The sequence below is a fragment of the Tabrizicola sp. genome, from assembly GCF_034366665.1.
Lineage (GTDB): Bacteria > Pseudomonadota > Alphaproteobacteria > Rhodobacterales > Rhodobacteraceae > Tabrizicola.
Map to the genome: position 1 here is coordinate 1 of NZ_JAXMMF010000120.1, position 42883 is coordinate 42883.

The window sequence follows — 42883 nt, forward strand, 5'->3', positions numbered from 1 at the left end:
GGTCAAAGCTGATCGCGGCGTAGACCAGGTAGGCGAGGATCGCTGCCGGGATCGCGAAGGCCAGGCGGCGTTTGGCGGCAAAGCTGGCGGTGACGGTGTCGGCGAGGCTTGGCGAAAGCGTTGCGGTCATGTCAGTGCCCCTTCACCAGCTTCTGGCGGTAGCGGTCCGATATCTGGTCGATCACCACGATGGTCACGAAGAGAAGAGCGAAGATCGCCACCACCTCGTCATAGCGGCCCTGGCCCCATTGCATCGCCAGTTTCAGGTCGTGGCCGATGCCGCCTTCGCCGACAAAGCCCAGGATTGCCGAGGCGCGGACGTTGATCTCGAACCGGAGAAGCGCATAGGACAGCCAGTTCGGCGCGACCTGCGGGATCACGCCCAGCCACATCCGCTGCGACCAGTTGGCGCCGACGGATTGCAGGCCCTCGATGGGCTTCAGATCGGCGTTCTCGGCCACTTCGGAGAAGAGCTTGCCCAGGGCGCCGCCGGTGTGCAGCGCGATGGCGATCACGGCGGGGACCGGGCCACCGCCAAGGATGTAGATCAGGACCAGCGCGATAACGATCTCGGGGATTGCGCGAAGGGCGTCCATCGTGCGGCGAAAGACCGGGATCAGGCGCGGCCAGCGCGCAAGGCCGCGGGTGGCCAGGAGAGACAGCGACATGGCGGCCAAAGCGCCAAGAAGGGTGGCGACGGCGGCAATGTTCAGCGTCTCGATCAGGGCGGGGATATGGTCCCAGAAGAGGCCGGGCAGAAGGGCGCGCTTTTCCCAGGCTTCGGACAGCACTTCGGCGGGGAAGGCGAAGGTCTGGTGCAGACCGTCAAGGAAGCCGCCGGCGTTGCGCTCTTCCGCCAGGTTCCAGCCCGAGGCCATGAGGGCGACGAAGATGACGATCAGGATACCGCCATACATCCGCTTGCGGCGGACCATGTCGAGATAGGCTTCGTTGCGGTTGGACAGATCGGGGCGCTGGCCCGGTGTCGGTCCGAAGGCGATATCGACCATAGGGGAATCCGGAAATGAAAAGGCCGGACCCCGGGGAGCGCGGGGTCCGGCCGGATCGAAGGCTTACATGCCTTCCTGAAGCTTGCGGGCGGCCAGGATGCCGTCGTAGGCCGAATGTTCGACCGGGACGAAGTCCTTGGCGTCACCGGCGGCAACGGCATAGGCGCAGTCCTTGTCGGTTTCCCACAGGTCGGCGGTCAGCGTGGTGACCTTGTCCTTGACGTCCTGCGGCAGCGCCTTGCGGACGACCATCGGGCCTTCCGGGATCAGGGTCGAGCGCCAGATTTCGACGAGGTTCGACATGTCGACGAGGCCCGCGTCAGCCGCCTTGCGGAAGGCGCCCGAGTTGTAGCCGTCTTCCCAGTTGCCAAGGCCGTCAGCCCAGGACACGCCAGCGTCGAAGTCGCCGTTTGCGACGCCGACGATGGTCTGCTCATGGCCGCCGGACATCTTCACTTCGGCGAAGTAGTCTTCCAGCGTGCCGTACTTGGCGGTCAGTTCCGCGCCCGGGACCAGGTAGCCCGAGGTGGAGTTCGGGTCGGCGAAGGCGAAGACCTTGCCTTTGGCCGTGTCCATATCGGTGATGCCGGTGTCCTTGCGGGCGAAACCGATCGAGTAGTAACCGGTCGAGCCGTCGACGTTCTGCTTGGTCAGCTTGACTTCCACCGCTTCCGGGTCGGTCAGGTAAACCTTGGCGTAAGCGCTGGCACCAAGCCAGGCATAGTCCAGCGTCCCGCCCAGCAGGCCCTGGATCACGCCGTCATAGTCGGCCGGGGTGAAGATCTTGACCGGAACGCCAAGCGCTTCTTCGATCTTGGCACGGAAGCATTCGTTCGAGGTCAGGCGGTCCTGGGCGTTTTCGCCGCCAAGGATGCCGATGTTGAATTCCTTGATTTCCTGGGCGAAGGCCGAGGAGGCGAGGATCGCGGTCAGTGCGGTTGCAGTCAGCAGCTTTTGCATGGTTTCTCCGTAGGTGTCGTGCGGGGGGTTGGTCGTGGCTTCACGACAGCATGAGGTCCGCGTAGGACCGGTCGGCTGCAGTGTCGGTGGGGATCGAGGTCGACGTGGCGTCCTCGTTGAAACTGGCGTCGGCGCCGTAGATCTCGCGGGCGACGCCGGTGGACAGCTGGTCGGGCGTGCCGTCAAAGACGATGCGGCCGTCGCGCATCCCGATCACGCGGTCGCAGTAGCGGCGCGCGGTATCCAGGGTGTGCAGGTTGGCGATGACCATGCGGCCATCCTCGACGTTGATGCGCTTCAGCGTGTCCATCACGACCTGCGCGTTCATCGGGTCGAGGCTGGCGATGGGCTCATCCGCCAGAATGATCTTCGGGTCCTGCATCAGGGCGCGGGCGATGGCGACGCGCTGCTGCTGGCCGCCGGACAGCGCCTCGGCCCGTTTCGGGGCCTGTTCGCTGATGCCAAGGCGGTCGAGGATTTCCAACGCGCGCAGGATGTCGGCGCGGGGCCAGAGGTTGAACATGGTCTGCAGAGTGGACCGGCGGTTCAGGATGCCGTGCAGGACGTTCGAGGCGACGTCCATTCGCGGCACCAGGTTGAACTGCTGGAAGATCATTGCGCAGTGCGACTGCCAGGCGCGGGCTGCGGGGCCTTTAAGGGCAAGGACGTTGCGGCCCTCGACCAGGATCTCGCCCGAGGTCGCGTCGAGAAGCCGGTTCATCATGCGCAGGAAGGTGGATTTCCCGGCACCAGAACGACCGATGATGCCGACGAAGGCGGGACCGTTGATCTGAAAGCTGATGTTGTCGACGGCGGCTTTCTGGCCGAACATCCGCGTCACGCCCTGCACATCCAGCATCGCCGACCCTCACCTTTGGTTGCGACGGTCCTAGCGGGCGGATGTGACAGGTTGTCGAAGTCTGAATGAAGCTTGTGTGACGGGTTCTACCACTTGATGTGGCTGGGCCAGATGTAGGTCTCGTCCGGGTTTTTCAGCGCGGGGGCCGCCAGGGCCATGCAGCGGCGGCGCAGGTCGGCGGCGACCTGGTCGCGGTCAAGCTTCGCCAGGTCAGCAGACGCGACAGGGGTGCCAAGGCGCAGCTCGACCGGTTGGCCCATGCGGCGACGGGTCTCGTGGAAGATCAGCGCGACGCGCAGCGGGTACGAGGTGTGGCTGGCGATCTGAAAGAGGCGCGAGTTCTGGCCAGAGAAGTGCATCGGCAGGGTTGTGACCCCGGGGATCGTCGCGAGCCGACCGATGAAGGGATGCCAGGGCGCATCGACCGCGCGACCCGTGAGCGGCTTGTTGGCCGTCGCCACGCCCCCTGCCGGGAACACCGCCACAACCTTGCCGGCCTGCAGCAGCGCTGCGGCCTGCCTCCGGGTCTCGGCCGTCAGCCGCCGCGCCTCGGGCGTGCCGGAAAAGTCGACCGGCAGAAGGTAGGGATCAACCTCGGGCACGCGGCACAAAAGGCTGTTGGTCATGATGCGCACATTGCCGCGCAGCTGCATCCCCAGATGGCCGATGGTCAGACCGTCCACCACCCCGAAGGGATGGTTCGCCACCAGCAGCAGCCCGCCCTCGGCCGGGACCGCCTTCAGATGCTGCTCGCCCTCTGCAATGCGGGGGGCAATCTGCAACTGGCGAAGCGCGGCAGAGAACACCGGCACCCCCGGCTGGCTGTCGCCCCAGGCCCAGTCCAGGTAAAGCCGCCGCAGCTTTGGCTGGCCGGTCAGCGTCTCGACCGCGCGGATCAGGCTGCGACGAAAGCGCGATTGGCCGGGATGCGCGTAAGAAAAGTCGGCCTGCGGCGCGGCGGGCAGCGTGTCGAAGTTGGCAAGCGCGTCGAACATCAGGGGCTCTCCCTAAAGGGCGGGTTCGGTTTGGGGGACAGGGGGCAAGGCAGAATAGCCGGGCCGACCGGCGACCCAGGTACGCAGCGGGGCCGGGGTCTGGCCCTCGGGCCAATCCAGAAGCAGAAGGTCGGCGCGCTGGCCAGGCGCGATGCGGCCCCGGTCTGCAAGGCCCATCGCGCGGGCCGGGTTCAGCGAGACCAGTTTCCACAGCGCGGGAAGCGAGGCCACGCGGTCGGCGTGCAGCCGCACCATCGCGCCCAGCATGGCCGGGTAGAAGTAGTCCGAGGCCAGGATGTCGCACAGCCCGCGCGCGATCATCTGCGCCGCGCCGGGGCTGCCCAGATGACTGCCGCCCCGCATGGCGTTCGGCGCCCCAAGAACGATGGGGTCGCCTGCCTCCCTTGCCGCCAGGAACACGCGGTCATGCATCGGAAACTCGGCCACCGTCGCGCCAAGGTCGCGATAGTAGCTGCGCGTCTCGGCCTGGCTGTCGTCGTGGGACAGCATCGGCGCCTTGTGCGACCGCGCAAGCGCCGCCATCCGCGCGATATGGGCCGGAACCTCGGCGCGGCGCGCCCAGACCGAGGTCAGCAGCGCCACATACTCCTCGGGCGAGATCTGGGCGCGGCGGGCGTGGTCGGCCATCTTCTTCACGAAACGCGGCGCGTCGAACGGCGTGACCGGATAGGGGTCGACCTGGTCGAAGGGCCGGTCCTGCACCGACACGTCGGGATGCAAAAGCATCGAGGTCGTGTGGTCGTTGAACGCCAGCGCCGGACGGTCGGTACCGGCCAGGGCATGGGCAATCAGCGGCTCGGCCTCGTGGCAGAAGGTCTCCCACCGCAGTTGCAGGCGGTTGTCGGCAGTCAGGCGGGGGCGCAGGGCTTCCAGCGCGCGTAGGATCTGCCAGCCGGTGTCGACACTGCGCAGGCCCGGCTCCCAGGACAGGGTCAGGGCGTGGTAGGCAGTGGCAATGCCATTGGCGGCAAGCTGGCGGTCGGTCTCCAGAAGCGCGGTTTCCACCGGGACCATCACGCCGGGGCGCGGCATGACCTGGCGCTCGAAGGCGTCGCCGTGAACATCGACGAATGCCGGGGCCAGGATGCGCCCGCGGCCCGGGATGACCGACGCCCCGTCGCGCGCCACGTCGATCCCGGTGATCCGGCCAGCCTCGATGCGGACCGATGCGACCTCGATCCGGTCGTCCAGGATGACGCGGGCACCTTCGATGAGTTCGGCACTCATGCCAGACGCTCGGCCAGAAGGTGCCAGTGCCACGAGCCGGGCTTTTCATGCGGCCGGTCAAAGAGGGTGAAGACCTCGAACCCCCACATCAGCGACAGAAGATCGGGCGCGGTGCAGAAGTAGTGCGGGTGGATCTTGTCGCCTTCGCCCTCAAACACCCAGGTGTTGCGGCTGATCTCACGCCCCTTGGCCTTGGCCTGTTCGACGGGCAGGCGGCGGGCGGACAGCATCGTCGCCATGAACGTGCCGCCGGGGCGCAGGACACGGGCGATTTCCGACAGGGTGCGGCGCACGACGGATTCGTCGCCGTGGTAGATGACGTTCCAGGCGAGGACATGGTCGAAGCTGGCGGTCTTGAACGGCAGGTCGGTCATCGGGGCCTGCACGGTGTCCAGCGTCAGGTTGCGCGTGAAGGCGGCGGCAGCGACGGCGGCCATCGCGGCCTCGGACGCATCCAGCGCGGTGACCTGGTGTCCCGCCTCGGCGAAGGCCAGCGCATGCCGCCCGATCCCGGCACCAAGGTCCAGGATGCGCGACCCCTGCGCCAGAGTGCTGGCGTGGTCGATGGCCCAGGGTTCAGGCATCGCCCAGGGACTTGAGTGGTCAGCCTTCTGCCACTCGGCGTTCCAGTAAAGATGTGCGGTATCGGTAAGCATATGGTTCATATCAATTTCCTGCGAATCCAGCCCGAGCCTTGCTCGACAGCGACGACCAGGGCCAGCATGAGAAGGATGATCGCCAGCGCCTCGTCATAGTTGAACAGGTCGAAGGCGACCTTGAGGTCCACGCCGATGCCGCCTGCCCCGACAAGGCCCAGGGCAGCCGAACCGCGCACGGATTTTTCCAGCGCGAAAAGGGATGTGGCGGTAAAGGACGGCAGGCAAGCCGGGATCACGGCGGACCCGATGATCCCCAGGCGGCTCGCCCCGATGGCGCGCAGGGCGTCCTGCGGGCCGGGGTCGGTCTCCTCCATCGCTTCGGCGAAGAAGCGGCCCGCAAAGCCGATCTTGTCGACCATGATCGCCATGACCCCGGCAGCGGGGCCAAGGCCGACGATGATGATGAAGATGATCGCCCAGACCAGGTCTGGCACGGTGCGGAACAGCGCGATGACGGCGCGGGCGGCGTGGCGGACCAGGGGGTGCGGGGACAAACGGTCGGTCGCCAGGATTGCGAAAGGGAGCGCGAGGAGAAGGCCCAGGAAGCAGCCCGCGACGGCCATCTGCAGCGTCTCCAGCAGCTTCCAGCCGATGGGCACGATCCGGGTAAAGTCCGGCGGGAACATCTGGGTCAGCATCCCCGAGGGCGCGAAAAGTCGGGCGACGCCGCTGCCCAGCCGGTCCAGCGCGGGGGCGGTGGCGGCCAGCGAGGTGACGACCAGCGCCAGCACAGCCAGAAGGGCCGCGTATTCGGCCAGGCTGCGGTGCTGGAAGCGGGCGGGGGCAAGGGTGGTCATGCGGCCTCGGCGTGGTCGAAAAAGTGGCGCAGGCTGGTCGGGGTCGCGCGGCTGGTGGGCTGGTCCAGCGCGATGCGCCCGTCGGCAAGGCCCAGGATGCGGTCGGAAAAGCGCAGCGTGTGCTCCAGCCGGTGCGAGATCACCAGAAGCGACAGGCCGTCGTCGCGCACCAGGTTCAGGAGGAGGGACATCACCTCCTCCCCGGTCTGCGGATCAAGGCTGGCGTCAGGCTCGTCGGCCAGGATGAAGGCGGGGCGCTGCATCAGCATCCGCGCGATGGCGACGCGCTGCTGCTGACCGCCCGAAAGGCTGTCGACGCGGATCAGCGCCCGATCGGCCAGACCGACGCGCGCAAGGCAGGCCATCGCCTCGTCGCGCACGGGGGCCGGGGCCAGCGACTGCGCCCAGGCGCGGGGGCCGGACATCCGGGCCTGAACGCCGTGGACCACATTCGACAGGGCCGAGAGGCGCGGCACCAGGTTGTGGCGCTGCCAGACGATCCCCACCTCGGCCCGGAACTGGCGCAAGGCGCGCGGGGACAGGGCGGGCACGTCACGGCCCAGCATGCGGATCTGGCCCGAGCTGGGTTCGATCAGCCGCACCAGGCAGCGCAGAAGGGTGGACTTCCCCGACCCGTTCGCCCCGATCAGCGCCGTCGCCTGGCCGGGTGCAAGGGCAAAGTTCAGCCCCTGAAGCACCTTGCGACCCGGGAAGTCCTTGGTCAGGCCTGCAACGGCAAGAACCGGCTCTGCCAAGGCAGAACCGGCCAGCGCGCGCGGGGGAAGCGGCGCGTTCATGCGGGGATCACTCGCCGACGAATTCGGTGAACTCGGTGATGCCGATGTTCTCGAACATCTTGCGCACCACGTCGTAATCCGCGTTCGTCACCGAGGCGTTGAACTTGCCGCCGATATACTTGGCGTTCTCCTCGGTCGAGGTCAGCGCCGCCAGGATCGCCTCGTTGTTGTCGGCAAAGGTCTTGCGGACGGTTTCCACGACCTCGGGCGACACCGTGGCCGAGGCAAGCAGGATGTCGTCGGGCAGCTGCGGGCCCTTCACCAGGACGCGGAACTTCTGGTCCGGGAACTTTTCGGTGATGCTGTCGATATGGGTCCGGTTCAGGCCGATCCCGGCAATATCGCCCGAGATCAGCGCCTCGACCGCGACGTTGCGGTTCAGGAACACCGGCTCATAGTCCACGGCGTAGGTCAGCCCGGCCTGCGCCAGAAGATCGACCGGACCCAGATGCTGCGAAGTCGATCCGATCTCGCCGAACGAGATCTTCTGGCCCTTCAGGTCGGCGGGCGACTTGACCGGGCTTTCGTCCAGCACGACGACGGTGGAATAGTAGTCCGGGCGGACCCAGGTCACGACCGGCTGCGCGTCAAGGCGGGCGTTGAACACCACGTATTCGGCAGGCCCGGTCAGCACGAAATCGACCTGGTCGGCGGCCATCGCCTCGACCGCGACAGTGCGGCCCGAGACCGGGAAGAATTCGACCTTCAGGCCAGACGCCGCCTCGAACGCATCCTTGAACGGCCCCATCTCGCGCTGCAGCGCCTCCATCCCGTCGATGTCGGTGACGGCAAAGCGGATCGTGTCCTGGGCGGCGGACTGGGTGGCAGCGGCAAGGCCGATGGCCAGAAGGCCCGAGGCGAGAAGGTGTTTCATCGAGGCGACGTCCTGTTCAGGTTATGCTGAAAAGGGCGGATAGCACTGCCGGACGACAGTCCCGCGACGCTCAGGTTACAGTCCTGCGACAGGCTGCGCCGCAAAGGAAAGGCCCGGTCGCACCATATGCGACCGGGCCTTGTCCGGAATAAACTATGCTTCGATCAGCGGCGACGGTCGTCTTCGTCCTCGTCATCGTCCTGCTCGCCCGCGGGCAGGTTGAAGAAGCTGTCGGCATCCGAGAAGTCCGAAGCCGGGCTGTCGTCCTTTTCCTCGTCGCCGAAAACCTCCAGCCCCGAAAGGGACGAGGGCATCCGCGCGTCGGGTGCCATGCCAAGCGACTGCTCGGTCGACACCAGCTTGCGCCGTTCGTCGTCGGACATCACCACGCCGTCAGCCGCCTTCTTGCGCGCTGCGGCCTGCACGGCGGTGTCAAGTTCCGACTGCTTGCACAGCCCCAGGGCGACGGGGTCGATGGGCTGGATCGAGCCGATGTTCCAGTGCGTCCGCTCACGGATCGACTGGATCGTGGGCTTCGTGGTGCCGACCAGCTTGCCGATGGCACCGTCCGACAGTTCAGGGTGGAACTTCACCAGCCACAGGATCGCCGCCGGGCGGTCCTGGCGCTTGGACAGCGGAGTATACCGCGGCCCGCGACGCTTTTCCTCGCCCACGGCGGCGGCGTTGAACTTCAGTTTCATGCGGTACAGCGGGTCGGCCTGGGCGCGGGTGATCTCGATCGGGTCAAGCTGGTTGTTGGCGACCGGGTCGAAGCCCTTGACCCCGGTGGCAACGTCGCCATCGGCGATCCCCTGAACCTCAAGCTCGTGCATCCCGCAGAAATCGGCGATCTGGGCAAAGCTCAGCGTCGTGTTGTCCACCAGCCAGACGGCAGTGGCCTTGGCCATAAGCGGTTTCGACATCGGATCTCTCCTTTACAAACCTGTCCCGTGCCGGGAAAACGGCTGCGGGCCTGGCCCGCGAGTTCCACGATTTCGGGGAATTCAGGCGCCCATATAGGGCCGAAATGCGCAAAGGGGAAGCGAAAATGCGCCTGTTCCTGTTGGCCGTCGCGGCTTTGTGCTGGTCCAATGCTGCACGGGCGGAAGGCGAGCAGGCCTGGGACTTCGACTATTACGTCCTGTCGCTGTCATGGTCCGCAGCCTGGTGCGCGCTGGAGGGCGATTCCCGCGACGACCCGCAATGCGATGCGGGCCGGGGGTTGACCTTCGTGCTGCATGGTCTCTGGCCGCAGTATGAGGACGGCTGGCCCTCGTTCTGCCGCACGGTCGAGCGCGACCCGACCCGCGCCGAGACGGCTGCAATGGCTGATATCATGGGCGGGGCCGGGCCGGCGTTCTATCAGTGGAAGAAGCATGGGCGCTGTGCGGGCCTGTCCGCGCCCGACTATTTCCAGACCGCGCGCGCGGCCTATGCCCGCGTCGCGGTTCCCGGATTTCTGGAGGACGTCTCCCGCCGCCTGCAGGTCCCGGCGGCGGTGATCGAAGAGGCGTTTCTGGAGGCCAACCCCGGCCTTGCGCGCGACCAGATCACCATCACCTGCAAGTCGGGCCTGATCCAGGAGGCAAGGGTCTGTCTGACCCGCGATCTGGACTTCCGGCGCTGTGGCGATGACGTGATCCGGGACTGCCGCTTGCCCGATGCCGTGTTGGAGCCGGTCCGCTAAGGCATCAGGTGGGTAAGGCGGCAGGCGGGACCGGAATGGTACCATATTCCGTGTGAGGGGATTTCAGGAAAAGGCGTCCGTCAAATGACCGGGTGCCAGAAGCGGCTGGGGTCCGCACCAGGCTGCAAATGTCTGGATGGGAAATTCCGACCCCGCCTGACCTGAATTTACCTTACGTCAAGCCATCCGCGCCGGAAAGCCAGAGAGCGGGTGAAACCGACGCGTCGACGGTAAGGAATTCCTTACGGACCCACCTTGAGCACGATCTTGCCGACATGGCCGCCGGATTCGATGCGCCAATGCGCGGCGGGGGCGTCGGGCAGGTCGTATTCGCTGTCCATCACCACCCTGACCGCACCGCGTTCGATCATCGGCCAGACGTTATCCTCGACCGCCCTGGCGATCTTTGCCTTGGCCAGGTCCGACTGCGGCCGAAGCGTGGACCCTGTCAGGACCAGCCGCCGCGTCATCAGCTCGGCCAGGTTCAGCGTGACCTTCGCGCCCTGCAGGAAAGCGATCTGCACCAGCCGTCCGCCATCGGCCAAGGCCTTGAAGTTCCGCTCGATATAGGGACCACCGACCATGTCCAGGATCATGTTCGCCCCGCCGAATGCCTTCATCTCGGCCACAAAGTCCGTCTCGCGGTAATTGAAGGCGGCCTCGGCCCCAAGGTCACGGCAGACCTGGCACTTTTTGTCGCTGCCCGCCGTCGCGAAGACGCGCGCGCCAAGCGCATGAGCGATCTGGATCGCCGTCGTCCCGATCCCGCTGGTCCCGCCGTGAATCAGGACCCGCTCGCCCCCGCGCAGACCACCGCGCATCACCACGTTGGACCAGACGGTGAAGCAGGTTTCGGGAAGGCAGGCGGCTTCCTTCAGCGACAGACCCTTGGGGATCGGCAGGGCATGCGCTTCGGGCGTCACCGCGTATTCGGCGTAGCCGCCACCGGGCAGCAGCGCGCAGACCTGGTCGCCGATCTTCCAGCGCGTGACCCCCGGCCCGACCTCGACCACCGTTCCCGAACATTCCAGCCCCGGAAGCGGTGACGCGGAAGGTGGCGGCGCATAGGCGCCCGCGCGCTGCAGGGCATCGGGGCGGTTCACCCCGGCATAGGCAACGCGGATGATGATCTGGCCGTGGCCCGGGACCGGAACCGGCACCGAAGTCGGTTGCAGCACGTCCGGCCCCCCGGGGGACGAGATTTCGATGGCAAGCATGCTGTGCGACAGGGTCATCTTCGGTCCTTCGTCTTATCCGCGGGTCCGGCCGGGCAGGTCATCCGGCAGTTTTGGCGCACGAATGGTTTCAAAAAGCTTGCCGGGACCCGCCTTCCAGGCTTTTCCAAGCGGATTTTCGCGGAAACTGGCCTTCAGCTTCTCGACCTGCATCACCTGGTCGATGCGGCGGTCCAGGAAATCCCAGGTCGCCTGCCGATCGGACGACTCGTCTCCCAGCCAGTACAGCACCGTCGCCCCGTAGACCGCCGACAGCGTGGCGCGCTTGGTGTACCAGTTCATATCCTGTGAACTGTCGCCCAAGGCCGTCCAGATCCGGTCCGTTGTCTGCCAGATCGCCTTTGCCCCGTCCGCCGCATGCATCGGCAGCGAGAAAAGCGTCGTTCCCCGCCGCACCAGTTCACGGTCGGCGCTGTCCAGCCGCAGGCGCACCGCCAGCGCGATCCGGTCGCGATACCGCAAGGCCGTCAGGTTCCGCTGCGCCAATTCCGCTACCATCGCCTCGTCGCCGCGCTGGTGATAGGCCAGGGCCAGGTCAACGCCCCCGCGCGGAAACAGCGACCGGGCCAGGGCAGGTGCCACGCCTGCATCGGTGATTGCCGCCGCCAGGGTCCGTTCGGACCAGCCGTCGAACGGCACATGCGACAGCGCCGCATCCAGCACGCGGGCCTTGAGTTCGTCCTCGGACATGGCGTTCTCCTCTTGGTAGACAAGCCGGTGACGCTTTGATATAGCGCCCCAGCCTGCACATCATAGTGCAACTCTAGCTTAGGAAGGTGGTGACAACCACATGCAGGTCAGCGTCCGCGACAACAACGTCGAACAGGCTCTCCGTGCTCTGAAGAAAAAACTTCAGCGTGAAGGCGTGTTTCGCGAAATGAAGCTCAAGCAACATTTCGAGAAGCCCTCCGTCAAGAAGGCACGCGAACAAGCCGAAGCCGTGCGCCGTGCAAGGAAACTTGCGCGGAAGAAGCTTCAGCGCGAAGGCGGTCTCTAAGACGTCTCAAGCGACACTGGGGAAGCGATTCCCATCCCGATCAACCCCCGTCCGGAAGGCCGGGGGTTTTTCTTTGCCCTTCCGCTGGCCTCCTGGGGCCGTTTCGCAGACCGCCGTTCGCCTGCCAAATCGGCGCTGGATAACCTAAGGTTGTGTGGCGACATTGTGGCGGCCCCGTGGTGCAACTTGGGCGGGCGTAAACAATGTATTTCCAATTGTCGCCACATTTAACAGTTTTCTGCCGCAATTGGACCGCCTACCGTTGGCCCATGATCGAGCTTCGCAAACACCCCCGCCAAGACCGCTCCCGCGCAAAAGTGAACGGGATCCTTGCCGCCGCAGCCGACCTCTGCTCGGGTCGAGGGCTGGATGCGCTGACGACGAACGCCGTCGCAGCGCGGGCCGGGGTCTCGATCGGGTCGCTGTACCAGTACTTCCCCGGCAAGCACGCGCTTCTTGCCGCCCTGATCCGGGCGGAACGGGCGAACCTGCTAGAGGCGGTGGAGCGGATCGTCAGTTCGGACGCTGCACACACGCTGACGCACCTGGTGGACGAGCTGATCGAGGCGACCGTCGCGCATTACCTGGCCCGCCCGTCGCTGTCGCGGACGCTGAACCTGGCGCGCAGCCAGATGCCGCCGGACCCGGAGGCCGCCGAATTCTCGGCCCGGATCACCGTGCTGATCGCCGCCCGTCTGGACGAGCTGAAGATCCAGCGCCCCGAGACGACGGCGCAGGACATCCTGGCCATCCTGCGCGGCATGATCGACGCCGCCAGCGAGGCGCATGAGGCTGACCGTGGCGCGCTGACCGACCGCACCCGCCGCGCGGTGATGGGCTACCTGCAGGGCTATCAGCCGGTCGCCGCCTAGACCGCCAGCGCCGTCGTCTTCACCACCGTCCGCAGCGCAAAGCTGGACTGCATCTGCCGCACGCCTGGCAAGCGGCTTAGAAATTGCCGGTGGATGCGGGCGAAATCCTCGGTGTCCTCGGCCATGAGTTTCAGCAGGTAATCCGCCGTCCCGGCCATCAGGTGACACTCCAGCAGGTCCGGGACCTTGGCCACCTCGCGCTCGAAGGCGTCCAAAAGATCCTCGGCTTGGCTTTGCAGGGTGATCTCGACGAAGACCGTCGTCATCCGACCCATGCGCCGGGCGTCCAGAAGCGCCACGTAGCCCGCGATGAATCCGTCTTCCTCCAACCGCTGCACGCGGCGGTGACAGGCCGACGGCGACAGGTTCACCGCCTCGGACAGTTCCGCGTTGGTGATCCGGCCGTTCTTCTGCAACACGGTCAGGATGCGGCGGTCGGTGGCGTCAAGATCAAGGGCCATGCAAGATTCTTTGGTGATTTGCCGGTTGTTTCGAAGAAGCTACGCATAGTCAGCCTGACAGCCAACCAGAATTCAAAGCATCGCCACCAAATCGGATCACGATTGCACCCACAGGGACCAGGTCCCAAGGGGGAGAAAATCATGAAAATCGGATGCCCGAAAGAGATCAAGCCGCAGGAGTTCCGCGTCGGGATGACCCCCGACGCCGCGCGGGAAGCCGTGGCCCACGGCCATGAGGTGATGGTCGAGACCAAGGCCGGCATGGGCGCAGGTTTTGCCGACGCCGACTATGTCGCTGCCGGTGCCCGCATCGTCGACACGGCAGAGGAGGTCTTTGCCAAGGCCGACATGATCGTCAAGGTCAAGGAACCCCAGTCCGTTGAACGCAAGCGCCTGCGCGAAGGGCAGGTCCTGTTTACCTACCTCCACCTCGCCCCGGACCCGGAGCAGACCCACGACCTTCTCGCCAGCGGAGCCACCTGCATCGCCTACGAGACGGTGACCGACGACCGCGGCGGGTTGCCGCTTCTGGCCCCGATGTCCGAGGTTGCGGGCCGTCTGTCCCCGCAGGTCGGGGCCTGGACCCTGCAGAAGGCCAACGGCGGGCGCGGCGTCCTGCTGGGCGGCGTGCCGGGCGTGCTTCCGGCCAAGGTCCTGGTCATCGGCGGCGGGGTCGTGGGCACCCATGCCGCCAAGGTCGCCGCCGGGATGGGCGCGGATGTCACCGTGATCGACCGCTCGGTCAACCGCCTGCGCTATCTGGACGACGTCTTCGGGCGCGAGTTCAAGAACGCCTATGCCTCGGCCGGGAACACCATCGCTCTGGCTCGTGAGGCCGATCTGATCATCGGCGCGGTGCTGATCCCCGGTGCTGCCGCACCGAAGCTGATCTCGAAGGCCCAGCTGAAAGAGCTGAAGCCCGGCGCGGCGCTTGTCGATGTGGCCATCGACCAGGGCGGCTGCTTCGAGACCTCCCGCGCCACCACCCACCAGGACCCGATCTACGAGGTCGACGGGATCATGCACTACTGCGTCGCCAACATGCCGGGCGCCGTAGCCCGCACGTCGACGCAGGCCTTGGGGAACGCCACGATGCCGTTCATGCTGGCCCTGGCCGACAAGGGCTGGAAGCAGGCCTGTGCCGATGACAAGCACCTCTTGAACGGCCTCAACGTCCACGCTGGCAAGCTGACCTACGCCGCGGTGGGCGTGGCCCTTGGCCTGCCGGTGATTTCCGCCGCCGAGGCGCTGACAATCTGATCTGGATCACGACGGAACCGCCCCGCGGCGGCGTATATGGGGCACCAGACCAAAGGTGCCCCATGACAATTCTCGGCCAGAAACCTTCGACCCTTGTCCTTTGGGTCGTGCTTGCCATTCCCGCCCTCCCCCTGATCGGCCCACTGTTCGGCGACGACGCGCAGGCCTTCCACCGCCTTCTGCACCCCACGGGGGAATGGGCGGCGCGGTTCATGATCATCGGCATGATGGCCTCGGGGCTGATGCTGCTGTTCAAGGGCCGCCAGTGGCCACGCTGGCTGGTGCATCACCGCCGCGACATCGAGGTTGCAGCCTTTGTCTACGCCGCGCTGCATACTCTGGTCTACGTGATCGACCGAGGCACTCTGGACCGCATCGTCGAGGCCCTGCCGCATACCGATATCTGGACCGGCTGGCTGGCGATGCTGCTTTTCGTGCCCCTGGCCATCACGTCGAACAATACGTCGCAGCGCTGGCTGCACGCGGGATGGAAGACCCTGCAACGCTGGGCCTATCCGGCCGCCGTCCTGGTGCTGATCCACTGGGCCGCGTTGCACAACTGGGGCAGCTGGCCCCCGGCCGCGGTGCACTTCGGCCCGCTGATCGCGCTGTGGGCGTACCGGCTGTGGTACTGGTACCTGCGCCCGCGCGCGCCGCTGCCCGCCTGAATGGAAAACGGCCCGCAGGATCGCGCCTGCGGGCCGTTCTCTTTCCGGATGTCGGGGCTACTTCTTCAGCGCAGCCAGGATTTCCTTGAGCAAGTCGTTGTCCGAAGGCCCGGCAGGCGCAGCGGGTTCTTCCTTCTTGGGCATCAGCCTGTTCATGAACTTCACCAGCATGAAGACGACGAAACCGATGATGATGAAGTTGATAAGTGCGGTGATGAACGCGCCGTAAGCGAAGACGGCGGCACCCGATTCCTTGGCAGCGGCCAGCGAGGCAGGCGCGGTCCCCGAAAGATCGAGGAACATGTCCGAGAAGTTGACCCCGCCCAGGATCAGGCCGATGACCGGGTTGATCAGATCGCCCACCAGGCTGTTGACGATCGCGGTGAAGGCAGCGCCGATGATGATACCTACGGCGAGGTCCATCACGTTGCCTCTCATAAGGAAGGCTTTGAACTCATTCAGCATTTCACTGTTCCCTTGTCAGTCCCGCCTTGGCTGACGGGTTTTCTGATTGCTCAGGCTCGACGGCCTGCGCGAACTTATCGCATAGGTGAACAGAATGTTAACGGGGAATTTTCCCCGTTCCATGCATAAGCCAGCCCGCTGTGACGCCAAGGCTGCAGTCTTTCAAAGGCCCCGCGGTGCCGCCGCGCGCCGCAAACGGTCGTTGATCGCGCGGCCCAGCCCCGTCTCGGGCACCGGGGCAAAGGCGATGCGCCCGCCCGGTCCTGCCAGACGGTCCGCCGCGCGCAAGCTTTGGAACAGCCGCGACGCCGCCTCGACCAGATCGCCGGTCTCGGACAGTGACAACGCGCCCTTCACCAGTCCGAAGCCAACCAGCACCTCACCTTGCCGTGCCGTGGTCGCGTTCAGCCGCAGGGCCGCGTCCGGCGCGTAGTGTGAGTCAAGCTGGCCCGGAGACGTCGGCTTCCCCGCGTCGCCGCCGGACGCCAGAGGTTCGCCCAGGGCCGCTTCCAGCATCTCGACCGGCACCCCGCCGGGACGCAACAGCACTGGCTCGGGGTCGGCCAGAACGATGGTCGACTCCAGCCCCACCGCACAGGGCCCGCCATCCAGCACCGCCGCAATCCGGCCCGTCAGCCCCTCCAGCACATGGGCGGCCTCGGTGGGCGACACCCGCCCCGAGGGGTTGGCCGAGGGCGCCGCCACCGGGCCATCGAACGCGCGCAACAGCCGCTGCGCCAGGGGATGCGCCGGGATGCGCACTGCTACTGTCTGCAACCCCGCGGTCACCAGGGGCGAAATTCCTGCCCCGTCGCGCAAGGGCAGAACCAGCGTCAGCGGCCCCGGCCAGAAGGCCTGCGCCAGCATCCGCGCCTTAACTCCGACGTGCGCGATCTTTTCCACCGCGACAAGATCGGGCAGGTGGACAATCAACGGGTTGAAGCTGGGCCGCCCTTTGGCCTCGTAGATCCGCGCCACGGCCCGGTCGGACCGCGCATCCCCGCCCAGCCCGTAGACTGTCTCGGTCGGGAAGGCGACCAGCTCGCCCACCGCCAGCAGCCGCGCGGCCTCGGTGATCCCGGCATCGTCTGGGGCAAGGGTTTGGGTCATGGTGACGCAGCGTCCAGCTTGATGGGTTCGGCGAATGGAATAGCCTTGCGACGGGCCGTCCATAAGCCAGCCCCCCCGTTTTGCCAAGCTTTGACCGAAAGAGCCTCCAATGCCCTACCGCGCCCCCGTCAGGGATATCCGCTTCATCCTGGATCACGTGGTGGGCTTTGCCGAGGTCGCTGCGACCAACCGCTTCGCTGCCGCCACCCCCGACCTGACCGAGGCGATTCTGACCGAAGCCGGGCGGCTTTCGACCGACATCCTGGCCCCCCTGAACCGGGTCGGCGACCAGCACCCCGCGCGGCTGGAGAATGGCGTCGTCGTCTCCTCCCCCGGCTTTGCCGACGGCTACCGCGCGATTGCCGACGGCGGCTGGGTCGGCATGGCCGCCAGCCCGGCCTATGGCGGCATGGGCCTGCCGATCTCGCTGGCGCTGGGGGTAGACGAGATGATGTCCAGCGCCTGCCTGGCGCTGCAGCTGAAACCCTTGCTGACCAAGGGCCAGATCGAGGCGCTGGAGCACCACGCCTCGGACGAGATGAAGGCGCTATACCTGCCGAAGCTGACCTCGGGCGAATGGTCGGGCACGATGAACCTGACCGAGCCGCACGCCGGATCGGACGTCGGCGCGCTGCGGACGAAAGCGGTGCCGAACGGCGACGGGACCTATGCGATCAGCGGGCAGAAGATCTTCATCACCTGGGGCGACAGCGACCTGACGCCGAACGTCTGCCACCTTGTCCTTGCGCGGCTGCCCGACGGGGCCGAAGGGACGAAGGGCATCAGTCTGTTCATGGTCCCGAAATTCATCCCCGACGCCCAGGGGCAGCTTGGCGACCGCAACAGCCTGCGGGTGGTCAGTCTGGAACACAAGCTGGGCATCCACGGCAGTCCGACTTGCGTCATGGAGTACGCGGGCGCGACGGGTTGGCTGGTGGGCGCGCCGCACAAGGGGATGGCGGCGATGTTCACGATGATGAACAACGCCCGGCTTTCAGTCGCCGCGCAGGGCGTGGGCCTGGCCGAAGCCGCGCTGCAGCACGCGCTGGCCTATGCCGAGGCGCGGCACCAGGGCGCAACGCCCTTGTCGGCGGACGGGCCGATTTTGGACCACGCCGACGTCCGCCGGATGCTGGCAACGGCACGGGCCGAGGTCTTTGCGGCCCGGGCGATCAGCCTGGCCTGCGCCAAGGCGATCGACATGGCGACGGCGACCGGCAGTCCCGATTGGCAGGCCCGTGCCGCGCTTCTGACCCCCATCGCCAAGGCCTACGGGACCGATGTCGCCTGCGAAGTGTCGGGGATGGGGATGCAGGTGCATGGCGGGATGGGCTTCATCGAAGAGACGGGGGCGGCGCAGTACCTGCGCGACGCGCGCATCCTGCCGATCTACGAAGGAACCAACGGCATCCAGGCGATGGACCTTGTGGGGCGGAAGCTGGCCGATTGCGGAGAGGCGGCGTTCCGGCTGATCGACGAGGTCCAGCGCGGGGCCGAGGCTGGCCGCGACCGCCTGCCCGATCTGGCGGACGAGGTCTGGCACGCGGCCGAGGCGCTGCGCGAAGGGACCGAGGCGATGCTGGCCCTTCCACTGAACGACCGCTTCGCCGGCGCGGCTCCCTACCTGCGCGCCTTCGCGCGGGTGTTGGGCGGGCAGGCGCACCTGAAGGCCGCGCTGGCTGACCCAGGGCGGGAGGCGCTGGCCCGGGTCATGATCCGTCGGCTTTTGCCCGAGCTGGGGGGTCTGTTGGCGCAGGCCAAAGAAGGGGCGGCGGGGCTTTATGCGGCGGGCCCCGGCGACCTTGCGGCCTGATATCCACACGCTGGTGCGATCCGCTCTCCGACGAGAAGACGAAGTCGCACGAGGAGGCGTCCCGGCAAGACGGCGACCGGCCTACCCGCCGATCCGGTGCAGGACGCGGGTCAGGGCTTCATCCCAGGCCTGAAGCGCCTGCCGGGCGGTCAGTGTTGTGACAAGCAGTTCCGAAATACCGCCGGGTGTGATGACCTCGCGCTGGATTTCGGGAAGGCTGCGGTCTTCGGACAGCAGCACCTCGGCATTGCCGCGCAAGGTAGCCGCGACCAAAGCGCGGGCGGTGGCGGAAGGGAGACCCTGCTCCTCATACCAGCCGATGGCTTGGGCCATCCAGACAAAGCTGGCACCCGAGAAGGCACCGAAAGTGGCGGCGGTGGTGAAGCTCGCCTCATCCTCGAAGACCTGGACCGGGCCGGTCGCGGCAAGAAACGGTCGCCAGAAGGCGTCGTCGGGACACAGGATCGACGGCCCGATCCCCAGCGCATTGGCATAGCCCGGCATCATGCTGACCGCCGCCCGGGCCGGGCCGATCACCGAGTGCAGTCTGGCAAGCCCCGTCCCGGCCATTGCCGACAGCACCGGCTGTTCCGGGCGGAAGGTCAGGCGGGCAAGCTCCTCTGCCCCCGTCGCTGCAGGAAGCGAGACGAAGACCCCGTCCGCCGCATCCACCACGGCCTGATTATCGGCGGCAACCTCGCAGCCATACTCCGCCGCCAGCCGGGCCGCGACCTCGGCATTCCGGGGCGACAGGATCAGCCGATAGCCCGCCCCCTGCAGCCCCCGCACCATCAGCGCGGCCAGTCCGCCGACGCCAAGGATGCCGATGGTCGTCACGGCATTTCCTCCAGCACCTCGGCCATCGCCTTGGCTGTGGTCCAGACGTCAGCCTCGGTATGGGCGACCGAGGACAGCGAGTGCAGCGTGGCCGAAGGGTTCATGTAGACCCCCTTGTCCATCAGCCGCAGCGCAAAGTCGCGAAACTTCACCCGGTCGACATGGGTGCAGAAGTCACGGTAGTCGGTGATCGCATCGGCTTCTGTGAAGAAGATCTGGAACATCGAGTTGACGCCCTGGACCACCATCTTGTGCCGGTTGGAGCTTTCGGCGATCTGCTGGATGCGTTCGGTCATCATCAGCCCCAGGTGCTTGATCCGGGCATAGCCCGCCTGGTTGTCGGCAAGCATCGTCTCCAGCATCACCTTGGTGACATGCAGCGCCAGACGGCCTGCGTTGTGGGTGCCATAGTGCAGCACCTTGCCCCATTCCAGGCCCGCCATCACGTCGGCCCGCCCGCCGATCATCGCCATCGGAAGGCCCCCGCCCAGCGCCTTGCCGTAGGTCACGATGTCGGGGGTCAGCCCGTAAAGCTCGGCACAGCCGCCCGCCGCCAGACGGAAGCCGGTGACGGTTTCATCCAGATAGAACAGCGCGCCGTGTTTTCGGCACAGCTCCTGCATCCGGTTCAGGTAGCCGGGTTTCGGAGGGATCACGCCCATGTTGGACATCACCCCTTCCGTCACCACGCAGGCCGCCTGATCGCCATGCAAGGCCATCGCGCGCTCCAGCGCCTCGACGTCGTTCCAGCGGACGACGATGGTGTCCTTCCACGCCTCTTCGGGGATACCGGACGAGTCGGGGATGCGGATCGGGTCGTTCGGGTGGCCAAGAAGGGTGGGCGGATAGGGGTTGGTGTTGACCAGGACCGCGTCCCACCAGCCGTGATAGTGCCCCTCGAACTTGATGATCTTGCGCCGCCCGGTGTGCCCCCGCGCCAGGCGGAAGGCGGCCATTGCGGCCTCGGTCCCGGTATTGGCGAAGCGGACCTTGTCGACGTGGGGCAGAAGGGCCACCAGCATCTCGGCCACCTCGACCTCGACCTCCAGCGCGGTGGCGAAATGGGTGCCGCGCGCGGCCTCGCGGGCGATGGTCTCGACGACCTTGGGGTGGGCGTGGCCAAGGGGGAGGGCGCCGAAGGCCATCATCCAGTCGATGTACTCGGTCCCGTCCACGTCATAAAGCCGCGCCCCGGCCCCGTGGCTCATGTAGCGCGGGGCACCGCCGAAGGTCGCCGGCCCGCGCGAGGCCGACGAGACCCCCTCGACCAGCACCTTCTGCCCCCGGTCAAAGAGGGATTGCGATTTTCGGCCGACCATATTCTGCCCCTTCTTGCCTGACGGCGGATTGTTCGCCCAGGAACATCCCGCCGTCAAATTGAGAAGCAGTTAAAAACGCTCGGCGCGCAACACTTCGGCATCCGTCACGCCGATCACGCCGATATGGCGGTCGACGACGGTGAAGGCAGCCTCAAGGAGGGTGTCCAGCTTTTCGGGCCGGACCAGGCAGACGACCGCGACCATGCCGCTGCGGCCGACCTGCCCCTCCCGCGTCCAGCGGCCCGACCGGCCCGAGCCGCCCAGCACCGGCAGGACGGTGAACCCCGTCACCCCGGCCTTTTCCAGCGCGCCAGTCAGGCGGCCCTCCATTGGGGCTTCGATGATGATCTCGACCCGTTTCGCCTTGTGCGTCTGCATCTCAGCCCCCCACAGCCGTTGCCACGGCCACCCAGGCCGGAATACCGATCACCAGATTGAACGGGAAGGTCACACCAAGCGAAAGGGTCAGGTAGACCGACGGGTTCGCGTCCGGCAAGGCCACCCGCATTGCGGCGGGGACGGCGATGTAACTCGCGGACCCCGACAGCACCATCATCAGCGCGACGCCCCCGGTCGACAGCCCGAGCAGCATCCCCGCCGCCAGCCCGAAGGCCGCGCCAACCACCGGCATGACCAGCCCGAAGCCCAGGACCCCCGCCGTCAGCACCCCCTTCGCGTTGCGCATCCCCCGACCCGCGACCAGCCCCATGTCGAGAAGGAACAGGCACAGCACCCCCTGGAAGGGTGCCACGATGAACGCCTCGATCCGCTGCATCCCTTGGTCGCCGGTGACAAGGCCGATCAGGAAGGACCCGACCAGTAGGACAATGGAGCCGTTCAGCAGGATCTCGCGCCAAAGGTCGGCGTCCATCTTCTCGGCCCGGCCCCCGGACCGCGACGCCAGGTACAGGGCCGAGATGATCGCCGGGGCCTCCATCGCGGCGGCGACGGCGACCATGTAGCCCTCGGCCACCAGACCCGCCGACTGCACCACGGAAGACCCGGTGACAAAGGTCACGATCGAGATCGACCCGTAATGCGCCGCGACGGCGGCGGCATCGGTGGCCGAAAGGCGGGTCATCCCTTTCAGCAGACCAAAGGCGACGAAGGGCAGGAGGAAGGACAGGATCACCCCGGCCACCAGCGCCGCAATCAGCGTGCCGTCCAGCCCGTGATCGGCGACGGCGACCCCACCCTTGAAGCCGATGGAAAACAGCAGGTAGATCGACATTCCCTTGGCCACCGCCTCGGGGATCGTCAGCTCGCTGCGGGCAAGTGCGGCGAACAGACCCAGCGCAAAGCACAGGATCATCGGTGTCAGAAGATTGGCACTGGCCAGCGCCAGGATGTCCTGCATGTCCGTCCCCCTCTGGTGTTCACGGCGTTGAACCCGCCTTTTCCGTTCGGTATGACGCAAGCCCTGCAAAGCGCAAGTCGGAAGCCACCAGTCCGGTTTCGTTCTTCCCCGACTCAAGGCAGCCTGCTACAGATAGCGGCATGACGCTTCACACCCCCAAGATAACGGGCGCTTCTGGCCGTCCGGTGATCCGGCAACTGGACGAGGCCGCAATCAACCGCATTGCTGCGGGTGAGGTTGTGGAACGTCCTGCCTCGGCTGTGAAGGAACTGGTCGAGAACGCGCTGGACGCCGGGGCCTCCCGCATCCAGGTCGATATCGCCGACGGCGGCAAGACGCTGATCCGGGTCACGGACGACGGCTGCGGCATGAGCGGGGAGGACCTGCCCCTGGCCCTGTCGCGCCATGCGACGTCCAAGATCGACGGGTCGGACCTGCTGGACATCCGCAGCTTCGGCTTCCGCGGTGAGGCGCTGCCCTCGCTTGGGGCCGTGGGGCGGCTGACCATCACCTCGCGCGCCGAGGGTGACGCCGCGCAGATCACCTGCGAGGGCAGCCGCCTGTCCCCGGTGAAACCCGCCGCGCTGACCCGTGGCACGGTGGTCGAACTTCGCGACCTGTTTTTCGCCACGCCCGCCCGCCTGAAATTCCTGCGGTCGGACCGCGCCGAGCTGCAGGCCGTCACCGAAGTGATGCGCCGCCTGGCGATGGCCGAGCCGCTGGTCGGCTTCACCCTTCGCGACGTGACGGGGGGTGAGGCGCGCCCCCTCTTCCGCGCCGATCCGGCGACGGGCGACCTCTTCGACGCGCTGCAGGCCCGACTGGCCAGCGTCATCGGCCGCGACTTCACCGACAACGCGCTGCGGATCGACGCCGAACGCGAGGGGCTGCGCCTGCAAGGCTATGCCGCGCTGCCGACCTACTCTCGCGGGTCGTCGGCTCAGCAATACCTCTTCGTCAATGGCCGCCCGGTGCTGGACCGGATGCTGTATGGCGCCCTCCGCGCCGCCTATTTCGACGTCCTCTCCCGCGACCGGCACCCGGCGGCAGTCCTGAACCTGATCGCCGACCCCCAGCGCGTCGATGTCAATGTCCACCCGGCGAAGGCCGAGGTCCGCTTCCGTGAACCCGACGCCGCGCGCAGCCTTATCATCACCGCGCTGAAATCCGCCCTTACCGGCGCAGGCCATCGCGCCTCCTCGACCGTGGGTGCAGCCACACTGGACGCCTTCCGCCCCGAGCCGCGTATCTACCAGATGGACCGCCCCAGCCCTGCCACCTTCGCCCGCGCCTTTGCCTTCCAGGCCCCCGGTTTCGCCGAGGCCCCCCAGGCCGCCGCCTTTGCCCCGCCCAGCGAGGAGAAGGCGCAGCCGCACGAGGAGCAGCCCCAGGCGCACCCCCTTGGGGCCGCCCGCGCGCAGCTGCACGAAAACTACATCGTCGCCCAGACCGCACGCGGCATCGTCCTTGTCGACCAGCACGCCGCCCACGAGCGCCTGGTCTACGAACGCCTGAAGCGCCAGCAGACCGAAACCGGCATCCGCGCCCAGGCCCTTCTGATCCCCGAGATCGTCGACCTCTCTCCCACCGACGCCGCCCGTATCCTCGACGCCGCCCCGGCGCTGGCCGAGGTTGGTCTTGGCATCGAACCTTTCGGCGGCAACGCCGTGGCGATCCGCGAGACCCCCGCGATCCTCGGCCCGGTCAACGGCGCCGCCCTTCTCCGCGACATCCTGGACGAACTGGCCGACGCCGGGACCAGCGACCTGATCCGCGCCAGGATCGACGCCATCCTGTCGCGCATGGCCTGCCACGGCTCGGTCCGCTCCGGCCGCCAGATGCGCCCCGAAGAGATGAACGCCCTTCTGCGAGAGATGGAGGCGACACCCCTTTCCGGCCAGTGCAACCACGGGCGGCCCACTTATGTGGAACTTAGCCTGCACGATATCGAACGGCTGTTCGGGCGGCGATGATCCCGCTCTTCGGCCAGACCTATGCGTGGAACTCGCCCGAGATCCTGCTTTTCGGCGGGGCCGCACTGGTGTTGCTGGTGTTCCTGGTCCTGATCCTGCGCGCCGCAGCCCAGGCCTCGTCGACCGCCGCCCCCCTGATGCGTGAGGTGTCGTGGCTCTCCTCCCGCCTGCAGGCCTTGGGTGACGGGCAGGAACGGCTTGCGGGCGGCCTCCACCACGTGTCGGAAACCCAGGCCGTCAGCCAGACCGCGATGCTGCAGGTGATGGAACAGCGCCTGGCCGAAGTGCAGCGCCAGATGACCGAGGCGTTGCACGGCACCTCGACCCGCACGGCGCGCAGCCTGGGTGAGCTTCAGCAAAGGCTGGCGACCATCGACAAGGCGCAGGCGAATATCGAAAAGCTGTCGGGCAACGTCCTTTCCCTGCAGGACATCCTGTCGAACAAGCAGACAAGGGGCGCTTTCGGGGAAATCCAGCTGCATGACATCGTGCAGAAGGCCCTGCCGAAGGACGCCTACACGATGCAGGCCACGCTTTCCAACGGCCGCCGGGCGGACTGCCTGATCCACCTGCCAAACCCGCCCGGCCCCATCGTCATCGACGCCAAGTTCCCGCTGGAGGCTTACGAGGCGCTTCGCCGCGCCGACAGTCCCCGTCTTCTGCAAGAGGCCGCGCAGCAGATGCGCACCGCCGTCCGCACCCATATCCGCGCGATCAGCGACAAATACATCCTGGAAGGCGAAACTGCGGACGGCGCGCTGATGTTTCTGCCCTCGGAAGCCGTCTACGCCGAGCTGCACGCAAACTTCCCAGACCTGGTGCGCGAGGGTTTCAGCGCCAAGGTCTGGATCGTCTCACCCACCACCTGCATGGCGACGCTGAACACGATGCGCGCGGTGCTGAAGGACGCCCGGATGCGCGAACAGGCCGGCGCGATCCGCAAGGAACTGGCGCTTCTCTACGCCGACGTCGACCGCCTTGGCACCCGCGTCGAAAGCCTGGACCGCCACTTCGGCCAGGCCGCGAAGGATATCGAGGACATCAAGATTTCCTCCGAGAAAGCCGGGAAGCGCGCCCGGCGCCTGGACAACTTCGACTTCGAGGAACTGGCACCCGACCTGGCACCCGACCTGGCCCCACCCACAGCCACCAAAGTGATCGGCGCGGCCGAGTAGGGTGGGCGGTCCCGCTTGCGGGTTCGCCCACCGCCCGATGAAAGACAGCCCATGATCCACCTCACTCCCGCCGACTACAGGACCCAGCCCTGGAAGAACGGACGCGGCACCACGACCGAACTTCTGCACCTCACCGACCCGGCGGGGACTACCCTCCTCCGCCTCTCCCGCGCCTCGGTGGTCGAAGACGGGCCGTTTTCGCTGTTTCCCGGCATAGACCGCAACCTTACCGTCCTGACCGGCGCAGGGTTCCGGCTGACCGGCTCCGGGCTGGACCTCCGCTGTGACCCGCTGATCCCGGTGGCATTTCCCGGCGACGTTCAGGTCCGCGCGACCGAGACCAACAGCCGACCCTCTGACGATTTCAACGTGATGACCGCCCGCCACCTGCCCCGGCCCGAGGTGACGGTCGTGCAGAACACCTCCCTGCCGGTAGGCGGCACGCTGGCGCTTTATGCCTTGGGGGCGTGCCGCGTGAACGGCGAAGACATCGCGGCAGAAGACCTTCTGATAGCGACAGAACCCGCCCACCTTTCGGGGGACGGGTCCGTGATCGCAGTCCGGTATTTCGGTCGTTAGATCCGCAGCAAGGGCTGCGCCAGACGCGGAATCAGCCCCCGGAACCGCAAGGGCGCATCCGTCGCGGCAAGGCAGATGCAGTCCTGCCCGGCCAGCGCCACCGGAGTATGCTCCAGATCCTCGCCGGCAATCTCGATGTCGCCGCGGTCGAAGCGGTCATTGGCGTCGGCAAAGGCCCCCTGCAGGACCAGCGTCAGCTCCATCCCCCGGTGGCCGTGGTCCGGCACCGCCTTGCCCGCCGGGATGTACAGAAGCCGCGCCGAGGCGTCCTTGCCGGTGGGCAGGATCGCCTGCTTCACCCCGCCGCCAACCTTGCGCCAGCGCACCGCCGAAAGATCGCCACCGATGTAATCGGCCAGGGGCGCCGGGAAGATGCCAGCCGGCTTGAGAGGTTGCGACCGCGTCGCTTGCGGCAACCCTTCGATCCGGGCCAGCGTCCGGGCCAGGGCATCCTCGCCCATCGCGATCTCGTCCGCCTCTTCCAGAAGCGTCCCGCCGACGGCGTCGAACGACCCCAGCCGGGCGCGACATTCGTCACACAGCGACACATGCGTCGCGACGACCAGGTTGAAGGCCTCGGGCAGCTGGCCGGCCGCGTAGCCCATCAAGAGCTGGTCCGAGAGATGGTGGCGTATCGTCATGTCCCTACTTCGTCCTTCAACCCATCTGGTGGCGCAGCTTGTCCAGCGCCAACCGAATCCGCGATTTGATCGTCCCCAGGGGAAGCCCCGTCTCGGCGGCGATCTCGCTGTGCGAGAGATCGCCGTAGAAGGCGCGTTCGATCAGTGTCCTTTGCGGCGCAGGCAACGCAGCCAACGCGCGCCCCAGCCGTTCCGTCTCTTGCTGGGTCTCCAGCACCTCGGCCATGTCAGGCTCTGGCTCGGGGCCCCAATCCAATTCCTCCGGCTCGGCTCGGCGCGCCTTGCGCAGTGCGTCGATCCGCCGGTTGCGGGCGATGGTATAGACCCAGGTCGCCACGCTGGCCCGGCTGGGGTCGAAAAGATGCGACTTCTGCCAGAGCGTCGCCATGACGTCCTGCGCGCACTCCTCGGCCAGCGCGGCCCCGGCACCCGACTTCATCAGGAAGGCCTTTACCCGTGGGGCAAAGTGCCGGAACAGCGCCGCAAAGGCCGCCTTGTCCTGATCGTCGCGCACCTTCACCAGAAGGGCGGCCCAGTCTGTCTCGTCCTCCGCCTTCGCCAACGACCCGTCCTTCTTCTGCCGCGAACCGGCCCGTGCAACCGCGCCCGAAAGCACCGGCGGCATGGCCTGTTCCGTCATAGCGGCTCTGCTGGCGTCAAGCATCATACAGCTTCTACGCCGGCAACCCGCAGCCGGATCATTTTTCAGCGACTTGGAGCAGCGCGGCAACAAGTCAAGGAAATGTGTCAACTTGGTTTGACAGTTTTTCCGGGTGTGTCAGGGTGGCTCAACCTGACAGGAAACTTTCTTCAATCCGGCCCCGCAAGGCTGGGGGCAGGGTGATCCGATCAGGCATCCGTTGCGTAACCATGTGAAGACCAAAGTCAGGGAAGTCCGCTTAGATGCCTTTCGAACAGTTCGGCCCCACCCCCCGCCGCATCGCCGTGATCGGGGGGGGCATTTCCGGTATGGCCGCAGCCCACATGCTGGCCGACCGCAACTCTGTGGTCCTGTTCGAGGCCGAGCCGCGCCTTGGCGGCCATGCCCGCACCGTGATCGCGGGCAAACGGAAGGACCAGCCGGTCGACACCGGGTTCATCGTCTTCAACCAGGTGAATTATCCCCACCTCGTCCGGCTCTTTGAAAAGCTGGATGTCCCAGTCACCGAAAGCAGCATGTCCTTCGGTGCCTCGATCCGCGGCGGCGCGGTGGAATACGGGCTGGCCTCGATGGACTCGATCTTCGCCCAGCGCCGCAATGCCTTCAACCCGCGCTTCCTGCGGATGCTGTCGGACATCCTGCACTTCAACCGCAACGCCGAGGCGGTGGCCAACGATGCCGGCATGACCATCCGCGAGCTTCTTGCCCGCCTTGGCACCGGCACCTATTTCCGCGATCACTACATCACCCCCTTCTCGGGCGCGATCTGGTCAACGCCCACTTCGGGCATCCTGGACTTCCCGGCCCAGGCGCTGGTCCGCTTCTTCCGCAATCATGCGCTGATGGACGTCGAAGGCCAGCACCAGTGGTACACCGTCAAGGGCGGCTCGATCGAATATGTCCACCGCCTGCAGGCCGCGATGACCGCCCAGGGCGTCGACATCCGCACTGCGACCCCCATCGCAGCCGTCCGGCGTGAGGCCGGTTCGGTCTTCGTACGCGCCGTGGGCTGCGAGCCCGAACTGTTCGACGACGTCATATTCGCCACCCATTCCGACATCACGCTGCAGCTTCTGACCGACGGCACGCCCGAGGAAACCGGCGCCCTTGCCGCGATCCGCTACCAGCCGAACCAGGCGGTCCTGCACTCCGACGCCAGCCTGATGCCGAAATCGCGCAAGGTCTGGTCCTCCTGGTCCTATGTCGAGCCGAAATCCGGCCCCGGCGAACGCATCGACCTGACCTACTGGATGAACTCCTTGCAGCCGATCCCGCAGGATGATCCGCTGTTCGTCACCCTGAACACCACGCGCCCGATCAGGGACGAGCTGATCCACGACGTGAACACCTTCCACCACCCGGTCTTCGACGTCGCCGCCCTGGAGGCTCAGGATCGCATCCGCACGATGAACGGCAGCCGCAACACCTGGTTCTGCGGCGCCTGGATGCGCAATGGCTTCCACGAAGACGGCTTCGCCTCGGCGGTGGACGTGGTGCAGGCGATGGCCGAGCGCCACGCCTTCCGGCTGGTCGCGTGACCGGAAACGGACATACGGGGGTCCAGCGGATTCCGGCGGAAACCTTCCACGGCCGCAAGGGCGCGGTGAAGAACGCCTTCCGCTACTCTGTCGACTACCTGCTCCTCGACCCGGCAAAGGCGAAAGGCCCCACCCTCTTTTCCCGCAACGCCCGCAACCTGATGTCGGTCCACGACGCCGACCACGGCGGCACCCCTGGCCAGGGCAGCGGGGCCGCCTGGACGCGCGAGGTGCTGGCCCAGCACAATCTCGCCCACGACCGACTCCTCCTCCTCGCCCAACCGCGCCTTCTGGGCCACGTGTTCAACCCGGTCAGCTTCTGGCTGTCCTACGACCATCTCGGCCACCTGCGCGCCGTCATCGCCGAGGTCACCAACACCTACGGCGACCGCCATTCCTACCTTTGTCACCGCGAGGATCGCGCGCCCATCTCGCGCGAAGACACCATCGTCGCGCAGAAGATCTTCCACGTCTCGCCCTTCCAGCCTGTTGCCGGAACCTACACCTTCCGCTTCGACATCCGCCCCGACCGGATCGGCATCTGGATCGACTACACCACGCCCGGCGGCGGCCTCTTCACCAACCTGATCGGCCCGCGCCAGCCCCTGACCAACCGCGGCATCCTCGCCTCCGCCCTCCGCCGCCCCTTCGGCTCACGCCGCGTTCTGGCGCTGATCCACTGGCAAGCGCTGAAGCTGTGGCTGAAGAAGGTCAAGTTCCACGGCCGCCCCACTCCACCCACCGAAGACATCTCGCGATGACCCGGCCCCTTTCGCGCCCGCCCTTCATCTTTGCACCACTATCCCCGCCGGAGACTCCGCCGCCTCCACCCCGACCCACCCCTGCTTTCATACTGGCCCAAATATCCTCGCCGAAGGCGCCCGAGTGTGTCTGCGTCCTTCACGCAGACACGCGAGACAAAAGGCACGCGCCGCAAGGCGCTCAATTCGACAGCTGCCGATGACCACCCGCCTCCCGGCCTGGTCGCTGTTCGCCGCCCTGATCGCAATGGCGGGCCTGCCGATCTACATCCATGCGCCCAAGTTCTTCGTCGACAGCTACGGCATCTCGCTGGCAAGCCTGGGCCTGACCCTCGCCGCGCTGCGGCTGATCGACGTCGTCCAGGACCCGCTCCTCGGCTGGCTTGCCGAGGCGACACGGCCCCGCCGTCGTCTGACCGTCGCCATTGCCAGCACCTTGATGGCGGCGTCCCTCTGGGGCCTCTACGCCGTGACACCCCCCATAGCACCGCTCCTGTGGTTCGCCGTCACCCTGACTGTCCTCTTCTCCGCCTTCTCCTACCTCACCATCTGTTTTTACGCCGAGGGCGTGACCAAGGCCGCCACCCTCGGCCCACAGGGACACATCCGCCTCGCTGGCTGGCGTGAGGGCGGATCACTCCTCGGCGTCTGCCTGGCCGCCACCGCGCCCGTCGCCCTGGCCCCCCTGACCGAAACCCCCTTCACCGCCTTTGCCCTGATCTTCGCCGCCGTGGCCCTGTTCGCCACCCTTGCCATGCACCGCGAATGGCAGGGCACGCGTGCCGAGCCGACGCCAAACCCGCTGAACCTTTTTCGTCCTGTCCTTGCCGACCCCCTGTCCCGCCGGCTCCTCCTGATTGCTCTCTTGAACGCTTCCCCCGTTGCCGTCACCTCCACCCTCTTCCTCTTCTTCGTCGAAAGCCGCCTTGGCCTGCCCGGCTGGGAGGGGCCGCTCCTCCTCCTCTTCTTCCTTGCCGCCGCCGCCTCGACCCCGGTCTGGAGCCACCTTGCCCGCAAGCACGGCCCGAAACCCATCCTCCTCGCCGCGATGACCCTTGCGATCGCAAGCTTCCTCTGGACCCTCACCCTCGGGACCGAAGACCTCATCCCCTTCGCCCTGATCTGCGCCGCGTCCGGGGCCGCGCTCGGGGCCGACCTCACGCTGCTCCCCGCCATCTTCGCCCAGCGACTGGCCCAGACCGGCACGCCCGAGGCCGCCGCCTTCGGCCTGTGGTCCTTCGTGTCGAAGCTTTCCCTCGCGCTGGCGGCGTTGACGATCCTGCCCGCGCTGCAAGCCGCCGGCTTTCAGACCGGGCAGCAGAACCCGGAAAGTGCCCTTGAAACACTCACATTGATCTATGCGGGCCTGCCTTGCGTATTGAAGCTGACCGCCATCGTGCTTCTCGCCCGGACCCACCTGACAATGCCCTTGAAGGACACCATCCGATGACCCCGATCCTCTCCGCCCTTGCCGGCGCGCTGGTCGTCCTTGCCCTGATCGCGCTGCGCAACCGCTTCGCCTCGTTCCAGGCCCAGGACCCCGCCGACTACTCTGGCAAGGGACCTGACTTCGACCTGCGCCGCCACCTCTCCGGCCCCCTGGCCTGCGAAGGCGTGATCTTCGGGCCGACCGGCCGCGTCACCTCGCGCTTTGTGGCGGACATGCAGGGCACCTGGGACGGCACCACCGGCACTCTGGCCGAGGTGTTCCGCTACGACAGCGGCACCATCCAGCACCGCGCCTGGACACTTGCGGTTGCACCCGATGGCCAGATCATCGCCACAGCGCCCGATGTGGTGGGCCAGGGCACCGGCCGTGCCGAAGGTTCGGGCGTGGTGCTGCGCTACCGCATCCGCCTTACGCCCGAGGCCGGGGGCCATGTCCTGGACGTGACCGACTGGATGTATCTTCTGGAAAACGGCACGATCATGAACCGCTCGCAGTTCCGCAAGTTCGGGATCAAGGTGGCCGAACTGGTCGCCACGATGCGCCCCGTGCCCGTCGAAGCGCGGCAACTGGCCGCCGCGGAATGAGAGATTTCAGGGGCAAGCGCTACTGGCTGGTCGGCGCGTCCGAGGGGCTGGGCCTGGCCCTTGCGCAGAAGCTTAGCGCAGCCGGGGCCGAGGTGATCCTGTCGGCGCGCACCGAAGACAGCCTGAAAGCCGCCGCCGCCACCCTTCCCGGCCCCGCGACGATCCTGCCGGTGGACGTCGGCGACAGCGCCAGCGTTACCGCCGCTGCGACACAGCTGCCCGATCTGGACGGACTGGTGTTCCTTGCCGGCGTCTACTGGCCGATGCGCGCGCAGGACTGGGACGCAAAGGCCGCCGAGGCGATGGCCAACGTCAACTTCACCGGCTGCATCCGGGCCGTGGGCGCCGCGCTGCCGGGGATGGTCGCCCGGAACAAGGGCCATATCGTCATCACCGGCTCGCTCTCCGGCTTCCGCGGCCTGCCCGGGGCGATCGGCTACGCGGCGTCCAAAGCCGGGACGATGGTGCTGGCGGAATCGCTTTACGCCGACCTGCGAAAAAGCGGCGTCACGGTGCAACTGGCGAACCCCGGCTTCATCCGCACCGGGCTGACGGCGAAAAACGATTTCACCATGCCCTTCATCATGGAACCCGAAGCCGCCGCCGAGATCATGTTCCGCACATGCAATCCGGCCGCTTCAAGATCAGCTTCCCGACCGTCTTCTCATGGCTCTTCCGTGGCGGCAATTTCCTGCCCGACGCGCTGTATTACCGGATGTTCCCGCCGAAATGACGCGCAGGCGTAGGGTGGGCGATATCGCCCACCCTACCCCCGTCCCTAGCCATGCTTGACCATCACGTGGCGAACCACGGTGTAGTCCTCCAGCGCATAGGCCGACATGTCCTTGCCGTAGCCGGACTGCTTCAACCCGCCGTGCGGCATCTCGTTGGTCAGCATGAAGTGCGTGTTGATCCAGGTGCAGCCATAGCGCAGCCGCGCCGCCGTCGCCATCGCGCGCCCCACATCCCGGGTCCAGACCGATGACGCCAGCCCATAGTCGCTGTCATTGGCCCAGCCCACCGCCTCATCCACTTCGCTGAACGGAGTGACCGAGACCACCGGCCCGAAGACCTCGCGCCGGACGATCTCGTCGTCCTGCTTGGCCCCGGCGACGACAGTGGGGCGGTAGTAGAAGCCCTGGTCCATCGCCTCGCCCCCCGTCGTCACCTGCACATGGTTCAGCTCACGCGCGCGGTTGACGAAGCTTGCCACCCGGTCGCGCTGGCGCTGGCTGATCAGCGGGCCGATTTCATTGGTGGCGTCGTCCTCCGCCCCCAGCACGATGGACGACGCCGCCGAGGTGAGGTCCGCGACAAGATTGTCATAGACCTTTTTCCCGGCATAGACCCGGCAGGCCGCGGTGCAGTCCTGTCCGGCGTTGTAGAATGAGAACGCCCGCAGCCCCTCAACCACCGCCGAGATATCGGCATCGTCGAACACGATCACCGGGGCCTTGCCGCCCAGCTCCAGATGGGTGCGCTTCACCGTCTTGGCGGCGGCATCCAGCATCTTCTTCCCCGTCGCCACGTCACCGGTCAGCGAGATCATGTCCACCTGCGGATGGTTGATAAGATAGCTGCCCACGGTCTGCCCGCGCCCGGCGATGACGTTGACAACGCCTTCGGGCAGCACCTCGGCCAGGATCTGCGCCAGCTTCAGCGCGGTGAGCGGGGTCTGTTCGCTGGGCTTGAACACCACCGTGTTGCCGCCCCCGATCGCCGGTCCCAGCTTCCAGGCCATCATCATCAGCGGATAGTTCCAGGGCGCAATCGACGCCACCACGCCCACCGGATCGCGCCGGATCATGCTGGTATGACCGCTGAGATACTCTCCGGCCACCGTCCCGGTCATGCAGCGCACCGCGCCCGCGAAATAGCGGAAGCAGTCGACAATCGCCGGGATCTCGTCATTGCGCGCCGCGTTGATCGGCTTGCCGCAGTTCAGCGCCTCCAGCGCCGCGAACGCATCCGCCTCCGCCTCGATCCGGTCGGCGATCTGCAACAGCGCCGAGGACCGTTCCGCCGGCGTGGTCCGAGACCAGCCCTCGAAGGCCTTCCGCGCGGCGCCCACCGCCCGGTCAACCTGCGCGGTCGAGGCTTCGGGCACCTCCAGGATCAACCCGCCGGTGCGGGGGTTCAGGATCTGCTCGGGCGTCTCCTGCCCCGCTTCGAAGGCATTGCCGATGAGAAATTTGGTCTGGATGGTCATTGGGGTAGTCTCCCTATTTGCCCATGCCGGCGGTCTCGGACCCGCCGCGGGTGAGGTAGTAGGCGATGAGGATCGGCACGAAGGTGGCCGCGAAGACCACGATGGCGACGACGTTGGTGACGGGGCGCTGACGCGGGCGGACAAGCTCGTTCAGCATCCAGATCGGCAGGGTCGACTGCTGGCCTGCGGTGAAGGTGGTGACGATGACCTCGTCGAACGACAGGGCAAAAGCCAGCATCCCCCCGGCCAGCAGCGCCGAGCCGAGGTTCGGCAGAAGCACATGGCGGAAGGTCTGGAAGCTGTTGGCACCCAGGTCGGCACTGGCCTCCAGAATTCCGCCGGACAGGCGGCGCATCCGGGCGATGGCGTTGTTGTAGACGATGACGATGCAGAAGGTCGCGTGGCCGAGGACGATGGTCCAGGTCGAGAACGGGATGTCCATGATCCCGAAGGCCGACCGCAGCGACATTCCGGTGATGACCCCAGGCAGTGCGATGGGCAGCAGGATCAGCAGGCTGACCTGGTCGCGCCCGAAGAAGCTTGCCCGTGCCATCGCGGCGGCGGCCAGCGTGCCAAGGATCATAGCCATCACAGTGGCGATGGCGGCGACCCGCAGCGACAGCCACAGGGGCGGCCAGATATCCTCACGGTTCCAGGCGACGGCGAACCATTGCGTCGTGTAGCCGGGCGGCGGGAAGGCGTAACTGCGCTCTTCGGTGGTGAAGGCGTAAAGGAAGATCAGAAGGATCGGCAGGTGGAGGAACAACAGCCCCCCCAATGCTGCGGCTTTCAGACCCCAAGAGGCTTCAGAGCGCATCGAAAGCCCCCGCCCGTTTGGCCAGTGACAGGTAGACCAGCATGATCAGGATCGGCACAACGGCGAAGGCGGCGGCCAGCGGGGTGTTCCCCGCCGTGCCCTGCAACTGATAGACCGTCAGCCCAATGAAACGCGACGAATCCCCCACGATCTGCGGGATGATGTAGTCGCCTAGGGTCAGCGAGAAGGTGAAGATCGACCCGGCGATCACCCCCGGCAGCGCCAGGGGCAGGATCACCGTGCGGAAGGTCTGGCTACGCGTCGCCCCCAGATCGGCCGAGGCTTCCAGCATCGAATTCGGCACCCGCTCCAGCGCCGCTTGCATGGGCAGGATCATGTATGGCAGCCAGATGTAGACGAAGACCAGGAAGGTCCCGAAGGGCGAGGTGGAGAGGGAGGAGCCTTCGAGCCCCGGGATCGACAGGATGCCGTCGATGATGAACCCGGTCCCTGTGCCCTCTGCCGCCCAGCCCAGGATGCCCTCCTTCGCCAGGATCAGCTTCCAAGCGTAGACCTTGACGAGGTAGGACGACCAGAGGGGCAGCATGACCCCCAGGTAGAAGGCAGCCTTCCACGGGCCCTTGGCATAGCGCGCGGCAAAATAGGCGATGGGGAAGGCCAGAACCGCGCAGGCCAGCGTCACGGCGGTCGCCATCACCACAGTGCGGATGATGATGTCCAGGTTCTGCGCCCGGAAGAGCTCGGCATAGGTCTTCAGCGTGAACTCTTCCTTCACCACGCCCGAGAACTCGTCGATCGAGTAGAAGGACTGAAGGAGGAGGGCGGCAAGCGAGCCAAGGTAAACCACACCCAGCCACAGAAGCGGCGGGGTGATGAGGAGGAGGAGGAGGAGCCTCGGCCGCCGCCAGAAGCTGCCGGTCAGTTGGTCGGCCAGGCCCTTGGTGGGCAGGATCGCCGGAGAGGTCATTGGCATGCCCTCTGGCCGTCAAAATTCTTGAAGGAAGAATTTTGGGCACCCGGCTCTGCACCGTTGCGCAGGAAGGAGGCGTCAGAGCCTCCGGCGGGGATATTTGGACCAGTATGAAACGGACTCATTTCATACTGGAGATAAATATCCCGGGGGTTCGGGGGCAGCGCCCCCGTCGACCGTGCGTCCTGGAGACGGCGCATCAGGTCGCCCCCATGAGGTGCAGCGCCGAAGGCTCGAAGGCGAAGGCGGTGGTCGCGCCTTCCGCCGGAACGGGCTGGCCGGCGGGGACCAGGGCGGCGATCTCGGTGCCGCCCGCGTCGATCACCACGCGGGTGCCCGAGCCAAGGTAGCGCAGCGCGGTCACGGTGCCTTGAACCGGGCCAGAGGCGGCAAGGCGCGTGGCCTCGGGGCGCAAGGACGCCCACTTTGCCGGACCGCCCAAAGCGCGGGTCAGCTCGGGCGGCAGGACGTTGGAGGAGCCGACGAAATCGGCCACGAACCGGGTGGCGGGGCGGTCGTAAATGTCCTTGGGGGTGCCGATCTGGGCGATGCGGCCCTCGTTGAAGACGGCCAGGCTGTCGGCCATCGACAGGGCTTCGTGCTGGTCATGGGTGACGAAGACGAAGGTCAGCCCCAGGCGCTTTTGCAGGGCCTTCAGCTCATCCTGCATCGCCTCGCGCAGTTTCAGGTCCAGAGCACCCAGGGGTTCGTCCAGTAGCAGCACGCGCGGTTCGTTCACCAGAGCGCGCGCCAGCGCCACCCGCTGCCGCTGGCCCCCCGACAGTTGCGCGGGCTTGCGGTCGCCGTAGCCGTCCAGCTTGACCAGGGCCAGCATCTCTTCGGCCTTGGCATAGCGTGCCGTGCGGCCCATGCCCTTGACCATCAGCCCGTAGGCCACGTTGTCCCGCACGTTCAGATGCGGGAACAGCGCATAGTCCTGGAACACCGTGTTCACGTTGCGCAGGTGCGGCGGAGTCTCGGACACGTCCTCGCCGAAGATGCGGATCTGCCCGCCCGTCGGCTTTTCAAAGCCCGAGATCAGCCGCAAGCAGGTTGTCTTGCCCGACCCCGAGGGGCCCAGCATCGCGAAGAAGGACCCTTCGGCGATGGTGAGGTCCACGCCATCGACGGCCCTGACAGAGCCGAAGTGGCGCGAGACGTTGTGGAACTCGACAGCAGAGGTCATGGGGCATCCGTTGGGTGCGCAAGGGCGCACCACTGGTCAGGGGAAGCGGGGGAGTAGGGTGGGCGATTCGCCCACCCTTGGATCAGAAGATCAGCGGCCGCCGATCACGCCGATATAGTCCGACACCCAGCGGTAGTAGGGCACGCAGGCGCCGTCGCCCTGAGAGCAGTTCGAGACCGGAGTGGTCCAGAACCGGATCTTCTCGAAGTCGTCCATCCCGTTCGCCGTGCAGCTTTCGGCGGTGGACATGCCACGCCCGTCAGTGCAGGCCGCCGGGACCGAGGGGTTCGCCCCGAACCAGACCGCCAGGTCGGCCTGCAAGTTCGACGACAGCGAATGCTCCATCCACAGGTACGAGCAGTTCGGGTTCGCCGCGTCGACATGCATCATCGTCGTGTCGGCCCAGCCCGTCGCGCCCTCTTGCGGGATCACCGATGCGATCGGCTGACCGTCGGCCTGCAGAAGGTTGCGCTGGAACGGCCAGGACCCCGATGCGACCACGCCCTCGTTCTTGAAGTCGTCGATCTGGATGAAGGCGTCATGCCAGTAGCGGCTGACCAGGTTGCGCTGCACGCGCAGCAGGTCCAGCGCGGCCTTGTACTGGTCTTCGTTCAGCTCGTAGGGCGAGGTGATCCCCAGTTCCGGCTTGTGGAACATCAGGTACTGCGCGGCATCGGCGATGTGGATCGGGCCGTCATAGGCCTGGACGCGGCCCTTGTTCGGCTGGCCGTCCGGCAGGGTCATCTCTTCGAACACCACGTTCCACGAGGTGGGCGGCTCTTTGAACACCTCGGTGTTGTACATCAACACGTTCGGCCCCCACATGTAGGGCACGCCGTAGTGCACGCCGTCGACCGTATGCCAGGGCGCGGACTTCAGCCGGTCATCGACCGTCGACCAGGATGGGATCAGGTCGGTGTTGATCGGCTGCACCCGGTCGCCCGCCACCAGACGCAAGCTTGCGTCGCCCGAGGCAGTCACCAGGTCGAAGCCACCCTCGTTCATCAGCGCCACCATCTCGTCCGAGGTGTTGGCGGTCTTGACGTTCACCTTGCAGCCCGAGGCCGCCTCGAACTTGGTGACCCAGTCGAAGGCCTTGTCGGTCTCGCCGCGCTCGATATAGCCCGGCCAGGCGACGATGTTCACCTGACCCTCCGGCGCGCCGATTTCGGTGACCTGGGCCAGAACCGGGCTGATCCCGGTCATCAGGGCAAGCGTGGTGGTTCCCAAGAGCTTGAGGCGATTCATGGCAGACTCCCGTTGTTGTGTCTCTGGCATGGCTGCAGAGAGTCCGTTCCCGCGGACTTGCGAAAAGCCTATGTCCTGCCCATACTTTCGCAATAACAAAAAACTGAAGCAAGCTATCGGTTCTGTCGATATCTGCGGAAAAATATCTGGAGAACACCCAAATTGTTTGTCGCGTGACATGGAACAGCGCCAGAATGAAGTGGGACACGTGGGTATGTGAATGACACAGATGGTGATGATTGCGCCGGCGCCGGTGGTCGAGGAAGGCGGCCGGCTGCGGCTTGATGTTAAGTTTGTCGAGGGGATGCGCATCCAGCAGGCGCACTGGCCCAGCCGGATCAGATGTGTCCTGCGGCGCGGGGCGGGCTCCATTCCCTTCGGACGGGCCTATGACCGCGACGAGCTGCCGTTCGACCTGGCGCTGCTTGACCCGACCGAAGAACTGGGGCCGCAGCACATGGACGGTGCCGGTCTGGTCTACGCCGGTGGGGACGACTTTCGCTGCCTGGGCCTGACCGACCATGTGAAGCCCGGGCAAAAGATCGTCTATGTTATTGAGTACACTCCAGAAACCAGGCTTCAGATCCTGAATCTGGACCGTGGGCGCGGAACGTTGAGCCGGTTGAAGGGCCGCGTCTGGCTGATGCAGCAGGAACGCAGGCGCCAGCGGTCGTTCAAGGCGGCATCCGCCGTGCAATCCAACGGCTATCCTGCCCATGACCTGTATGCGCCGATGTGTCGCGACAGCCTTCTGTTCCTTGATGGCCGCATGACGCCGGACCTCTTCGCGACCGAGGCCGAGATGGCCGCGCGCGAGGCGCATCTGGCGGCGGGGGGGCCGTTGCGGCTGGTCTTCTCGGGGCGACTTGAAACCATGAAGGGCGCTCAGGACCTGATTCCGGTGGCACGCAGACTGGCCCAGCGCGGGGTGGATTTCACGCTGGACATCTTCGGCAGCGGCTCGCTGCAGGCCGAGGTTGCCCAGGGAATAGGCAGCCTGCCCGACCCGCACCGGGTGCGCATGCACGGCGCCGTCGACTTCGAAACCCAGCTGGTGCCGTTTACCCGGACCAAGGCCGACATGTTCCTTGGCTGCCATCCGCAATCCGACCCGTCCTGCACCTATATCGAGGCGATGGGCTGCGGTGTCGCCGTTGCCAGCTATGACAACCGCATGTGGCAGCGCCTGAATGGCGAATCGCAAGCGGGCTGGGACACTCCACTGGGTCAGCCGCTGGCGCTGGCAGACCGGATCGCCGCGCTGGCGCAGGACCCGGCCGAGCTGGCGCGGCGCAGCCGGAACGCCTGGGCTTTTTCCCGCAAGCACGGCTTTTACGAAGAGTTCCGCCGCCGGATGCAGCATCTGGCGCAGGTCGCGGGGATCGAGTTGCCGCCCGTTGCGGCCTAGCTTTAGCGGCCTGGTTGGGGTGGCCTAGCTGGGGCGGGCGACCGCCGTGCTTTGCGCCGATCTGATGAAGTTCGACGCCGGGCCGGTCAAGGGCGCGCCCTTGCGCCAGGCCAGCCCCACCTGCACCGTCGGCAGATCGCCCGAGACATCGCGGATCTCGATCCGGTCGCCTTCCAGCGACCAGGGCCGGTAGACCAGGCTGGGCAGGATCGCCAGCCCCGCCCCCGTGGCGACCAGGCTGCGCACTGCCTCGACACTGCGGGTGCGGAAGGCGATCTGTGGCTTGACCGGCAGCGCGGCGGTCAGGCGGCGGGTCGATTCCTCGATCTCGTCCACCATCAGCTGGATCATCGGGGTTCCCGCAAGCTCTTCCAGCGTAATGCTTTCCTGTTGCGCCAGCGGATGTCCCAACGGCAGCCAAAGCCGATACGGCGACACCAGCAGCGTCTCGACGTTCAGCGCCATGCGGTCATGCACGGACGAGGTCAGCAGCACCGCCACGTCCAGCTCGCCCCCGATCAGCAGGTGCTGCAGGTATTCGCCGCTGTCCTCGATCACGTTCAGCTCGACCTGCGGAAAGGCGCGGCGATAGCGTTGCAGGATGTCGGACAGCACATAGCCCGCGACCAGGCTGGTCACCCCCAGCGACAGGCGGCCGCGGGCGGTCTCGGCTTCGACTTGAAAGGTGCTGCGGGCAGTCGCCACGTCGGACAGGATCTGCCGGGCATGGCGCAGGAAGGCCGACCCTTTGTGCGTCAGCAGGATGCCCCGTGCCTGCCGGTCGAACAGGATCACGCCCAGATCATCCTCCAGCCCCCGGATCGCTTCGGTGACCGAGGACTGGCTGATCGACAGCGCCCGCGCCGCGCCCGAGACGGACCCGGCCTCGGCCGCGGCGACAAAGAACTGAAGCTGGCGCAGGGTGAAAGCCATCGGAACCGCCGATAGGGGATATCGCCAATCTGCCCGAACCCGCGCCGGGCGCAAGGGTTGATGCTGGCGGAGCGGGGTGGTCAGATGGTCCAAAGCAACGGAGGAGCGCATGTGGTGGGTAATCCTGGCCGTAGTGCTGGGCGGGGCGGCGATCTCGGTCCAGGCCCCGATCAACGCGGCCCTGTCCCGCGAGCTTGGGGCCGCAGTGCCCGCCGCTGCGGTGTCGTTCGGCGTGGGCTTCCTTGTCCTGCTGGCCATCGCGGCGTTTCAGGGCCAGGGTGGCGCCTTCCTGAAGCTGCCGCAGGTCCCGGCCTGGACCCTGGTTGGCGGCGTCCTGGGTGCCTGGTATGTGTTCGCGACCGTCTGGGGCGTCGCCTCCCTGGGCGTGGTCACCCTGGTCGCCGCGCTGATCCTGGGCCAGATGGCCGCCGCGATGGTCATTGACGCGACCGGGGCCCTGGGCATGGCGGTGCGCGAAGTCACGCCAACGCGGCTTGCCGCCGCAGCTCTGGTGGCCGCGGGGCTACTCTTGTCGCGGCTTTAGGACCGATCCACCGGCTTTGACCGGAACCGCGCCACGGTTTCCCGCTCGGCCCGGCGGCAGGCGACGGGGGCCAGACCCCGGGCGATCAGGTCCATGTCCTCCAGCACGCGTGTGCCGATTTCCCGCAGCGCAAATTCCAGCGCCCCGGCCCGGTGCGGTGAGAACAGCATGTTGGGAGTGCGGCGGATTGGATCGTCCTGTGGCAGCGGCTCGACCGGAAAGACATCGGTCGCGACGCGGATGCGCCCCTCGGAAGCGGCCTGAGTCAGGGCCGGAAAGTCGACAGCTGCGGCACGCGACATCAGCAGAAGCATCGCCCCCTTCTGCATCAGCGACAGCGCGCCGGCGTCGATCAACCCCTTGTTTTCCGTCGTGATCGCCGCCATCACGAAGATAAAGCGGTTCTCGGCCATCAGGGTGTCGAAATCCACCGGCTCCACCCCCAACCGCCGCAGGTGGCCGGGGGGAAGCCAGGGGTCATGCGCCTGGACGCGGCAGCCGAACGGGGCCAGCAACCGGTGCAGCGCCCGCCCCAGATCACCGAACCCGATGATCCCCACGGTCGATCCCGCCAGCATCTCGGACTCACGGTTGCCGTCAAACAGCCATTTCTCCTGACCCCGCAGGAAGGCCGCATGTTCGCCGTGGATGTTGCGCGCCAGGCTAAGCGCCATGCCCAGCGCCATCTCGGCCACGGGTGCGGCAAAGACTCCGCCGGGCGCAAGCACCGGGATGCCGCGGCGAAAACATTCCTCATAGTCGATGTTCGGCAGGAAGTTGGTCTCGACATTGAAGATCGCCCGCAGGTTCGGCGCCAGCGCCAGCCGGTCCGCGCCCATCGGTTGCTGCGAGATCAGGATGTCCGTCCCCGGCAGGTGTTCGGCATAGAAGGCGTCGCGGTCCTGGCCCTGCCATTCCGTCACCTGATACCGGCTTGTGAACGCCGCCAGCTCATGGGCCGAAAAGATGTCGCCGGTGCTCCGGGGATCGGGGTCGTAAAGCACGCGCATCGGGGGTCCTTCCGGCAATTTGCCCGACCCTAGGCGCAGTCCGCCTCCGGGGACAAGGCCAGTCCGGCCCTGCCCGGTTGTCCGCTAACCCGTCCAGCGCCCCTGCGCCTCCACCCGCCACGGCGCTGCGACCGGCGGCGGCGGCGCGCCCTCTTGCCAGAAGCACAGACGCAGGTGGTCGGGCGCATCACCCTCGGCCACCAGCGCCCAGTCCATCTGGAACCCGTCGATCAGCAGCCCCTCGGCGTAGAAGACGATCTCTTCGGCCTCCAGCGCCTCGGAAGGCGAGGGGTCCCAACTCTCTCCGCCCCAGAACACCAGCCCCTCGATGTCGCGATGCTTCCGCGCGATCTTCGCAAGCGGGGTAAGGAACGCCTCGACCGGGGTCGGTTCCTTCGCCATCACCGCAGCTCCGCCGCCAGGGCCGGGACTGCCTCGGCAACCAGCTGCTCATAGGCTGCCAGCTTCGCGGGCGTGAAGTGCCCGGCCTCGGCCAGGATGTTCACCGTCCCCAGCACCCGCCCACCCCCCACCACCGGCACGTTGATGCAGGACCCCAGGCCCAGCGACACGATCAGCGCGTGGTCGAAGAAGTACTTCGCAAACTCTGGCGGGGTGTTCGCCACGAAGGTCCGCCGCCCCGCGATTGTGGTGTCGTACCAGCCGTCCTTCTCCATCGGTTTGGTCCCCGACACCGGATACTCCACCGGATGCGAGGTGAAGACGCGGCCAAACAGCGCCTTGTCCTCGTCCAGCTTCGTCACGGTGAAAAGCCGCGTGCCCAGCGCGGTACAGCGGGCGTGAAGATCGGTGAAGGCTGTCAATCTTTCCTCGCTTTGCGCCGGATCAAGGCGCGGGTGCCGGGTTCAAGGCCATTCTCTGCCCCGAACCCCGACTGTCAATCCTGCGAGGCCCCATGCAATACGAACTCTCTGCCCGCCGTCTGGACGCGACC

General features: G+C 66.6%; 45 protein-coding genes and 1 pseudogene. 16 read left to right on the forward strand and 30 right to left on the reverse strand.

The features are described from left to right. Window positions 1-131 precede the first annotated feature (131 nt). From phnE (U1E69_RS17020) to U1E69_RS17065, 10 genes are all read right to left on the reverse strand, one after another. A complete protein-coding gene (gene phnE / locus U1E69_RS17020; protein ID WP_416200300.1) occupies window positions 132-1010 on the reverse strand; it encodes a phosphonate ABC transporter, permease protein PhnE in 879 nt (292 codons plus the stop codon). A 63-nt stretch (window positions 1011-1073) separates the two neighbouring features. Next, entirely contained in the window at window positions 1074-1970 is an 897-nt protein-coding gene (gene phnD, locus U1E69_RS17025; RefSeq protein WP_322245617.1) for a phosphonate ABC transporter substrate-binding protein, read from the reverse strand. A gap of 40 nt (window positions 1971-2010) precedes the next feature. Then, window positions 2011-2829 (reverse strand): phosphonate ABC transporter ATP-binding protein, encoded by an 819-nt coding sequence (gene phnC / locus U1E69_RS17030; RefSeq protein ID WP_322245618.1) that lies wholly within the window; start codon window positions 2827-2829, stop codon window positions 2011-2013. Window positions 2830-2915: 86 nt separating this feature from the next. After that, on the reverse strand, window positions 2916-3824 hold the full coding sequence (locus tag U1E69_RS17035; RefSeq protein WP_322245619.1) for a lysophospholipid acyltransferase family protein: 909 nt from the start codon (window positions 3822-3824) through the stop codon (window positions 2916-2918). Between the two features lie 12 nt (window positions 3825-3836). Continuing rightward, the gene (locus tag U1E69_RS17040) at window positions 3837-5072 is read right to left on the reverse strand and encodes an alpha-D-ribose 1-methylphosphonate 5-triphosphate diphosphatase (protein ID WP_322245620.1); all 1236 of its coding nucleotides are present in this window, start codon (window positions 5070-5072) and stop codon (window positions 3837-3839) included. Continuing rightward, window positions 5069-5737 carry a class I SAM-dependent methyltransferase gene (locus U1E69_RS17045; RefSeq protein ID WP_322245621.1) on the reverse strand — a complete coding sequence of 223 codons (669 nt, stop codon included), beginning with the start codon at window positions 5735-5737 and terminating at the stop codon, window positions 5069-5071. The genes U1E69_RS17040 and U1E69_RS17045 overlap by 4 nt, the downstream gene beginning before the upstream one ends. Then, entirely contained in the window at window positions 5734-6528 is a 795-nt protein-coding gene (gene phnE, locus U1E69_RS17050) for a phosphonate ABC transporter, permease protein PhnE (protein WP_322245622.1), read from the reverse strand. The genes U1E69_RS17045 and phnE (U1E69_RS17050) overlap by 4 nt, the downstream gene beginning before the upstream one ends. Continuing rightward, window positions 6525-7325: a phosphonate ABC transporter ATP-binding protein gene (locus U1E69_RS17055; RefSeq protein WP_322245623.1), complete on the reverse strand. Its 801-nt coding sequence runs from the start codon at window positions 7323-7325 to the stop codon at window positions 6525-6527. The genes phnE (U1E69_RS17050) and U1E69_RS17055 overlap by 4 nt, the downstream gene beginning before the upstream one ends. 7 nt (window positions 7326-7332) lie before the next feature. Next, window positions 7333-8199, reverse strand: coding sequence for a PhnD/SsuA/transferrin family substrate-binding protein (locus tag U1E69_RS17060; RefSeq protein WP_322245624.1), 867 nt, complete (start codon window positions 8197-8199; stop codon window positions 7333-7335). A 164-nt stretch (window positions 8200-8363) separates the two neighbouring features. Next, window positions 8364-9122 (reverse strand): DUF1013 domain-containing protein, encoded by a 759-nt coding sequence (locus tag U1E69_RS17065; protein WP_322245625.1) that lies wholly within the window; start codon window positions 9120-9122, stop codon window positions 8364-8366. Window positions 9123-9247: 125 nt separating this feature from the next. Between U1E69_RS17065 and U1E69_RS17070 the strand changes: the two genes are divergently transcribed. After that, window positions 9248-9886 carry a ribonuclease T2 gene (locus U1E69_RS17070; protein WP_322245626.1) on the forward strand — a complete coding sequence of 213 codons (639 nt, stop codon included), beginning with the start codon at window positions 9248-9250 and terminating at the stop codon, window positions 9884-9886. Between the two features lie 242 nt (window positions 9887-10128). Here the strand turns inward: U1E69_RS17070 and U1E69_RS17075 are convergent, their stop codons facing one another. Together U1E69_RS17075 and U1E69_RS17080 are read right to left on the reverse strand one after the other, a co-directional pair. Then, window positions 10129-11121 carry an NAD(P)H-quinone oxidoreductase gene (locus U1E69_RS17075; RefSeq protein WP_322245627.1) on the reverse strand — a complete coding sequence of 331 codons (993 nt, stop codon included), beginning with the start codon at window positions 11119-11121 and terminating at the stop codon, window positions 10129-10131. Between the two features lie 15 nt (window positions 11122-11136). Continuing rightward, the gene (locus U1E69_RS17080; RefSeq protein WP_322245628.1) at window positions 11137-11811 is read right to left on the reverse strand and encodes a COQ9 family protein; all 675 of its coding nucleotides are present in this window, start codon (window positions 11809-11811) and stop codon (window positions 11137-11139) included. A 100-nt stretch (window positions 11812-11911) separates the two neighbouring features. Here U1E69_RS17080 and rpsU point away from each other — a divergent pair, with 100 nt between their 5' ends. Together rpsU and U1E69_RS17090 are read left to right on the forward strand one after the other, a co-directional pair. Next, window positions 11912-12118, forward strand: coding sequence for a 30S ribosomal protein S21 (rpsU, locus tag U1E69_RS17085; protein WP_008027119.1), 207 nt, complete (start codon window positions 11912-11914; stop codon window positions 12116-12118). Between the two features lie 317 nt (window positions 12119-12435). Further along, window positions 12436-12990, forward strand: a complete 555-nt coding sequence (locus U1E69_RS17090; protein ID WP_322245629.1) for a helix-turn-helix domain-containing protein — start codon at window positions 12436-12438, stop codon at window positions 12988-12990. On the opposite strand, the gene U1E69_RS17095 is transcribed toward U1E69_RS17090, so the two are convergent. Next, window positions 12987-13451, reverse strand: coding sequence for an Lrp/AsnC family transcriptional regulator (locus U1E69_RS17095; protein WP_322245630.1), 465 nt, complete (start codon window positions 13449-13451; stop codon window positions 12987-12989). The genes U1E69_RS17090 and U1E69_RS17095 overlap by 4 nt on opposite strands. A gap of 141 nt (window positions 13452-13592) precedes the next feature. On the opposite strand from U1E69_RS17095, the gene ald reads away from it, so the two are divergent. Together ald and U1E69_RS17105 are read left to right on the forward strand one after the other, a co-directional pair. Further along, on the forward strand, window positions 13593-14711 hold the full coding sequence (ald, locus tag U1E69_RS17100) for an alanine dehydrogenase (RefSeq protein WP_322245631.1): 1119 nt from the start codon (window positions 13593-13595) through the stop codon (window positions 14709-14711). Between the two features lie 62 nt (window positions 14712-14773). Next, window positions 14774-15379, forward strand: a complete 606-nt coding sequence (locus tag U1E69_RS17105) for a sulfite oxidase heme-binding subunit YedZ (protein ID WP_322245632.1) — start codon at window positions 14774-14776, stop codon at window positions 15377-15379. A gap of 57 nt (window positions 15380-15436) precedes the next feature. Here the strand turns inward: U1E69_RS17105 and mscL are convergent, their stop codons facing one another. Both mscL and U1E69_RS17115 read right to left on the reverse strand, forming a co-directional pair. Next, the gene (gene mscL, locus U1E69_RS17110) at window positions 15437-15844 is read right to left on the reverse strand and encodes a large conductance mechanosensitive channel protein MscL (protein ID WP_322245633.1); all 408 of its coding nucleotides are present in this window, start codon (window positions 15842-15844) and stop codon (window positions 15437-15439) included. 162 nt (window positions 15845-16006) lie between these two features. Further along, entirely contained in the window at window positions 16007-16954 is a 948-nt protein-coding gene (locus tag U1E69_RS17115) for an L-threonylcarbamoyladenylate synthase (protein ID WP_322245634.1), read from the reverse strand. A gap of 109 nt (window positions 16955-17063) precedes the next feature. Here U1E69_RS17115 and U1E69_RS17120 point away from each other — a divergent pair, with 109 nt between their 5' ends. After that, a complete protein-coding gene (locus tag U1E69_RS17120; RefSeq protein ID WP_322245635.1) occupies window positions 17064-18767 on the forward strand; it encodes an acyl-CoA dehydrogenase in 1704 nt (567 codons plus the stop codon). Window positions 18768-18848: 81 nt separating this feature from the next. Here the strand turns inward: U1E69_RS17120 and U1E69_RS17125 are convergent, their stop codons facing one another. The 4 genes from U1E69_RS17125 to U1E69_RS17140 all read right to left on the reverse strand — a co-directional run bounded on the left by U1E69_RS17125 (window position 18849) and on the right by U1E69_RS17140 (window position 22280). Then, window positions 18849-19604, reverse strand: a complete 756-nt coding sequence (locus U1E69_RS17125; RefSeq protein WP_322245636.1) for an NAD(P)-binding domain-containing protein — start codon at window positions 19602-19604, stop codon at window positions 18849-18851. Beyond that, on the reverse strand, window positions 19601-20923 hold the full coding sequence (locus U1E69_RS17130; RefSeq protein WP_322245637.1) for an aspartate aminotransferase family protein: 1323 nt from the start codon (window positions 20921-20923) through the stop codon (window positions 19601-19603). Before U1E69_RS17130 ends, U1E69_RS17125 begins: the two co-directional genes overlap by 4 nt. A 69-nt stretch (window positions 20924-20992) precedes the next feature. After that, a complete protein-coding gene (locus U1E69_RS17135) occupies window positions 20993-21301 on the reverse strand; it encodes a P-II family nitrogen regulator (protein WP_322245638.1) in 309 nt (102 codons plus the stop codon). A 1-nt stretch (window position 21302) separates the two neighbouring features. Further along, complete coding sequence (locus U1E69_RS17140; protein WP_322245639.1) at window positions 21303-22280, reverse strand: sodium-dependent bicarbonate transport family permease; 978 nt, start codon at window positions 22278-22280, stop codon at window positions 21303-21305. Between the two features lie 140 nt (window positions 22281-22420). Here U1E69_RS17140 and mutL point away from each other — a divergent pair, with 140 nt between their 5' ends. Genes mutL through U1E69_RS17155 form a run of 3 tightly spaced genes read left to right on the forward strand, consistent with a single transcriptional unit; the run spans window position 22421 to window position 26007 of the window. After that, the gene (mutL, locus tag U1E69_RS17145) at window positions 22421-24253 is read left to right on the forward strand and encodes a DNA mismatch repair endonuclease MutL (RefSeq protein ID WP_322245640.1); all 1833 of its coding nucleotides are present in this window, start codon (window positions 22421-22423) and stop codon (window positions 24251-24253) included. Beyond that, on the forward strand, window positions 24250-25428 hold the full coding sequence (locus U1E69_RS17150) for a DNA recombination protein RmuC (protein ID WP_322245641.1): 1179 nt from the start codon (window positions 24250-24252) through the stop codon (window positions 25426-25428). The genes mutL and U1E69_RS17150 overlap by 4 nt, the downstream gene beginning before the upstream one ends. A gap of 51 nt (window positions 25429-25479) precedes the next feature. Next, the gene (locus tag U1E69_RS17155) at window positions 25480-26007 is read left to right on the forward strand and encodes a HutD family protein (RefSeq protein WP_322245642.1); all 528 of its coding nucleotides are present in this window, start codon (window positions 25480-25482) and stop codon (window positions 26005-26007) included. On the opposite strand, the gene U1E69_RS17160 is transcribed toward U1E69_RS17155, so the two are convergent. Both U1E69_RS17160 and U1E69_RS17165 read right to left on the reverse strand, forming a co-directional pair. Then, entirely contained in the window at window positions 26004-26648 is a 645-nt protein-coding gene (locus U1E69_RS17160) for a ChrR family anti-sigma-E factor (RefSeq protein WP_322245643.1), read from the reverse strand. The two genes, U1E69_RS17155 and U1E69_RS17160, sit on opposite strands and share 4 nt — an antisense overlap. 16 nt (window positions 26649-26664) lie before the next feature. Then, entirely contained in the window at window positions 26665-27288 is a 624-nt protein-coding gene (locus U1E69_RS17165) for a sigma-70 family RNA polymerase sigma factor (RefSeq protein WP_322245644.1), read from the reverse strand. 263 nt (window positions 27289-27551) lie between these two features. Here U1E69_RS17165 and U1E69_RS17170 point away from each other — a divergent pair, with 263 nt between their 5' ends. From U1E69_RS17170 to U1E69_RS17190, 5 genes and pseudogenes are all read left to right on the forward strand, one after another. After that, window positions 27552-28847, forward strand: coding sequence for an NAD(P)/FAD-dependent oxidoreductase (locus U1E69_RS17170; protein WP_322245645.1), 1296 nt, complete (start codon window positions 27552-27554; stop codon window positions 28845-28847). Continuing rightward, window positions 28844-29608, forward strand: a complete 765-nt coding sequence (locus U1E69_RS17175; protein ID WP_322245646.1) for a DUF1365 domain-containing protein — start codon at window positions 28844-28846, stop codon at window positions 29606-29608. The genes U1E69_RS17170 and U1E69_RS17175 overlap by 4 nt, the downstream gene beginning before the upstream one ends. A 199-nt stretch (window positions 29609-29807) precedes the next feature. Beyond that, the gene (locus U1E69_RS17180; RefSeq protein ID WP_322245647.1) at window positions 29808-31058 is read left to right on the forward strand and encodes an MFS transporter; all 1251 of its coding nucleotides are present in this window, start codon (window positions 29808-29810) and stop codon (window positions 31056-31058) included. Further along, window positions 31055-31642: a DUF3833 domain-containing protein gene (locus U1E69_RS17185; RefSeq protein WP_322245648.1), complete on the forward strand. Its 588-nt coding sequence runs from the start codon at window positions 31055-31057 to the stop codon at window positions 31640-31642. The genes U1E69_RS17180 and U1E69_RS17185 overlap by 4 nt, the downstream gene beginning before the upstream one ends. Next, window positions 31639-32375: pseudogene (locus U1E69_RS17190) on the forward strand (SDR family NAD(P)-dependent oxidoreductase). Before U1E69_RS17185 ends, U1E69_RS17190 begins: the two are co-directional and overlap by 4 nt. 45 nt (window positions 32376-32420) lie before the next feature. On the opposite strand, the gene U1E69_RS17195 reads toward U1E69_RS17190, so the two are convergent. The 5 genes from U1E69_RS17195 to U1E69_RS17215 form a co-directional block, all read right to left on the reverse strand. Next, entirely contained in the window at window positions 32421-33845 is a 1425-nt protein-coding gene (locus tag U1E69_RS17195) for a gamma-aminobutyraldehyde dehydrogenase (protein WP_416200301.1), read from the reverse strand. A gap of 19 nt (window positions 33846-33864) precedes the next feature. Continuing rightward, the gene (locus U1E69_RS17200) at window positions 33865-34668 is read right to left on the reverse strand and encodes an ABC transporter permease (protein ID WP_322245650.1); all 804 of its coding nucleotides are present in this window, start codon (window positions 34666-34668) and stop codon (window positions 33865-33867) included. Then, complete coding sequence (locus U1E69_RS17205; protein WP_322245651.1) at window positions 34658-35602, reverse strand: ABC transporter permease; 945 nt, start codon at window positions 35600-35602, stop codon at window positions 34658-34660. The genes U1E69_RS17200 and U1E69_RS17205 overlap by 11 nt, the downstream gene beginning before the upstream one ends. A 196-nt stretch (window positions 35603-35798) precedes the next feature. Beyond that, window positions 35799-36785: an ABC transporter ATP-binding protein gene (locus U1E69_RS17210; RefSeq protein ID WP_322245652.1), complete on the reverse strand. Its 987-nt coding sequence runs from the start codon at window positions 36783-36785 to the stop codon at window positions 35799-35801. Between the two features lie 90 nt (window positions 36786-36875). Then, window positions 36876-38033, reverse strand: a complete 1158-nt coding sequence (locus U1E69_RS17215; RefSeq protein ID WP_322245653.1) for an ABC transporter substrate-binding protein — start codon at window positions 38031-38033, stop codon at window positions 36876-36878. A gap of 220 nt (window positions 38034-38253) precedes the next feature. Here U1E69_RS17215 and U1E69_RS17220 point away from each other — a divergent pair, with 220 nt between their 5' ends. Continuing rightward, window positions 38254-39441: a glycosyltransferase gene (locus tag U1E69_RS17220; RefSeq protein ID WP_322245654.1), complete on the forward strand. Its 1188-nt coding sequence runs from the start codon at window positions 38254-38256 to the stop codon at window positions 39439-39441. A 24-nt stretch (window positions 39442-39465) separates the two neighbouring features. Here U1E69_RS17220 and U1E69_RS17225 read toward each other — a convergent pair whose 3' ends face one another. Further along, window positions 39466-40374 (reverse strand): LysR family transcriptional regulator, encoded by a 909-nt coding sequence (locus tag U1E69_RS17225; protein ID WP_322245655.1) that lies wholly within the window; start codon window positions 40372-40374, stop codon window positions 39466-39468. A gap of 109 nt (window positions 40375-40483) precedes the next feature. On the opposite strand from U1E69_RS17225, the gene U1E69_RS17230 reads away from it, so the two are divergent. Beyond that, a complete protein-coding gene (locus U1E69_RS17230; protein WP_305539757.1) occupies window positions 40484-40918 on the forward strand; it encodes a DMT family transporter in 435 nt (144 codons plus the stop codon). On the opposite strand, the gene U1E69_RS17235 is transcribed toward U1E69_RS17230, so the two are convergent. The 3 genes from U1E69_RS17235 to U1E69_RS17245 all read right to left on the reverse strand — a co-directional run bounded on the left by U1E69_RS17235 (window position 40915) and on the right by U1E69_RS17245 (window position 42752). Beyond that, window positions 40915-41928, reverse strand: coding sequence for a hydroxyacid dehydrogenase (locus tag U1E69_RS17235; RefSeq protein ID WP_305539760.1), 1014 nt, complete (start codon window positions 41926-41928; stop codon window positions 40915-40917). The two genes, U1E69_RS17230 and U1E69_RS17235, sit on opposite strands and share 4 nt — an antisense overlap. Before the next feature lie 84 nt (window positions 41929-42012). Then, window positions 42013-42330: a hypothetical protein gene (locus U1E69_RS17240; RefSeq protein WP_305539763.1), complete on the reverse strand. Its 318-nt coding sequence runs from the start codon at window positions 42328-42330 to the stop codon at window positions 42013-42015. Next, window positions 42330-42752, reverse strand: coding sequence for a GAF domain-containing protein (locus tag U1E69_RS17245; protein WP_305539766.1), 423 nt, complete (start codon window positions 42750-42752; stop codon window positions 42330-42332). The genes U1E69_RS17240 and U1E69_RS17245 overlap by 1 nt, the downstream gene beginning before the upstream one ends. Between the last annotated feature and the right edge of the window lie 131 nt (window positions 42753-42883).

Excerpts from the sequence above, each read along its gene's own strand:
- U1E69_RS17220 (WP_322245654.1), top strand. The coding sequence starts at position 38,254 with ATGACACAGATGGTGATGATTGCGCCGGCGCCGGTGGTCGAGGAAGGC.
- U1E69_RS17045 (WP_322245621.1), bottom strand. The coding sequence starts at position 5,737 with ATGAACCATATGCTTACCGATACCGCACATCTTTACTGGAACGCCGAG.
- phnE (WP_416200300.1), bottom strand. The coding sequence starts at position 1,010 with ATGGTCGATATCGCCTTCGGACCGACACCGGGCCAGCGCCCCGATCTG.
- U1E69_RS17075 (WP_322245627.1), bottom strand. The coding sequence starts at position 11,121 with ATGACCCTGTCGCACAGCATGCTTGCCATCGAAATCTCGTCCCCCGGG.
- U1E69_RS17165 (WP_322245644.1), bottom strand. The coding sequence starts at position 27,288 with ATGACGGAACAGGCCATGCCGCCGGTGCTTTCGGGCGCGGTTGCACGG.
- U1E69_RS17070 (WP_322245626.1), top strand. The coding sequence starts at position 9,248 with ATGCGCCTGTTCCTGTTGGCCGTCGCGGCTTTGTGCTGGTCCAATGCT.
- U1E69_RS17135 (WP_322245638.1), bottom strand. The coding sequence starts at position 21,301 with ATGCAGACGCACAAGGCGAAACGGGTCGAGATCATCATCGAAGCCCCA.
- U1E69_RS17155 (WP_322245642.1), top strand. The coding sequence starts at position 25,480 with ATGATCCACCTCACTCCCGCCGACTACAGGACCCAGCCCTGGAAGAAC.
- U1E69_RS17200 (WP_322245650.1), bottom strand. The coding sequence starts at position 34,668 with ATGCGCTCTGAAGCCTCTTGGGGTCTGAAAGCCGCAGCATTGGGGGGG.
- U1E69_RS17115 (WP_322245634.1), bottom strand. The coding sequence starts at position 16,954 with ATGACCCAAACCCTTGCCCCAGACGATGCCGGGATCACCGAGGCCGCG.
- phnE (WP_322245622.1), bottom strand. The coding sequence starts at position 6,528 with ATGACCACCCTTGCCCCCGCCCGCTTCCAGCACCGCAGCCTGGCCGAA.
- U1E69_RS17055 (WP_322245623.1), bottom strand. The coding sequence starts at position 7,325 with ATGAACGCGCCGCTTCCCCCGCGCGCGCTGGCCGGTTCTGCCTTGGCA.
- U1E69_RS17095 (WP_322245630.1), bottom strand. The coding sequence starts at position 13,451 with ATGGCCCTTGATCTTGACGCCACCGACCGCCGCATCCTGACCGTGTTG.
- rpsU (WP_008027119.1), top strand. The coding sequence starts at position 11,912 with ATGCAGGTCAGCGTCCGCGACAACAACGTCGAACAGGCTCTCCGTGCT.
- U1E69_RS17105 (WP_322245632.1), top strand. The coding sequence starts at position 14,774 with ATGACAATTCTCGGCCAGAAACCTTCGACCCTTGTCCTTTGGGTCGTG.
- U1E69_RS17060 (WP_322245624.1), bottom strand. The coding sequence starts at position 8,199 with ATGAAACACCTTCTCGCCTCGGGCCTTCTGGCCATCGGCCTTGCCGCT.
- U1E69_RS17065 (WP_322245625.1), bottom strand. The coding sequence starts at position 9,122 with ATGTCGAAACCGCTTATGGCCAAGGCCACTGCCGTCTGGCTGGTGGAC.
- U1E69_RS17180 (WP_322245647.1), top strand. The coding sequence starts at position 29,808 with ATGACCACCCGCCTCCCGGCCTGGTCGCTGTTCGCCGCCCTGATCGCA.
- U1E69_RS17210 (WP_322245652.1), bottom strand. The coding sequence starts at position 36,785 with ATGACCTCTGCTGTCGAGTTCCACAACGTCTCGCGCCACTTCGGCTCT.
- U1E69_RS17215 (WP_322245653.1), bottom strand. The coding sequence starts at position 38,033 with ATGAATCGCCTCAAGCTCTTGGGAACCACCACGCTTGCCCTGATGACC.
- mscL (WP_322245633.1), bottom strand. The coding sequence starts at position 15,844 with ATGCTGAATGAGTTCAAAGCCTTCCTTATGAGAGGCAACGTGATGGAC.
- U1E69_RS17150 (WP_322245641.1), top strand. The coding sequence starts at position 24,250 with ATGATCCCGCTCTTCGGCCAGACCTATGCGTGGAACTCGCCCGAGATC.
- U1E69_RS17230 (WP_305539757.1), top strand. The coding sequence starts at position 40,484 with ATGTGGTGGGTAATCCTGGCCGTAGTGCTGGGCGGGGCGGCGATCTCG.
- U1E69_RS17160 (WP_322245643.1), bottom strand. The coding sequence starts at position 26,648 with ATGACGATACGCCACCATCTCTCGGACCAGCTCTTGATGGGCTACGCG.
- mutL (WP_322245640.1), top strand. The coding sequence starts at position 22,421 with ATGACGCTTCACACCCCCAAGATAACGGGCGCTTCTGGCCGTCCGGTG.
- U1E69_RS17040 (WP_322245620.1), bottom strand. The coding sequence starts at position 5,072 with ATGAGTGCCGAACTCATCGAAGGTGCCCGCGTCATCCTGGACGACCGG.
- U1E69_RS17120 (WP_322245635.1), top strand. The coding sequence starts at position 17,064 with ATGCCCTACCGCGCCCCCGTCAGGGATATCCGCTTCATCCTGGATCAC.
- phnC (WP_322245618.1), bottom strand. The coding sequence starts at position 2,829 with ATGCTGGATGTGCAGGGCGTGACGCGGATGTTCGGCCAGAAAGCCGCC.
- U1E69_RS17235 (WP_305539760.1), bottom strand. The coding sequence starts at position 41,928 with ATGCGCGTGCTTTACGACCCCGATCCCCGGAGCACCGGCGACATCTTT.
- U1E69_RS17130 (WP_322245637.1), bottom strand. The coding sequence starts at position 20,923 with ATGGTCGGCCGAAAATCGCAATCCCTCTTTGACCGGGGGCAGAAGGTG.
- U1E69_RS17205 (WP_322245651.1), bottom strand. The coding sequence starts at position 35,602 with ATGCCAATGACCTCTCCGGCGATCCTGCCCACCAAGGGCCTGGCCGAC.
- U1E69_RS17080 (WP_322245628.1), bottom strand. The coding sequence starts at position 11,811 with ATGTCCGAGGACGAACTCAAGGCCCGCGTGCTGGATGCGGCGCTGTCG.
- U1E69_RS17225 (WP_322245655.1), bottom strand. The coding sequence starts at position 40,374 with ATGGCTTTCACCCTGCGCCAGCTTCAGTTCTTTGTCGCCGCGGCCGAG.
- U1E69_RS17035 (WP_322245619.1), bottom strand. The coding sequence starts at position 3,824 with ATGTTCGACGCGCTTGCCAACTTCGACACGCTGCCCGCCGCGCCGCAG.
- U1E69_RS17140 (WP_322245639.1), bottom strand. The coding sequence starts at position 22,280 with ATGCAGGACATCCTGGCGCTGGCCAGTGCCAATCTTCTGACACCGATG.
- U1E69_RS17185 (WP_322245648.1), top strand. The coding sequence starts at position 31,055 with ATGACCCCGATCCTCTCCGCCCTTGCCGGCGCGCTGGTCGTCCTTGCC.
- U1E69_RS17240 (WP_305539763.1), bottom strand. The coding sequence starts at position 42,330 with ATGGCGAAGGAACCGACCCCGGTCGAGGCGTTCCTTACCCCGCTTGCG.
- U1E69_RS17170 (WP_322245645.1), top strand. The coding sequence starts at position 27,552 with ATGCCTTTCGAACAGTTCGGCCCCACCCCCCGCCGCATCGCCGTGATC.
- phnD (WP_322245617.1), bottom strand. The coding sequence starts at position 1,970 with ATGCAAAAGCTGCTGACTGCAACCGCACTGACCGCGATCCTCGCCTCC.
- ald (WP_322245631.1), top strand. The coding sequence starts at position 13,593 with ATGAAAATCGGATGCCCGAAAGAGATCAAGCCGCAGGAGTTCCGCGTC.